The organism is Micromonospora sp. SL4-19, from assembly GCF_047921475.1.
In the GTDB taxonomy this organism is placed as follows: Bacteria; Actinomycetota; Actinomycetes; order Mycobacteriales; family Micromonosporaceae; genus Micromonospora.
Genome location: NZ_JBLROB010000040.1, coordinates 1 through 48,224, shown reverse-complemented (window position 1 = coordinate 48,224; position 48,224 = coordinate 1). Strand labels below are relative to the sequence as shown.

The 48,224-nt window shown below is 70.9% G+C and carries 42 protein-coding genes; 28 read left to right on the top strand and 14 right to left on the bottom strand.

The window, feature by feature from the left end; genetic code table 11:
• Positions 1-185: 185 nt before the first annotated feature.
• On the bottom strand, positions 186-1,811 hold the full coding sequence (locus tag ACNAVT_RS29120) for a glycoside hydrolase family 43 protein (RefSeq protein ID WP_416300867.1): 1,626 nt from the start codon (positions 1,809-1,811) through the stop codon (positions 186-188).
• A gap of 220 nt (positions 1,812-2,031) precedes the next feature.
• Between ACNAVT_RS29120 and ACNAVT_RS29115 the strand changes: the two genes are divergently transcribed.
• Positions 2,032-3,069, top strand: a complete 1,038-nt coding sequence (locus tag ACNAVT_RS29115) for a LacI family DNA-binding transcriptional regulator (protein ID WP_416300865.1) — start codon at positions 2,032-2,034, stop codon at positions 3,067-3,069.
• Positions 3,070-3,106: 37 nt separating this feature from the next.
• Here ACNAVT_RS29115 and ACNAVT_RS29110 read toward each other — a convergent pair whose 3' ends face one another.
• Positions 3,107-4,111 (bottom strand): LacI family DNA-binding transcriptional regulator, encoded by a 1,005-nt coding sequence (locus ACNAVT_RS29110; protein WP_416300863.1) that lies wholly within the window; start codon positions 4,109-4,111, stop codon positions 3,107-3,109.
• Between the two features lie 139 nt (positions 4,112-4,250).
• On the opposite strand from ACNAVT_RS29110, the gene ACNAVT_RS29105 reads away from it, so the two are divergent.
• From ACNAVT_RS29105 to ACNAVT_RS29085, 5 genes are all read left to right on the top strand, one after another.
• On the top strand, positions 4,251-5,558 hold the full coding sequence (locus ACNAVT_RS29105) for an ABC transporter substrate-binding protein (RefSeq protein ID WP_416300861.1): 1,308 nt from the start codon (positions 4,251-4,253) through the stop codon (positions 5,556-5,558).
• Positions 5,555-6,553: a carbohydrate ABC transporter permease gene (locus tag ACNAVT_RS29100; RefSeq protein WP_416300859.1), complete on the top strand. Its 999-nt coding sequence runs from the start codon at positions 5,555-5,557 to the stop codon at positions 6,551-6,553. Before ACNAVT_RS29105 ends, ACNAVT_RS29100 begins: the two co-directional genes overlap by 4 nt.
• Entirely contained in the window at positions 6,550-7,416 is an 867-nt protein-coding gene (locus tag ACNAVT_RS29095; RefSeq protein ID WP_416300875.1) for a carbohydrate ABC transporter permease, read from the top strand. Before ACNAVT_RS29100 ends, ACNAVT_RS29095 begins: the two co-directional genes overlap by 4 nt.
• Positions 7,417-7,455: 39 nt before the next feature.
• Positions 7,456-9,780, top strand: a complete 2,325-nt coding sequence (locus ACNAVT_RS29090; RefSeq protein ID WP_416300857.1) for a glycoside hydrolase family 3 N-terminal domain-containing protein — start codon at positions 7,456-7,458, stop codon at positions 9,778-9,780.
• Positions 9,781-9,943: 163 nt separating this feature from the next.
• Positions 9,944-10,729 carry an SGNH/GDSL hydrolase family protein gene (locus ACNAVT_RS29085; RefSeq protein ID WP_416300855.1) on the top strand — a complete coding sequence of 262 codons (786 nt, stop codon included), beginning with the start codon at positions 9,944-9,946 and terminating at the stop codon, positions 10,727-10,729.
• Positions 10,730-10,800: 71 nt separating this feature from the next.
• On the opposite strand, the gene ACNAVT_RS29080 is transcribed toward ACNAVT_RS29085, so the two are convergent.
• Both ACNAVT_RS29080 and ACNAVT_RS29075 read right to left on the bottom strand, forming a co-directional pair.
• Entirely contained in the window at positions 10,801-11,262 is a 462-nt protein-coding gene (locus ACNAVT_RS29080) for a hypothetical protein (protein WP_416300853.1), read from the bottom strand.
• A gap of 109 nt (positions 11,263-11,371) precedes the next feature.
• Positions 11,372-12,013, bottom strand: a complete 642-nt coding sequence (locus ACNAVT_RS29075; RefSeq protein WP_416300851.1) for a TetR/AcrR family transcriptional regulator — start codon at positions 12,011-12,013, stop codon at positions 11,372-11,374.
• 76 nt (positions 12,014-12,089) lie between these two features.
• Between ACNAVT_RS29075 and ACNAVT_RS29070 the strand changes: the two genes are divergently transcribed.
• From ACNAVT_RS29070 to ACNAVT_RS28995, 16 genes are all read left to right on the top strand, one after another.
• Positions 12,090-12,809 (top strand): hypothetical protein, encoded by a 720-nt coding sequence (locus ACNAVT_RS29070; protein WP_416300849.1) that lies wholly within the window; start codon positions 12,090-12,092, stop codon positions 12,807-12,809.
• 110 nt (positions 12,810-12,919) lie between these two features.
• A complete protein-coding gene (locus ACNAVT_RS29065; RefSeq protein WP_416300847.1) occupies positions 12,920-14,296 on the top strand; it encodes a transaminase in 1,377 nt (458 codons plus the stop codon).
• Between the two features lie 250 nt (positions 14,297-14,546).
• Positions 14,547-15,806: an alpha/beta fold hydrolase gene (locus ACNAVT_RS29060; RefSeq protein ID WP_416300846.1), complete on the top strand. Its 1,260-nt coding sequence runs from the start codon at positions 14,547-14,549 to the stop codon at positions 15,804-15,806.
• On the top strand, positions 15,799-17,124 hold the full coding sequence (locus ACNAVT_RS29055; protein ID WP_416300844.1) for an aminopeptidase P family protein: 1,326 nt from the start codon (positions 15,799-15,801) through the stop codon (positions 17,122-17,124). Before ACNAVT_RS29060 ends, ACNAVT_RS29055 begins: the two co-directional genes overlap by 8 nt.
• 49 nt (positions 17,125-17,173) lie before the next feature.
• Positions 17,174-18,082, top strand: coding sequence for a dihydrodipicolinate synthase family protein (locus ACNAVT_RS29050; RefSeq protein ID WP_416300842.1), 909 nt, complete (start codon positions 17,174-17,176; stop codon positions 18,080-18,082).
• Positions 18,079-19,080, top strand: coding sequence for a proline racemase family protein (locus ACNAVT_RS29045; protein ID WP_416300840.1), 1,002 nt, complete (start codon positions 18,079-18,081; stop codon positions 19,078-19,080). The genes ACNAVT_RS29050 and ACNAVT_RS29045 overlap by 4 nt, the downstream gene beginning before the upstream one ends.
• A complete protein-coding gene (locus ACNAVT_RS29040; RefSeq protein ID WP_416300839.1) occupies positions 19,077-19,760 on the top strand; it encodes a GntR family transcriptional regulator in 684 nt (227 codons plus the stop codon). Before ACNAVT_RS29045 ends, ACNAVT_RS29040 begins: the two co-directional genes overlap by 4 nt.
• 46 nt (positions 19,761-19,806) lie before the next feature.
• Positions 19,807-21,003, top strand: a complete 1,197-nt coding sequence (locus ACNAVT_RS29035; RefSeq protein WP_416300837.1) for an NAD(P)/FAD-dependent oxidoreductase — start codon at positions 19,807-19,809, stop codon at positions 21,001-21,003.
• Positions 20,960-21,265 carry a (2Fe-2S)-binding protein gene (locus ACNAVT_RS29030; protein ID WP_416300835.1) on the top strand — a complete coding sequence of 102 codons (306 nt, stop codon included), beginning with the start codon at positions 20,960-20,962 and terminating at the stop codon, positions 21,263-21,265. Before ACNAVT_RS29035 ends, ACNAVT_RS29030 begins: the two co-directional genes overlap by 44 nt.
• Positions 21,249-22,748 carry an NAD(P)/FAD-dependent oxidoreductase gene (locus ACNAVT_RS29025; protein ID WP_416300833.1) on the top strand — a complete coding sequence of 500 codons (1,500 nt, stop codon included), beginning with the start codon at positions 21,249-21,251 and terminating at the stop codon, positions 22,746-22,748. The genes ACNAVT_RS29030 and ACNAVT_RS29025 overlap by 17 nt, the downstream gene beginning before the upstream one ends.
• The gene (locus ACNAVT_RS29020; protein ID WP_416300831.1) at positions 22,741-24,270 is read left to right on the top strand and encodes an aldehyde dehydrogenase (NADP(+)); all 1,530 of its coding nucleotides are present in this window, start codon (positions 22,741-22,743) and stop codon (positions 24,268-24,270) included. Before ACNAVT_RS29025 ends, ACNAVT_RS29020 begins: the two co-directional genes overlap by 8 nt.
• Positions 24,271-24,512: 242 nt before the next feature.
• Entirely contained in the window at positions 24,513-24,746 is a 234-nt protein-coding gene (locus ACNAVT_RS29015) for a hypothetical protein (protein ID WP_416300830.1), read from the top strand.
• A gap of 141 nt (positions 24,747-24,887) precedes the next feature.
• Positions 24,888-25,625 (top strand): ABC transporter ATP-binding protein, encoded by a 738-nt coding sequence (locus ACNAVT_RS29010; RefSeq protein ID WP_416300828.1) that lies wholly within the window; start codon positions 24,888-24,890, stop codon positions 25,623-25,625.
• A complete protein-coding gene (locus ACNAVT_RS29005) occupies positions 25,622-28,036 on the top strand; it encodes an FtsX-like permease family protein (protein ID WP_416300826.1) in 2,415 nt (804 codons plus the stop codon). The genes ACNAVT_RS29010 and ACNAVT_RS29005 overlap by 4 nt, the downstream gene beginning before the upstream one ends.
• Positions 28,037-28,101: 65 nt before the next feature.
• Positions 28,102-29,313 carry a sensor histidine kinase gene (locus ACNAVT_RS29000; RefSeq protein WP_416300825.1) on the top strand — a complete coding sequence of 404 codons (1,212 nt, stop codon included), beginning with the start codon at positions 28,102-28,104 and terminating at the stop codon, positions 29,311-29,313.
• Entirely contained in the window at positions 29,301-29,933 is a 633-nt protein-coding gene (locus ACNAVT_RS28995) for a LuxR C-terminal-related transcriptional regulator (protein ID WP_416300823.1), read from the top strand. Before ACNAVT_RS29000 ends, ACNAVT_RS28995 begins: the two co-directional genes overlap by 13 nt.
• 81 nt (positions 29,934-30,014) lie before the next feature.
• Here ACNAVT_RS28995 and ACNAVT_RS28990 read toward each other — a convergent pair whose 3' ends face one another.
• The gene (locus tag ACNAVT_RS28990; RefSeq protein ID WP_416300873.1) at positions 30,015-31,157 is read right to left on the bottom strand and encodes a sugar efflux transporter; all 1,143 of its coding nucleotides are present in this window, start codon (positions 31,155-31,157) and stop codon (positions 30,015-30,017) included.
• A 204-nt stretch (positions 31,158-31,361) separates the two neighbouring features.
• Positions 31,362-32,513 carry a glutamate-cysteine ligase family protein gene (locus ACNAVT_RS28985; protein ID WP_416300822.1) on the bottom strand — a complete coding sequence of 384 codons (1,152 nt, stop codon included), beginning with the start codon at positions 32,511-32,513 and terminating at the stop codon, positions 31,362-31,364.
• Between the two features lie 664 nt (positions 32,514-33,177).
• Here ACNAVT_RS28985 and ACNAVT_RS28980 point away from each other — a divergent pair.
• On the top strand, positions 33,178-33,732 hold the full coding sequence (locus ACNAVT_RS28980; RefSeq protein ID WP_416300820.1) for an NBR1-Ig-like domain-containing protein: 555 nt from the start codon (positions 33,178-33,180) through the stop codon (positions 33,730-33,732).
• A gap of 27 nt (positions 33,733-33,759) precedes the next feature.
• On the opposite strand, the gene ACNAVT_RS28975 is transcribed toward ACNAVT_RS28980, so the two are convergent.
• Positions 33,760-34,089, bottom strand: coding sequence for a hypothetical protein (locus ACNAVT_RS28975; protein WP_416300819.1), 330 nt, complete (start codon positions 34,087-34,089; stop codon positions 33,760-33,762).
• Between the two features lie 642 nt (positions 34,090-34,731).
• Between ACNAVT_RS28975 and ACNAVT_RS28970 the strand changes: the two genes are divergently transcribed.
• The 3 genes from ACNAVT_RS28970 to ACNAVT_RS28960 all read left to right on the top strand — a co-directional run bounded on the left by ACNAVT_RS28970 (position 34,732) and on the right by ACNAVT_RS28960 (position 37,810).
• The gene (locus ACNAVT_RS28970) at positions 34,732-36,462 is read left to right on the top strand and encodes a hypothetical protein (RefSeq protein WP_416300817.1); all 1,731 of its coding nucleotides are present in this window, start codon (positions 34,732-34,734) and stop codon (positions 36,460-36,462) included.
• 61 nt (positions 36,463-36,523) lie between these two features.
• Positions 36,524-36,949: an SRPBCC family protein gene (locus ACNAVT_RS28965; protein WP_416300815.1), complete on the top strand. Its 426-nt coding sequence runs from the start codon at positions 36,524-36,526 to the stop codon at positions 36,947-36,949.
• Between the two features lie 240 nt (positions 36,950-37,189).
• The gene (locus ACNAVT_RS28960) at positions 37,190-37,810 is read left to right on the top strand and encodes a maleylpyruvate isomerase family mycothiol-dependent enzyme (protein ID WP_416300813.1); all 621 of its coding nucleotides are present in this window, start codon (positions 37,190-37,192) and stop codon (positions 37,808-37,810) included.
• A gap of 48 nt (positions 37,811-37,858) precedes the next feature.
• Here the strand turns inward: ACNAVT_RS28960 and ACNAVT_RS28955 are convergent, their stop codons facing one another.
• From ACNAVT_RS28955 to ACNAVT_RS28945, 3 genes are read right to left on the bottom strand one after another with little or no spacing between them, the layout of a single operon-like run.
• Positions 37,859-38,824: an NAD(P)-dependent alcohol dehydrogenase gene (locus ACNAVT_RS28955; RefSeq protein WP_416300811.1), complete on the bottom strand. Its 966-nt coding sequence runs from the start codon at positions 38,822-38,824 to the stop codon at positions 37,859-37,861.
• Positions 38,821-39,027 (bottom strand): helix-turn-helix transcriptional regulator, encoded by a 207-nt coding sequence (locus ACNAVT_RS28950; protein ID WP_416300871.1) that lies wholly within the window; start codon positions 39,025-39,027, stop codon positions 38,821-38,823. The genes ACNAVT_RS28955 and ACNAVT_RS28950 overlap by 4 nt, the downstream gene beginning before the upstream one ends.
• A gap of 11 nt (positions 39,028-39,038) precedes the next feature.
• Positions 39,039-39,467 (bottom strand): hypothetical protein, encoded by a 429-nt coding sequence (locus tag ACNAVT_RS28945; protein ID WP_416300809.1) that lies wholly within the window; start codon positions 39,465-39,467, stop codon positions 39,039-39,041.
• A gap of 287 nt (positions 39,468-39,754) precedes the next feature.
• Here ACNAVT_RS28945 and ACNAVT_RS28940 point away from each other — a divergent pair, with 287 nt between their 5' ends.
• On the top strand, positions 39,755-40,945 hold the full coding sequence (locus tag ACNAVT_RS28940) for a DMT family transporter (RefSeq protein WP_416300807.1): 1,191 nt from the start codon (positions 39,755-39,757) through the stop codon (positions 40,943-40,945).
• Positions 40,946-41,050: 105 nt separating this feature from the next.
• Here ACNAVT_RS28940 and ACNAVT_RS28935 read toward each other — a convergent pair whose 3' ends face one another.
• From ACNAVT_RS28935 to ACNAVT_RS28920, 4 genes are all read right to left on the bottom strand, one after another.
• A complete protein-coding gene (locus tag ACNAVT_RS28935) occupies positions 41,051-42,136 on the bottom strand; it encodes a glycerophosphodiester phosphodiesterase family protein (protein WP_416300805.1) in 1,086 nt (361 codons plus the stop codon).
• A gap of 121 nt (positions 42,137-42,257) precedes the next feature.
• On the bottom strand, positions 42,258-43,169 hold the full coding sequence (locus ACNAVT_RS28930) for a GNAT family N-acetyltransferase (protein ID WP_416300804.1): 912 nt from the start codon (positions 43,167-43,169) through the stop codon (positions 42,258-42,260).
• 41 nt (positions 43,170-43,210) lie between these two features.
• Positions 43,211-43,837, bottom strand: coding sequence for a peptide chain release factor H (prfH, locus tag ACNAVT_RS28925; protein WP_416300869.1), 627 nt, complete (start codon positions 43,835-43,837; stop codon positions 43,211-43,213).
• 29 nt (positions 43,838-43,866) lie between these two features.
• Complete coding sequence (locus ACNAVT_RS28920; RefSeq protein WP_416300802.1) at positions 43,867-45,069, bottom strand: RNA ligase RtcB family protein; 1,203 nt, start codon at positions 45,067-45,069, stop codon at positions 43,867-43,869.
• A 554-nt stretch (positions 45,070-45,623) separates the two neighbouring features.
• Between ACNAVT_RS28920 and ACNAVT_RS28915 the strand changes: the two genes are divergently transcribed.
• Positions 45,624-48,224 (top strand): M36 family metallopeptidase (locus ACNAVT_RS28915; protein ID WP_416300800.1); only part of this gene is annotated, 2,601 nt, incomplete at its 3' end.

Genomic DNA, 48,224 nt, shown 5'->3' with positions numbered 1-48,224 from the left:
GGAAGCGGGCTCGACAGGCTCGACGGCACGGGAACGTGGGTGCTGCGGGTGACGCCGCAGGCGCGGATGACCCGGTGCGTGCACCGCGTCGATCAGCGCGGGCTCCGAAACTTCCGGAGACAATTCCGTAAGTAGCCCGAAAGATTACGGACGTCGATGTCGCCCGTCAACCCGCCCGGAGGCGGTCAGTGCTCGAGGTAGGTGGCGTGGTCGAAGTCGGCGTAGACGCCGTCGTTGCCGAGATCCTGCACCCACAGGCCGAGGAACGCGCCGGTGAACCCCCAGGCCGCCGGCTCGTCGTCGATGACGAGCGCGACGTGCTCGTCGGACAGGATCGTCGCGTCCAGTTCCACCGGCAGCTCCCGCCAGCCGGTGCCGAGGTCGTAGCCGAAGCGCACCACCGGGCCGTCGAACTCTGCGCGCAGGCCGACCCGGGCGGCCCCGGTGACGTCGACGGTGAGGTCGGGATGGACGATCCGCCGGCCCCGGTCGCAGCTGAGCAGCTCCAGCACGGCCCGGCCGTCGTCGGCCCGGGTCAGGTAGAGGTAGTGCCAGTTGAGGGTGTTGTAGTAGGCGGTGAGGCCGGCCAGGTGCCGGTGGTCGACGGGATCGAACTCGACCACGGTTTCCAGCGAGCAGCGTGTTGCGCCGACCCGCCGGCCGATCAGGCTGGGCGTCTGCTTGCCGACCGGCGACTGTCCGCCGTGGATCCGCAGGTGCGACGGGCGTACCCGAAGGTCGAGCCAGTCCGGGCTCGCCGGGCGGCGCAGCGTCGACCAGCAGGCGGCCAGCCGGGAGGCGTCGAAGTGGTCGGTCGCCGGCTCGTCCGGCCAGGGGTGCGCGGGCAGGTCCGGCGCGGGGATGGCGTCGGCCGGTACGCCGCCCGCGATCCGGGGCCACTGCCCGGTGGCCCAGTCAACCTTCTGGATCGCGGTCTCCCGGCCGAGCACGCAGTTGCCCAGGGGCGTGTAGGGGCGGGCCACCAGGTGGGCCAGGTACCAGTCGCCGTGCTGGGTCTCCACCAGGCAGCCGTGGCCGGCCTTCTGCAGCCGCAGCTCCGGGCGGCCTGCGGAGGTGAGCAGCGGACCGTCCGGGTCGGCCAGGTAGGGACCGTGCAGGTGGCGTGACCGGGCGATGGTGACCTGGTGTTCCCAACTGGTGCCGCCCTCGGCCGTGACCAGCCAGTACCAGCCGTCCCGCTGGTAAAGGTGCGGCGCCTCGGTCAGGCCGATGGAGGTGCCGCGGAAGATGATCCGAGCCTCGCCGAGCAGCCGGTGCCGCTCGGGGTCGTAACGCTGGATCTCGATGCCGCCGAAGCGGTCACGCCCGGGCCGCCAGTCGGCGCTCATGCTCAACAGCCAGGTGCTGCCGTCGGAGTCGTGGAACAGCGAGGCGTCGAAGCCGTGTGCGTGCAGCTTCACCGGCTCCGTCCACGGCCCGGTGATGTCCGGGGCGGTGACCAGGTAGTTCTGCGGATCCCAGTAGCCGCTGGCGAAGCTGGCGACGTCGCTGTAGACCAGGTGGAACAGGCCGTCGTGGTACGACAGGTCGGGTGCCCACACGCCGTTGGAGTCTCCGCAGCCGCGCAGGTCGAGCAGGCGGCGGTCGGTGATGATCCCACCCAGCGCGCGCCAGTGGACGAGGTCGCGGGAGTGGTGGACGCGGACGCCCGGATACCACTCGAAGGTCGAGGTGGCCAGGTAGAAGTCGTCGCCCACCCGCAGGATCGAGGGATCCGGGTGGAACCCGGCGAGCACCGGGTTGCGGATCGACCGGGCGGTGGTGGCCACGTCTGCGATCTCGGTCGACATGCACGGCTCCTCTGGTCGGGTCCTCCGACGAACTTTCCGGAAGTGGCGGCCCGGAAGTTTCCGAAATCCCGCTCACCGTATCGGTTCACGTCGAGATACGACAGAGCCTTGACCCGGAACTGTGCCGCGTCATAGCGTGCCCACCACCAACTCGGAACATCGCCACGCGACCGAAAGTTCCGGGCCGCGCTTCCACACCTGCCCGTCGTAGGCTCGAGCGATGACGAAAGGGCGGCCCGTGGCCTCGGACGATTCCCGGAAAGTCACCATCGCGGCGATCGCGCGCCTGGCCGGAGTCTCGGTGCCCACGGTCTCGCGGGTCGTCAACGGGCGCTCCGACGTCGCGCCGCAGACCCGGGAACGGGTCGAGGAGCTGCTGACCCGGCACGGCTACCGCCGCCGCCCGCCGAGCATGCGGGCCAGCTCCGGCCTGGTCGACCTGGTCTTCAACGACCTGGACAGCCCCTGGGCGGTCGAGATCATCCGTGGGGTCGAGGACGTCGCACACTCGGCCGGCATCGGCACCGTGGTGTCCGCGATCCACCGGCGCAGCTCGTCGGCCAAGCAGTGGCTGGACAACATGCGCATCCGCTCCACCGAGGGGGTCATCTTCGTCACCTCCACCCTGGAGTCGCCGCTACAGGCCGAGCTGCGCCGCCTCAACATCCCCGTCGTCATCGTCGACCCCGCCGGGGTGCCTCCACAGGAGGCGCCGACGATCGGCGCGACCAACTGGGCGGGCAGTCTGCGCGCCACCGAGTACCTGCTCGGTCTCGGCCACCGGCGGATCGGCTTCATCGCCGGGCCACCGCAGCTGATGTGCAGCCGTGCGCGCCTCGACGGCTACCGGGCGGCGTTGGAGACCGCCGGCCTCGGCGTCGACGACAAGCTGATCCACCAGGGCAACTTCTACCACGAAGCCGGGTTCGCGGGCGGCAACCAACTGCTGGGCCTGCCCGACCCGCCCACCGCCATCTTCGCCTCCAGCGATCAGATGGCCCTCGGCGTCTACGAAGCCGTGCGGCAACGCGGCCTGCGGGTGCCCGACGACATCAGCGTCGTCGGCTTCGACGACCTGCCGGAGGTCCGGTGGTGCTCCCCGCCGCTGACCACCGTCCGGCAGCCCCTCGCCGAGATGGGCCTGCTCGCCGCCCGCACGGTCCTGCGCCTGGCCCAGGGCGAGCGGATCGAGAGCCCGCGGGTCGAACTGGCCACCGAGCTGATCGTCCGCGACAGCGCCGCCCCGCTGCTCGCCTGACGCGCAGGCGCGGCGAGGACCGTCCTGCCGGTCGTGGTCAGCGGTAGGGGCGGCAGGACGCGCGGATGACCAGCTCGGTGGGCAGCCGGATGTGCGGGTCGCGTTCGACGCCGCCGATCAGGTCGACGAGCAGGCGCAATGCCTCGGCGCCCATGCGCTGCAGCGGTTGCATGATCGTCGTCAGCGGCGGGTTGACCAGCGCCGACTCCGGGACGTTGTCGAAGCCGATCACGGACAGGTCGTCGGGCACCGTGAAGCCCATGCTTCGGGCTACGTCCATTGTGGCGATCGCCGAGAGGTCGTTTCCCGCGAAGATCGCGGTCGGCCGGTCGGGGAGCGCGAGCAGTTCCGCGGCCGTGCCGGCGGCGCTCTCGATCTTGAACCCGCCGACCCGCACGAGCCGCTCGTCCACCGCCGCGCCGGCGTCGGCCATGGCCTTGCGGAAGCCCGCCTCGCGCAGGCGTGCCGACTCGAGGTCGGGGCGCCCGCTGATGTGCCCGATGCGGCGGTGGCCGAGCGACAGCAGGTAGTTGGTCGCGAGCACGGCGCCGGCGAAGTTGTCCGAGTCGACGGTGGGCAGGCCGGACGGGCCCGTGTGGGGGTCGACAGCCACGACGTGGAAGTCGTGCTTGGTCTCGACCACGGTCGGCGTGACGATCACGGCCCCGTCGATGAGCGTTCCGGACAGGCGTGCCAGCGAGCGTCGTTCCCAGCCGATGGCCGCGCCGTCGCCGTCGCCGCCGGAGTAGGCCAGCAGTTGGTATCCGGTGCCGGCCACCTCCCTGGATGCCCCCTTGAGCAGCTCGGTCGAGAACGGCTCGAACTCGGCGACCAGGATGCCCAGCACGTTCGTGCGGTGACTGCGCAGGCTCTGTGCGCCCAGGCTGGCCTCGTACCCGAGCTCGTGGATGACCTGCTGGACGCGCTCCACGGTCGCCTGCGCCACGCCGTACCGCCCATTGACAACCTTGGACACGGTCGCCACGGAGACGCCGGCGGTACGGGCCACGTCCGACATCTTCACGCGCTGCGGGAACACCACGCCGACGATGATAGAGGCCTCTGGGACGTCTGCAGTGCGGCGAGTCGAAAACGTTATCGACAACGATTGACATCGAGTTACATGGCTGTAACACTCCCCGTCAGGCCGAGTACCGCGACTGCTAGTCGAGGAGATATCAATGGCGATGAAGCGCCGCGCCGGCGCCGTCCTAGCGTTGATCACGACCAGCGCACTCCTTGCCGCCGGCTGCAACAGCGGCGACAGCGAAGCGCCCAGCGCGAACGAGCTGTACAAGAATCCGGTGACCCTGACCTGGTGGCACAACGCCTCGCAGGACGGACCCGGCAAGACCTACTGGGAGAAGGTCGCCAAGGACTTCACCGCACTCCACCCGACCGTCAAGATCGAGATCGAGGCGATCGAGACCAACCAGCTCCAACGTACCCGGCTCCCCGCCGCGCTCCTGACCAACGATCCGCCGGACATCTTCCAGGCGTGGGGCGGTGGTGAGATCCGCGAGCAGGTGGAGGCCGACTATCTCAAGGACATCACCGGTCAGGTCAAGACGGAGGTTGCCAACATCGGCAGCGCGGCCGAGATCTGGCAGGTCAACGGCAAGCAGTACGGTCTGCCGTTCCGGATGGGCATCGAGGGCATCTGGTACAACAAGGAGATGTTCGCGAAGGCGGGCATCAGCGCTCCTCCGACCACGTTCGACGAGCTCAACGACGCGGTCACGAAGCTCAAGGCCATCAACGTCATCCCGATCGCGGTGGGCGCCGGTGACAAGTGGCCCGCCGCGCACTGGTGGTACAACTTCGCGCTGCGCGCCTGCTCGGTCGACACACTGAAGAAGGCGTCCGTCGACCGCGTCTTCGACGACCCGTGCTTCGTGAAGGCCGGCGCGGACCTGAAGGCCTTCATCGCCACCAAGCCGTTCCAGCCCAACTTCATCGCCACGCCGGGTCAGAACGACCCGACCAGTGCGAACGGCCTGCTCGCCAACGGCAAGGCCGCGATGGAGCTCATGGGCGACTGGAACAAGGGCACCCTGGAGACCGTCGCTGCGGACAAGGCGGCTTTGGCCAAGTTCCTCGGCTGGTTCCCGGTACCGGCGATCTCCGGTTCCGCGGGTGACCCCAAGGCGGCGCTCGGCGGCGGCGACGGGTTCGCCTGTGCCAAGAACGCGCCGGCCGAGTGCGTCGAGTTCCTCAAGTACATCGTGAGCCCCGAGGTGCAGAAGGCCTACGCCGAGACCGGCGTCGGTCTGCCCGTCACCAAGGGCGCGGACGCCGGCGTCACGGACCCTGCCCTGAAGTCCATCCTGGAGGCCACCTCCAGCGCGACCTACGTGCAGCTCTGGTTGGACACGGCCTACGGCAGCACCGTCGGCAACGCGATGAACGACGGGATCGTCGCCATCTTCGCGGGCACCGGCACGCCTGAGAAGGTCGTCGAGGCCATGAAGGCAGCCGCAAAGAAGTGACCTCCACCAACCGAACCCTGAATCCCGCCGGCGGCGCGTCCGCGTCGCCGGCGGGGCTCCGGCCCGCCGGGCATTCGACCACCCGCGCGGCCGGAACCCGACGCAAGTGGTACGAGATCATCGGGCTCACGACGCCCGCGGTCGTCGTCTACGTGATGTTCGTGCTGGTGCCGATGGGCTTCGCGGTCTACTACAGCCTGTTCCGTTGGCGCGGGGTCGGGCCGCCCACCGAGTACGTCGGCTTCGACAACTATCTCCTCGCCTTCCAGGACCCGATCTTCCTCGACGCGCTGCGCAACAACGCCATCATCGTGGTCGGGTCGCTGCTGATCCAGGGCCCCATCGCCCTGGGGATAGCCCTGCTGCTCAACCGTCGCTTCCGCGGGCGCACCGTGTTCCGCCTGTTGGTGTTCGTGCCCTACGTGCTCGCCGAGGTCACCGTCGGCATCATGTGGAAGCTGATCCTGACCGACGGCGGCACGGTCGACGCGCTGCTGCGGTCACTGGGACTGGGCAGCCTGGTGCAGGCCTGGCTCGCCGACCTCGACGTCGTCATCTGGACGCTGCTGTTCGTCCTCACCTGGAAGTACGTCGGCTTCGCCATCATCCTCCTGCTCGCCGGCCTGTCGAACGTGCCGCACGAGCTGACCGAGGCCGCCGCGATCGACGGCGCGAGCTGGTGGCAGATCCAGCGCCACATCACGCTCCCGCTGCTGGGCCCGACGATCCGGATCTGGATGTTCCTGTCGATGATCGGCTCGCTGCAGGTCTTCGACGTGATCTGGGTGACCTCGGTACCCGCGGTGCGGTCGCTCGGCGCGTCGGCCACGATGGCGACGTACATGGTGGACAACGGCTTCTTCGCCCGGTTGTGGGGCTACGGCAACGCGGTGGCCGTGATCCTGTTCGTCATCTCGTTCGTCGCGGCGCTGCTGTTCCAGCGCTTCCTCCTGCGTCGTGACATCCAGGGCGCCATCACCAGAAGGGTGAACTGACCGTGGCCGCGAACGCCGTCCTTCCCTCGCCCGCCGAGCGTCGCCCGGTGTCGTGGAGCACGCCGCTGACGTACGCGCTGGCGCTCGCGGTCGCGGCCGTGTCGATCGCCCCGGTGGTCTACGTGATCGTCGGCGGCTTCCGCACCACCCCGCAGATCGTCGCGGACCCGGCCGGGCTGCCCGATCCATGGGTCTGGGACAACTACGCCAGGGTGCTGACGCAGAGCAACTTCTGGCAGCAGGCGTTCAACAGCGCGGTGATCGCGCTGGGTACGACGCTCGGCGTCGTGGTGCTCGGTGTCTGCGCCGCGTACGTGCTGGCCCGGTACACCTTCCGCGGGCGTGAGGCGCTCTACACCTTCTTCACCCTCGGCCTGCTCTTCCCGGCCGGGGCGGCGATCCTCCCGCTCTACCTCATGCTGCGCGACCTGAACCTGATCAATTCCTACTACGCCGTGATCCTCCCTCAGGTCGCCTTCTCGTTGCCGCTCACGATCGTGATCCTGCGCCCCTTCCTGTCCGCCATCCCCCGCGAGTTGGAGGACGCGGCCGCTATCGACGGCACCGGCCGGCTCGGCTTCCTCTGGCGTATCGTGCTGCCGCTGTCGCGGCCCGCGCTCGTCACCGTCGGGGTCCTCGCGTTCGTGGCGAGCTGGAACGCGTTCCTCCTGCCGCTGCTCGTTCTCGGCAACGTCAACCTGCACACCCTGCCGCTGGGCGTCCAGAACTTCTCGAGCCAGTACACCACCGACACGGCGGGCGTCCTCGCCTTCACCTCGCTGGCGATGCTGCCGGCACTACTTTTCTTCACGTTCGCCGAGAAGCAGATCGTCGGTGGCCTGCAGGGTGCGGTCAAGGGCTGAGCGACAGCGGTACGAGCACAACCAAGGGAGAGGCACAGCATGACTGAGGTCCGCGGGGCGGTGGACGGGCCGGCGCCGGCTCAGGCAGGTCCGGACCACGACCGGCCGGACGGGCAGGACGGCGAGGCACGCGTACGCGAGCTGCTCGGCCGGATGACGATCGAGGAGAAGGTCGCGCAGCTCGTCGGCTTCTGGGAGAAGGAGGACGGCGAGGCCGTCGCGCCGCTGCAGGGCGAGTTCGGCGACAGCGCCAGGCTCGAGGACTTTTCCCGGCACGGGCTCGGCCATCTCACCCGGGCCTACGGCACGCGGCCCCTCGACGCGGCCGCGCGCGCGTCGTGGCTGTGGAAGTTCCAGGCGGACCTGGTGACGGGCACCAGGCTGGGCATACCGGCGATCGTCCACGAGGAGTGCCTCACCGGGCTCTCGGCGTGGAAGGCGGCCACCTTCCCCACGCCGCTGGCGTGGGGCGCCGCGTTCGATCCCGAGCTTGTCACCGAGATGGCCGCGGCGATCGGGGCGTCGATGCGCGCCCTGGGGATCCACCAGGGCCTCGCCCCGGTGCTCGACGTGATCCGTGACCCGCGCTGGGGTCGGGTCGACGAGTGCATCTCCGAGGACCCCTACCTGGTCGGAACCGTTGGGACGTCGTACGTGCGTGGCCTGCAGTCGCAGGGGGTGCTTGCCACTCTGAAGCACTTCGCCGGCTACTCCGCCTCGCGTGCTGGGCGCAACTTCGCCCCGGTGCACGCCGGCCCGCGGGAGCTCGCCGACGTGCTGCTCCTCCCGTTCGAGATGGCGATCCTCGACGGCAACGCGCGCTCCGTCATGCACTCCTACGCCGAGATCGACGGCGTGCCCGTCGCGGCCGATCCGGCGATGCTGACCGGTGTGCTACGGGACCGATGGGGCTTCGACGGCACGGTGGTGGCCGACTACTACGGAGTGGCTTTTCTGAACCTGCTGCACCACGTCGCGGGCGACCACGCGGAGGCGGCCGTGCAGGCACTGACCGCCGGTGTCGACATCGAACTTCCGACGGGCGACGCCTATCTGACCCTGCGGGATTCGGTGCAGGCCGGCAAGGTCGACGAGGCGCTCATCGACCGGGCGGTGCTGCGGGTCCTGCGTCAGAAGCGGGAACTCGGGCTGCTCGACGCGACCTTCACGGACGAACCGACCCAGGCGGTCGACCTCGACTCGCCCGAGCACCGGGCGATCGCCCGCCGCCTCGCGGAGAAGTCGGTCGTCCTGGTCTCCAACCGGGACGCACTTCCGTTGCCCGCCGGTCGACGCGTGGCGGTCATCGGCCCGAACGCCGACCGGCAGGGTGCCCTCTTCGGGTGCTACTCCTTCCTCAATCACGTGCTCGTCCAGCATCCCGACGTGGAGACCGGTCTCGAGGTGCCGACGGTTCTCGACGCGATGCGCGTCGAGTTCGGCGCCGACCTCGTCACCTGGGCGCGCGGCTGCGACGTGGACAACGACGACCGGTCCGGTTTCGACGAGGCCGCCGCCACGGCGTCCGCCGCGGAGGTCGCCGTACTGGTCGTCGGTGACCACGCCGGCCTCTTCGGGCGCGGCACGGTCGGCGAAGGCTGCGACCGGGACGACCTGGAGCTGCCCGGGGTCCAGCGCGAGCTCGTCGAAGCGGTACTGGCGACGGGCACGCCGGTCGTCCTCGTGCTGGTCACCGGCCGACCGTACGCCCTCGACTGGGCACTGGCGCGGTGCGCGGCGGTGGTGCAGGCGTTCTTCCCCGGTGAGGAGGGCTCGGGGGCGATCGCGGGCGTGCTCTCCGGGCGGGTCAACCCGTCGGGCAAGCTGCCGGTCAGCCTGCCCCGCTCGGCGGGCGCACAGCCGTACTCGTACCTGCATCCCACGCTCGGCGAGGGCAGCGAGGTGACCAACCTGTCGGCGACGCCCGCGGCGCCGTTCGGCCACGGCCTGTCCTACACGACGTTCGAGCACGCCGGCCTGACCGTGCCCGCCACGGTGTCGACCGACGGGGCGCTGCACGTGGCCGTACGCGTGACGAACACCGGTGCGGTGGCGGGTGACGACGTGGTCCAGCTCTACGGCCGCGATCTGGTGGCCTCGGTGACCCGGCCGGTGGCGCAGCTGCTCGGATACCGGAGGGTCCACCTGGAGCCGGGCCAGTCGGCCATGGTCGAGCTGACGGTGCCCACCACCCGCCTGGCCTTCTCCGACCGCACGCTCACCCGGGTGGTGGAGCCCGGCGACGTCGAACTCTGGATCGGTACGAGTGCACGGCGGGACACCCAGGCGCTGACCACGTTGGTCGGTGACACCGTGCCCGTCACCAACGCCTCCGCACGGTGGACGACATCCGAGATCAGATGAGGTCGATCCGCCGGGCGTCCACGCGGACGCCCGGCGGACCCGACGATGGCACGTTCCCACCGTCGTCGCATCGCCGCCGCCTGATCCATCGATAGACCTTTATATTCCTCGATGTTTCTGCCACGATGTGCGCACCACTCACCCCTCCCGCGTTGGAGCCCACATGCGCACTTCGCTCCGCGCCGCCATACCCCTGCTGGCGGTGCTCTCGTTGGTCCTGGCCGCGTCGCCCGCGCACGCCGCGGCCCCCACCTACACCGCGCTCGGCGACTCGTACTCCTCCGGGACCGGCACCCGCGAGTACTACGACACCAGCAGCTGCCAGCGCTCGCCGCACGCCTACCCGGTGCTCGACGCGGCCCGGCTCGGCGCCACGCTCACCTTCGCCGCCTGCGCGGGGGCGAAGGTTCCCGATGTCCTCAACGGCCAGTTGGGCAGCCTCAACGCCAACACCCGCTATGTCACGGTCAGCGCGGGCGGCAACGACATCGGCTGGTCGTCGGTGATCGTGCAGTGCGCCAAGCCCTGGCCGTTCACCTGCTGGGGTGACATCGACAAGGCCGATGCCTACATCCGCAACACGCTTCCCGGCCAGCTTGATCAGCTCTACACCAGGATCCGCACGCTCGCCCCGAACGCGCGGGTGGTCGTCGTCGGCTATCCGCGGCTGTTCAACGGTGTGGAGTGCAACGTCATCGCCCGCATCTCGCCCGGCGAGCAGGCCGAGCTGAACGCGACCGCTGACCTACTGGCCACCACCATCAAGGCCCGGGCGCAGGCGCGCGGATTCGGTTTCGTGGACGCGCGCGGCCCGTTCACCGGTCACGCCGTCTGCGACGCCGTCGAGTGGATCAACGGCACGTCCCTGCCGACCGGTGAGTCGTACCACCCGAACCGGAGCGGACACGTCGGGTACGCGAACATCGTCGAGCCCGCGCTGCGTGCCTGACCCGCCTGGCGGGACCGCGGCCTGCGTCTGGTCACACCGGCGCAGGCCACGCCGCGGCGCGGCCGGTCACGTCACGGGCGGCGGCTGAACGTGGCCACCCAGTTCGCCTCCCAGGTCTGCCCGCCGTCGGCAGAGAACGCCTGTTCCCAGCGGGGGTGGGTGGTGTCGACCTGAGACCAGCGGTAGCGCACGCGGATCGGGGCGCCCTGCCACGTGTCGTCGCACTCGAAGGTGCCGACCCCGTTGTCGAACCGGCCGACCACCGGCACATCCAACTGACCGTCGCTGGTCTTGGATGCCCACCAGATCCGCCGCACCTGTTCCTGTGAGCTGTACAAGCGCAGGGTGGCGCCCTCCAGGTCGCGCTCAGGCGCGCGGAGCACGTCGAAGACGCCGGTGCCGTCGAGCAACACCTGGCAGTCCAGGGTCGCGCCGAACTCGTACCACTCGTCGCACCCCGCCAGCACCTTGACCAGCCGGCGTTGGCGGCTGTCCCACCGGCCGGCCAGGAAGTCGAAGTCAGTGTTCGTCATGCCGGGCAGGCTAGGGTCGCACCCCTGACACGTACTGTCAGTGAGCCCTGGCAGAAGTGTCGTCATGCCCGCGATCGCCGGCCCCCGTCCTGCCACGACCGAGTAGGCGTCAGCGAGCACCGCGTCGGGCGGTCGAACCGGGTTCGGGTGCGCGCAGCAGTTGCGCCGCCAGCGTGTCGAACAGCCAGGTTTCGCATCTGTCGTACGACCATCCGTGGCCGGTCAGGCCGTCGTACACAGGGGTGTCGGTGAGCGTGGCGAACACCGCGACGGCGTCCGGCTCGGCCAGGCCAGGGGCCAGTGCACCGAGGGTGGCGATACGGCGGATCGTCGATGTGGCGCCGGCACGGTGCTTGGCCAGCCCCTCTGCGTAGGCCTGCCCCATCTCGGGCTCCGAGCCGGCGGCCGACGCGAGCACCTTGATGATCGTGGAGCCGCGTTCGGCGACCTGCCGGGTGATCCGCACGCCGAGCGCGAGGACCTCCTGAGGATCGGTGGCTGCGCCGAGCGCGTGGGCCAGCTCGGGCACCCCCGCCTGGAGATCGACGGCTTCCAGCAGGCGGCCCAGGAGCAACGGTTTCGCGCCGACGCTGGCGTAGACGGTCGGCACCGCGACCCCGGCTTCGGCGGCGATGTCAGCGATCGCCGTCCCGGTGTATCCGCGGGTGGCGAACAGACGCAGCGCCGCGTCGAGGATGTCGCGCCTGGTCTCTTGCGCCTGGCGCGCACGCCGGCTGATCGGCCTTGACATGTCGCTAGCGTAGGCGTCTTCTTAATAGAAGCGACTTCTATTCAACGTAAGAACCTTATGCCGAGGAGGGCTCGCCATGGCAGCCGATGCGAAGCGTCCGGAACGTGGCCTCTCGCCGGCGGTGCTTGGCAGCGCCGCACTGGGTTTTCTCCTTCTGATTGCGCTGCAGAACGTGCTGCACGGCGTGCTGGGTCCCGCGCAGCAGGCGTCTGCGGCGGACCTGTCCGCGCTGACGCACGAGCACGCGTGGATGGTGCACCTGTTCGCGGTCACCTACGTGTTGGGCCTGCCCGCCCTGTTGCTGTTCAGCACGAACCTCGTCGCCTGGTGCCGGCGGCGCAACCCCGCTGCGGCACCGTGGGGCCGGCTGGGTGTCGCGGCGTCGATCGTGGTCGCCGCCCTCTTCGCGATCGTCAACGTCGTTCAGGTGACGATGGTGGCCGCGCGCGACGAACTCGCGGCCGCCCCGGCGTTGGCGAGTCTGCTCTGGACTTTCCACAACGCCGTGTTCACCTTCAACATGGCAGCCGTCGGCGTCACGCTCTTCGGCCTCGGTCGGGCTGCCAGCCTCGCCCGAGTTGTCCCGGCGTGGATGTCGCCCACGACTGCGGCCGGCGCGGCGCTGCTCATCGCGGCCGCCATGCCGGCGGTCGCGGTCACCAACGGCTCGCTCTGGTTCGCTGTCGGAGCTGCCGGTTTCGCCGTCTGGATGCTCTTCCTCGCGGTCGTCGGCGTTTCGTTGCTGCGCATGCCGTGGGTTGCCGCAGAGACCGAGCCGGTCGGTGCGACGGCATGAGCGCGCCGCCCTGACCTGGTGAGGATCGTGGTCGCCCCTCCGGCGACGTGGGGTAGGAATCAGTCGCGCAGGCACTGGTTGGATGAACATTTCGTTGGTACTCTCGCCCGATGTCGACGGATTTCGTAGCTGGCGGGGTTGGTCGCGTCCGCCTCAATGAGCTGCTGGAGCGGGAGCGGGCCGAGTTCGTCGACCGGCACCCGCGGTCGGCCGCCGCGTACGCCCGCGCCGAGCATCTGTTCGGCAAGGTGCCGATGACCTGGATGAACAAGAACGCCGCCGGCTTTCCCGTGTACGTGGACCGGGCTCACGGGGCCCGACTCATCGACATCGACGGAAGCGAATACGTCGACTTCTGTCTCGGTGACACCGGCGCGATGGCCGGGCACTCCCCGGCGCCGGTCGTCGCCGCGGTCACCCGGCGACTGGGCGATCTCGGTGGGGCGAGCACGATGCTGCCCACCGAGGAGGCGGCGACGGTCGGGGCCGAGCTGAGCCGTCGCTTCGGGCTTCCCGCCTGGAGCTTCACACTGACCGCCACCGATGCCAACCGGTGGGCGATCCGGCTGCTGCGCGCTGTCACCGGCCGGTCGCGCATCCTGGTCAACAGCTACTGCTACCACGGCTCCGTGGACGAGTCACTGATCGTGGTCGGGTCGGACGGCCGTCCGCGCAGCCGCGAGGGCAATGTCGGCGCCCCCTGCGACGTGACCATGACCAGCCGCGTCGCCGAGTTCAACGATCTCGACGGGTTGGCTCGCGAACTTGCCCACGGCGACGTCGCCGCGGTGCTGATGGAGCCGGCGCTGACCAACATCGGCATCGTGCTGCCCGAGCCCGGTTACCTCGACGGGGTTCGTGCGCTCACCCGGCAGCACGGCACCTACCTCATCAACGACGAGACGCACACGTTCTCCGCCGGACCGGGCGGCGCGACCGCCGCGTGGGGCCTGACGCCGGACGTGGTGACGATCGGCAAGGCCATCGGTGGCGGGATCCCGGTCGGTGCGTACGGCCTGTCCGCCGAGCTCGCCGCCGCGTTGACCGGCCGGGCGGACCTCGACCTGGTCGACATGGGCGGCGTCGGGGGCACGCTCGCCGGCAACCCGGTGTCGATCGCGGCCACCCGAGCCACCCTTCAGGAGGTGCTCACCGACGACGCGTTCGCCGGCATGATCGACGTGGCGACCGTCTTCGCCGACGGCATCCGCAAGATCATCGACGGCTACTCGCTGCCCTGGTCGGTGAGCCAGCTCGGCGCGCGGGTGGAGTACCGCTTCGCCGCTCCGGCTCCGCGTACGGGCACCGAATCAGCCGCCTGCGCCGACCCGGCGCTGGAGGACTACCTGCACGTCTACCTGATCAACCGGGGCATCCTGATGACCCCGTTCCACAACATGGCGCTGATGTGCCCGCAGACCACCGTCGAGGACGTCGCCCGACATCACGAGGTCTTCGCCGACGCGCTCGGCGAGCTGCTCGCCTGAACGCAGCTCCGCGGTGCGATCTTCGGGTGGCGAGGCCGGTCAGCCCCAGGCGTAATGCCACTGTCGGTGGCGTTCGACGGGCCGGCGTCGGCCGGATCACGGGCGCCCCCTCTTGGCGGTGCCCCGCGTCGTGCCTAAGATCAGTGCAATGGCACACCTTACTGGGGAGGTGTTGATGGTGTCCGGACTGTCCAACCCGTGCGCCCATGATCGGGCGGGAGCCCCGACGACCTCCTACACCGTTCCCGGCATGCGCGTCCGCGATCACGTGACCGACGTGCCGCTGGACTGGTCCGACCCGGCGCGCGGCACCATCCAGGTCTTCGCCCGCGAGATCGTCGATCCCGTACGGGCCGGTGAGGACCTGCCGTGCCTGGTCTATCTGCAGGGCGGACCCGGCGGGAAGGGCCCCCGCCCGCTCAGCCGGTCCGGCTGGCTCGGCCAGGCACTGCGCGACTACCGCGTCGTCCTGGTGGATCAGCGCGGCACCGGCCGCAGCACCCGCATCGACGGTCGCCGGATGAGCGGGTTCGCGACGGCCGAGGAGGCTGCCAGCTTTCTCGCCTGCTTCCGGGCCGACTCGATCGTCGCCGACCACGAGCACCTACGGAAGACCGTCTTCGGCGGCCGGCGCTGGTCCACCCTCGGGCAGTCGTACGGCGGCTTCATCACGCTGACCTACCTGTCGAAGGCTCCGGAAGGCTTGAGTGCCTGCTACGTCACCGGCGGACTGCCCGGTCTCGACCCGTCGGCGGCCGAGGTCTACCGGCGCACCTATCCTCGGGTCGAGGCGAAGAACAGGGAGTTCTACCGGCGCTATCCGCACCAGGCCGCGCAGGTGGGCCGGATCGCCGACCGGCTGGCCGAGGGCGATGTGCTGCTGCCCGACGGCGACGTGCTCACGGTCCGGCGGCTGCAGTCACTCGGCCTGGACTTCGGCATGAAGCCCGGGTACGAGCGCATGCACTGGCTGCTCGACGAGGCCTTCTCGGGCGACGAGCTGTCGGCGACGTTTCTGCACCAGGTGCTGGCCAGGACCTCCTACAGCGACAACCCGCTGTTCGCGGCGCTGCAGGAGAGCATCTACGGACACGGTGCCGCCGCCACCGCCTGGGCGGCGCAGGCCGAACGGGTGCGCCACCCGCAGTTCGCCGAGGAGGCCAGGCCGCTGCTGTTCACCGGTGAGATGATCTATCCCTGGATGTTCGAGGAGATCGCCGAGCTGCGCCCGTTCCGCGGCGCCGTCGAGCTGCTGGCCGTCCGGGACGAGTGGCCGCAGCTCTACGACCTCGACCGGCTGGCTGCCAACGGGATCCCCGTGGCCGCCGCCGTCTACTACGACGACATGTACGTGGACGCCGGCCTGCAACTGGACACCGCGTCCCGGGTCGGCAACGTCCAGACCTGGATCACCAACGAGTTCGAACACGACGGCATCGGCGACGACAAGGTCTTCGCCCGGCTGACCGAGCTGGTTCGGGAAATGGGAGGAGGAGTCGCCGATGCGTGAAGGCAAGCCGCCGAAGCTGTCCGAGATCGAGGCGTTCACCGACTACATGAACACGGGCTGGGGCGTGCCCGACCGCACCGCGCCGGTCGTCCCCGGCGCCGCCGAGGCGGCCGCCGCCCACCGGGCCCGGCTGGCCGAGGCGCTTCCCGGCCGGACGATCGTGCTGGCGGCGGGGGAGGCCCCCGTCCGCAGCAACGACACGACGTACGATTTCCGCCCGGACAGCGACTTCGTCTGGGTGACCGGCTGCGGAATCGAGAATGCCGTCGTGGTGCTGCGCGGGGGCGAAGCGACGCTCTACATGCCGCCGCCCGCCTGTCCCGGCGACTCCCGCTTCTGGTCCGACGCCCGCTACGGCGAGCTGTGGGTCGGGGCCGTGCCGGGGCCGGCCGAGTGGGCGCGGGCGCTCGGCGTCGAGGTCCGGCCGCTCTCGGAGCTCACCGAGGAGGTGATCCGGGACGAGGAGGTCGGCCGGACCCTCGCCGAACTGCGCATGTACAAGGACGAGTGGGAGATCGGGCAGCTTCGCGAGGCGGTGGACCGTACGGTCGAGGGCTTCGCCGCGGTCGTCCGGGAGATCCCCGCCGCGATGGCGGGGCCAGGGGAGCGGTGGCTGCAGGGCACCTTCGACCGGTACGCCCGGGCGTACGGCAACGGCCCCGGCTACGCCACGATCGTCGGCAGTGGCCGGCACGCGCCCACCCTGCACTGGGTGCGCTGCGACGGCCCGGTGCTGCCGGACGAGCTGCTGCTGCTCGACATGGGCGTCGAGGCCAGGAGCTGCTACACCGCCGACGTCACTCGCACGTTCCCGGCCTCCGGGCGGTTCTCTCCCGCGCAGCGGCAGGTGCACGACCTGGTGGAACGAGCCCACCGGGCCGGGCTGGCGGCGGTGGGGCCCGGCCGCCGGTTCACCGATTTCCACCACGCCTCGATGGAGGTGATCGCGCGGGGGCTGGCGGACTGGGGACTGTTGCCGGTCTCCGTGGACGAGGCGCTGTCCGACACCGGGCAGCACCACCGGCGCTACCTGGTGTGCGGCATCGGCCATCATCTGGGGCTGGACGTGCACGACTGCGGCCGAGCCGCAGTGGAGGCCTATCAGGGCGCGATCATGGCACCCGGCATGGTGCTCACGGTCGAGCCCGGTCTGTACTTCCACGCGCACGACCTGACTGTGCCTCCCGAGCTGCGCGGAATCGGAGTACGCATCGAGGACGACCTCCTGGTCACACCGGACGGCCTGGAGGTGCTGTCCAGCGCGCTGCCGCTGGACGCCGACGGTCTGGAGAAATGGATGACCGTGCAAGCAATGTGATATTGCACTGTTCGGCTTTTGTAGCACGACCACTAAGGAGACCCCCAGCATGAACACCACCCCCGCCAAGCCGTGGCGCGGCGTCCACGTCGCGACGGCCCTGCCCTTCCATGACGACCTCTCCGTCGACTACGACGGGTTCGCCGAGCACGTCCGGTTCCTCGCCGCCGGTGGCTGCGACGGAGTGACGCCCAACGGCTCGCTCGGCGAATACCAGACGCTGACCCCGGAGGAACGGGCGAGGGTCGTCGAGGTTGCCGTCGAGGCCGCCCCCACCGGTTTCGGCGTCATGCCCGGCGTCGCCGCCTACGGTGCGCTCGAGGCCCGCCGCTGGGCCGAGCAGGCCGCCGAGGCCGGGGCCAGCTCCGTGCTGCTGCTGCCGCCGAACGCCTACCGCGCCGACCGCGGGGCCGTCGTCGAGCACTACCGCGAGGTCGCCCGGGCCGGGCTGCCGGTCGTCGCCTACAACAACCCGATCGACACCAAGGTCGACCTGACTCCCGCGCTGCTCGCCGAACTGTTCGCCGAGGGCCTGATCGTCGGCGTGAAGGAGTTCACCGGCGACGTCCGCAGGGCGTACGAGATCGCCGAGCTGGCACCCGGCCTGGACGTCCTGATCGGCGCCGACGATGTGCTGCTCGAGGTGGGTCTCGCCGGCGCCGTCGGCTGGATCGCCGGCTATCCGAACGCGATCCCGGAGAGCACGGTGGAGCTCTACCGGCTGGCCACCTCTGGCGACCCCGCCGACATCGCCAAGGCGCTGTCGATCTACCGCGACCTGCACCCGCTGCTGCGCTGGGACTCCAAGACCGAGTTCGTCCAGTCGATCAAGCTGTCGATGGACATCGCCGGCCGCAAGGGCGGCGTCTGTCGTCCGCCGCGACTGCCGCTCTCGCCCGAGCTGGCCGCCAGGATCACCGCCGACACCGAAGCCGTCCTGAGCAAGGGCTACAAGTGAGGTCCCGCCGCACGTTCCACGCCGTCGACTCGCACACCGAGGGCATGCCCACCCGGGTCATCGTCGGCGGCATGGGCACGATCCCCGGGGAGACCATGGCCCAGCGCAGGCTGTGGTTCATGGAGAACAGCGACGACATCCGCACGCTGCTGATGTACGAGCCGCGCGGCCACGCTGCGATGAGCGGCGCGATCCTGCAGCCGCCGACCCGCCCCGACGCCGACTACGGGGTGCTCTTCATCGAGGTCTCGGGGCTGCTGCCGATGTGCGGCCACGGCACGATCGGCGTCGCGACGGTGCTCGTCGAGACCGGGATGGTGCCCGTCGTCGAGCCGGTGACCACGATCAGGCTCGACACCCCCGCCGGGCTGGTCGTGGCGTCGGTGGCGGTGCGGAACGGTGCGGCGGAGTCGGTCACCATCCAGAACGTCCCGTCGTTCTCGTACGCGCTGGACCGGAAGGTCGAGGTGCCGGGCTTCGGCGAGGTCGGGTACGACATGGCCTTCGGCGGGAACTTCTACGCGATCGTCGAGTTGGCGGATCTGGGCCTGCCCTTCGACCGGTCCCGCTCCGGCGACCTGCTGTCCGCCGGCTTGGCGATCATGGAAGCGGTGAACGAGCAGGACCGGCCGATCCACCCCGAGCGCGACGACATCAACGGCTGCCACCACGTCTATCTGAAGGCCCCCGGCTCGACCGCCGCGTTGTCGCGGCACGCCATGGCCATCCACCCCGGCTGGTTCGACCGTTCCCCCTGCGGCACGGGCACCAGCGCCCGGATGGCGCAGCTGCACGCGCGCGGCGAACTGGGCATCGGTGAGGACTTCGTCAACGAGTCGTTCATCGGCACCCGCTTCACCGGGCGGCTGCTCGAAGAAACCACGGTGGGGTCGCTGCCGGCTGTGCTGCCGTCGATCACCGGCCGGGCGTGGGTCACCGCAACCTCGCAGTTCCACCTCGACCCCACCGACCCGTTTCCCGCAGGGTTCCTGCTGTGAGTCCGGTGCCGGTGCCGAGCCTGCCTGGCATCGGCCGGAGGGAAAACCTCCGCGACCGAATCAGGGAGGCCCTGCGTGCCGCGATCATCTCCGGCAAGCTGGAGCCCGGCGTGGTCTACTCGGCGCCCGCACTGGGCGCACAGCTCGGCGTCTCGCCCACCCCGGTGCGGGAGGCCATGCTCGACCTGGTGAAGGGGGGCCTGGTCGTCCCCCATCCGAACAAGGGCTTCCGGATCACGGAGATGTCCGAGGAGGACCTCGACAACCTGGCCGCCGTGCGGCTGCTCATCGAGCCGCCGACCGTGCGGGACGCCGTGGCGGTGATCCCGGCGGAGGACATCCCCGAACTGCGGACGATGGCGCAGGCCATCGTCGACGCGGCGGAGCGCGGCGACCTGGTCGGCTACATCGAGGCCGACCACGTCTTCCACCTGACCCTGCTCGGCTACAGCCGGAATCGGTTCCTGGTGGACGTCGTCTCCGACCTGCGCTCGCAGACCCGGCTGCTCGGCCTGACCCCGCTGCTGGAGAGCGGCATGCTGGGCCGCTCGGCCGCCGAGCACCACGAGCTGCTGGACTTCATCGAAGCCCGCGACGCGTCCGGGGCCGAGCTGCTGATGCACCGGCACATCGGTCACGTACGAGGCCTGTGGGCACGTGGCGCCAAGGAGGCGCCATGAGCGAGGGCATCATCGGCGCAGCGCCGGTGAATCTCGAGGCGGCGGCATGAGCGTCGACCTCGTGGTCGTCGGGGCGGGCGTCGTGGGCGCCGCCAGCGCGTACTTCGCGTCGCTGGCGGGGGCGCGGGTGGTGGTCGTCGAGCGCGGCGCGATCGCCGGAGGCACCTCCAGCGCCGGCGAGGGCAACGTGCTGGTGTCCGACAAGGAGGCCGGTCCCGAGCTCGACCTGGCGTTGTACTCGCAGCGGGTCTGGCGCGAGGACCTCGCGGAACACGCCGATCTGTGGGAGTTCGAGTCCAAGGGCGGCCTGGTCGTCGCGGCGACGGAGCAGAGCGTCGCATCGCTGCGCGAGCTCGCCGTCCGGCAGCGTCAGTGGGGCGTCGAGGTCCGCGACGTCGCCCGGACCGAGTTGCGCGACTACGAGCCGCATCTCTCTCCGGAGCTGGCCGGGGGCGCCTTCTATCCGCAGGACGCCCAGGTCCAGCCGATGCTGGTCGCGGCGCACCTGCTCCGGCTGGCCCGGCAGCGCGGGGCGCAGGTGCGTACGCGTACCGAGGTGACCGGGTTCCTGCGCGACGGTGCCCGGGTGACAGGCGTACGGACCCCCGGAGGCGACATCCCCGCCGGGGCGGTGCTCAACGCCTCCGGCACGTGGGCAGGCGGGGTCGCCGGCCTCGCCGGGGTGCGCGTCCCCGTGCTGCCCCGGCGCGGCTTCATCCTGGTGACCCAGCCGATGCCGCCCCGGACCATCCGCCACAAGGTGTACGCCGCCGAGTACGTCGGCGACGTGGCCAGCTCCGACTCGGCCCTGCAGACCTCACCCGTCGTCGAGGGGACCGCCGGCGGCACCATCCTCATCGGCGCGTCGCGCGAGCGAGTCGGTTTCGACCGGACCGTGTCCGTCACCGCGATCGGCACGCTCGCGGCCAAGGCGATCGCGCTGTTCCCGATGCTTCGGGAGGTCCGCGCGATGCGCACGTACCTCGGCTTCCGCCCCTACTGCCCCGATCACCTGCCCGTCATCGGTCCCGACCTCCGCGCGCCCGGCCTCTGGCACGCCTGCGGCCATGAGGGCGCCGGCATCGGCCTGTCCGCCGGCACCGGAAAGCTGATCGCCCAGGCGTTCGCCGGCGAGCGGCCCGACCTGGACCTCACGCCGTTCGCTCCGGACCGATTCGCGGACGCGAGGAGGTGCTCCGATGACGCATCAGATGACCTTCCGCGGCGTCGCCGTTCCCGCTGAGCCCGGCCAGAGCATCGCCGCCGCACTGGTCGCCGCCGGAATCCCTGACTGGCGCACCACCCGCAAGGGCGGCCGGCCGAGAGGGCTGTTCTGCGGCATCGGCGTCTGCTTCGACTGCCTCATCACGGTCGACGGCGTCCCCGACCAGCGCGCCTGCCTGGTCACCGCCGCCGACGGCATGAGCCTCGGCGACGACGCCGAGACCGACGCCGACCTTGAAGACACCGACGACCGGAGGAACGGCGATGCCGCAGGTGCATGACGTCGCCGTGGTCGGCGCGGGCCCGGCCGGCCTCGCCGCCGCAGTCGAGGCCGCCGAGGCCGGGCTCGGCGTCGCCCTGATCGACACCGCCGGACAGCCCGGCGGGCAGTACTGGCGGCACTACGACGAGACCTACGCCCGCCCCGACGATCGCGTCGGCCATCACGGCTGGCCGGTCTTCACCGGCCTGCGGAACCGCATGCACGCCCTCCGTGCCGCCGGCCGGATCCACTACCTCCCCGGCCACCAGGTCTGGCTCATCACCAGAGGCGAAAGCGGCGACTTCACCCTCCGGACGACGGCCGCCACGTCCACGGCCGCCGCCACCGGGGGATCCCTGGACGGGGCGGGCACGCACGTCGCGCGGGCACTGATCCTGTGCCCCGGGGGATACGACCGGCAACTGCCCCTCCCCGGATGGGACCTGCCCGGCGTCATGACCGCAGGGGGAGTGCAGGCCCTGCTCAAGGGGCATCGCACCCCGGCGGGACGGCGGGCGGTTGTCGCCGGCACCGGCCCGTTCCTGCTTCCCGTGGCCACCGGCCTCGCGCGGGCCGGGGTCAGGATCGCGGCCGTGGTCGAGGCCAACGGCACGCTCGGTTGGCTGCGCGACCCGGTCGGCGCGATCTCCGCGCCGGGCAAGGGCGTCGAGGCACTGCAGTACGCGGCGCTCATGGCCCGGCACCGCATCCCGTACCGGACGAGGACCGTGATCCGCGAGATCCTCGGAACGGACCGGGTCGAGGCGGTCCGGATCGGCAGGGTGGACCGCGACGGCCGCCCGGCCGGGCCGGACGAGGAGATGGCCGTCGACCTCGTGGCGCTCGGCTGGGGCTTCACCCCCTCGCTCGAACTGCCGCTCATGCTCGGCGCGGAGACGGCGAAGGACGTCGACGGATCCCTCGTCGTGGTCGTTGACGACCATCAGCGCAGCAGCGTCGAGGGGCTGTACGTCGCCGGCGAGGCGACCGGCGTGGGCGGCGCGGCCCTGGCCGTCCAAGAGGGACGGCTGGGTGGGCTCGCCCTCGCCGCCGCGCTGGGGCGTCCGGCCGATCCGGCCGTGATGCGGAGGCTGCGAAGCGCGATCCGGCGGGGGCGCCGGTTCGCCGCCGCCATGCACCGGACCTATCCGGTGCCGCGCGCATGGCCGGAGTGGCTGTCGGAGACGACACCGGTCTGCCGCTGCGAGGAGGTCTCGTACGGTGACCTGTGCCGGGCGCACGACGACCTCGGCGCGGAGGACCCGCGCACGCTGAAGATGCTGGCACGGCCGGGGATGGGCTGGTGTCAGGGACGGGTGTGCGGCTTCGCCACCGCCGGGATCGCGGCCTGTCTGAGCGGGCGCGAGACCACGTCGGAGGACCTGCGCCCGCTGGCCACCCGCAGTCCCGCCGTACCGGTGCCCCTGGGCGAGCTCGCCGCCCTGGCCGAAGATCCGACGCCCGTAGAGGCGACCGAAGAGAGAGGACGAGACGGTGAGTGACGTGCTGAGCATCGACCCGCGTACCGGAGAGCCACAGGGACGCGTCGCGGCCGAGTCGACGGCGGAGGACGTGGATGAGGCGGTGCGGGCCGCCGCCGCGGCCGGCGCGGCGCTCAGGGACCGCGCCGCGCGGGCCGACCTGCTGCGTACTGCCGCCGCGTTCCTGGAGAAGAACGGCGAGGAGATCATCGCGACCGCCGATGCGGAGTCGGCACTCGGCCGAGTTCGGCTCACCGGCGAGCTCGCCCGCACGTGCTACCAGCTCCGGGCGTTCGGGGACGTGGTCGAGGCCGGCGCCTACCTGGACGTGATCATCGACCACGCCGACCCGCAGGCGCAGCCTGCGCCCCGCCCCGATCTGCGACGCTACAAGGTGCCGCTGGGCGTGGTCGCGGTCTTCGCGGCGAGCAACTTCCCGCTGGCCTTCAGCGTGCCGGGCGGCGACACCGCGAGCGCGCTGGCCGCGGGATGCCCGGTCGTGGTCAAGGCACACCCGGACCACCCGGCCACCTCCATCCTCTGCGCCCGGATCCTCCGCTCGGCGGCCGCCGAGGTCGGGCTGCCTGAGGACGTCGTCCGCCTGGTCCACGGCTTCGATGCGGGCCCGGAACTCGTCCGCCACCCGCTGACCGCGGCCGTCGGGTTCACCGGCTCGGTGCGCGGCGGCCGCGCGTTGTTCGACATCGCGTCCTCCCGGCCGCGGCCGATCCCCTTCCACGGCGAGCTGGGCAGCCTCAACCCGGTCGTGGTGACCGCGCGGGCGGCCGCGACCAGAGCGGACGAGATCGGAGCGGGGCTCGCTGCCTCGTACACCCTGGGGATGGGCCAGTTCTGCGTCAAGCCGGGTCTGGTCCTCCTCCCCGCGGGACCGGCGGGCGACGCTGTCACCCGGGCGGTCGTCACGGCGTCGGTGCCCTCCGGGCCGCTGCTCGACCCGCGCATGCGCACGGCGTTCCTCGCCGGAGTCCGCTCCCGCGCCGCGCTCCCAGGCGTAACGGAATCGCTCGACGCGGGGGAGGCCGGTGATGACGGGACGCCGCTGGCCATCCGGCCGGGCGTCCTGACCGTCGCGGCGTCCCGGCTCGCCGAGGGCGAGGCGCACCGGGAGCTGCTGGAGGAATGCTTCGGGCCGGTCACCGTGCTGGTCCGCTACGGCTCGCCGGCCGAGCGGGACGCGGTGCTCGACGCCCTGCCGGGCAACCTCACGGCGACCGTGCACCTGGCCGCCGACGAGCGGGACGACGCGGCGGCGGACCTGGTCGCCGGGCTGAGCGAGATCGCGGGACGGGTCGTCGTGGACGGCTGGCCCACCGGGGTGACGGTTGCCCCTGCCATGCAGCACGGCGGACCTTACCCCGCCTCGACCAGCGGCTCGACCTCGGTGGGAAGCACCGCGATCGAGCGCTGGCTGCGCCCGGTCTGCTACCAGAACACCCCTGACCCACTGCTCCCGCCGGAGCTGCGGGAGACCAACCCGCTCGGCCTTCCCCGCGTGGTCGACGGCGTCCCTACGACCGCGTAGGGGTTCAGGTGCGGGCGCGGTGGCGGCAGGGCCGTAGACCGCGCCCGCACCGGTCGCCGCCGTGCCGGCTCCGAGCTCAAGATCGAGGCAGCGCCATGGTGTGACGGTGTGCCGGTGACCGACGAGGACGCGGCCGCGCAGCCTCCTGGCCGGTACTTCGAGCACCACGTCAGGCTCCTGCTTCCCACAGGGGCTCCCACACTGGCGGCGGTGACCGAGGTAGCCGAGCGGCACGATGCGCTGTGGTGCTCGCCGAACACACCACCGTGGGCCTGCGACTCGTCCGGGACCTGCTCCGGCCGGAACTGGACGCCGAAGCCGACGACTTCACTGCCGAATCGGTCCTTGCCTGGAACGTCGACCGGGACAACTTCACCGACGAGTATCCCGGCGTCCCCGGCGACGCCAAGACCTGGAAGCGCCGGCTGGCAGTTGCCCTCGACCGAGGGTTCGCAACCACACACCCGCACGCCTGACCGTTCCCCGCTCTTGGCGCCGTACGGCTCCTATTCCTTGACGGCGTCCCGCAGGCCTGGCGACGGTAGGGCCAGCCATACCCCCGAAGATCCCAGCTCACCGTGTGGGTCCGGCGCGCCCTGTCCGACATCCTCATTTGCATGATCGCAACCGCCCCCGTCGTTGAGCTGGCCGACGTGCGCCGAACGTATCGCAGTGGCGATACCGTCACCCGGGCCCTCGACGGTGTATCGCTGTCCTTTGCCACCGGGACCTTCACCGCGGTGATGGGTCCGTCGGGCTCCGGCAAGTCGACGCTCCTACAGTGCGCTGCCGGTCTGGATCGCGCCGACTCCGGCCGGGTCACCCTGGTCGGGCAGGAGCTCGGCGCGTTGCGCGAGCCGAGGCTCACCGTCGTGCGGCGCAAGCACGTCGGGTTCGTCTTCCAGGCGTACAACCTGATTGATGCCCTGACGGTGGAGCAGAACGTACTGCTCCCGCAGCGGCTGGCCGGGGCGCGCCCGGACCGCAGGTGGGCGCGTGAGGTGCTCGCGAAGGTCGGCTTGGGCGGGCGGGAGAGGGCCCGGCCGGCGCAGCTTTCCGGTGGCCAGCGGCAGCGGGTGGCGCTGGCCCGCGCGTTGGCCGGACGCCCGGCGGTGATCTTTGCCGACGAGCCGACCGGCGCGCTGGACCTGCAGGCCGGCCGGGAGGTGCTGGGCCTGCTGCGGCGGGCCGTGGACGAGTTCGCCACCGCTGTGGTGATGGTGACCCACGACCCGGCCGCCGCAGCCTGGGCGGACCGGGCCGTGATCCTCGCCGATGGGCAGATCGTCCGTGACCTGCCCGCGCCGACCGCCGAGCTGATCGCCAAGGAGATGATGGCGGTGACGAAGCGATGATCCGCCTTGCCCTTGCCGGCCTGCGCAGCCGGCTGGTCGCCTTCCTCGGCACCTTCGTCGCCGCCGTTCTCGCGGTCGCCCTGGTCGGCGGCGCGGCGCTGCTGCTCTTTTCGGTCCTGACCGCCCGGCCGGCCACCCACCGCTTCGACGCCGTCGGCGTCGTGGTCGGCGGTGATCGGCAGGTCAGCCTCACCGCGGTCAAGGAGAAGGGAAAGGGCAAGACGAAGTCGAAGACCAAGACGGAGCGGCTTGCCGGAGCCCCGGCGCTGCCCGCCGAATGGGCGATGAAGGCCGCCGCGGTGCCCGGCGTCGCCGGGGTCACGGCTGACTACAGCTTCCCCGTCACATTGACCACACTGGACCGTGCGCCGATCGGCTCCGCCGTCGCTCACGGCTGGGCGTCGGCGGCTCTGCTGCCGTTCACGCTCCGGGCCGGCGTGGCACCCCGGCCCGGCCAGGTTGCTGTCGATCCGTCGCTGGGGCTGCGCCCCGGCGATCATGTTCGAGTGGTGAGCCGGACCGGGATCCGCCAGCTGACCGTCGCCGGGGTCGTGGCGCAGCGGCTGGAAGAGCAGGCCGCCGTGTTCGTCGCCGACGCCGATGTGTCGGCGCTGTCGGGGCTGACCGGCCCGACGGCGCTCGGCGTAGGCACCAGCTCCGACTCCGCCGCCGTGGCGGGCCGCCTCAAGGCACAGTTGGAGGTCGACACCGTCTTCACGGGCGCGGAGAAGGTACGTGCTGACCTCCCGTCGGCGCTGCCGGACTACATCGGCGCCATCTCCATCTTCGGGTTCGTCATCGGCATCACCGCCTTCGCCACCGTCTTCGTCCTTACCGGCACGGTGGCGCTCGCCGTGCGGCAGCGGCTGCGGGAGCTGGCCCTGCTGCGGGCGGCCGGCGCGACGCCGCGGCAGCTGTGGCGGCTGTTGAGCACGGAGACGCTGCTCGTCACGGTCGCTGCGGCAATCGTCGGCGCACCGCTCGGCGTCGGCGTCGCCGAGGTGATCGCCGCCCGGTTCCGGGCGCTCGGCGCGGTACCCGAGCAGTTCAAGGTGAGCCTCAACGTCGGCGTCCTCCTGGCGGCGGTCGCGCTGGCCCTCCTCATGGCGCAGGTCAGTGCTCGCCTCGCGGCTCGCCGCGCGATCCGGATCGCACCCGCACAAGCCCTGCAGGAAACCCTTGTCGAGGGCCGGACCGGCTGGGTCGTCCGTACGCTCATCGCGCTGTCCGCCGCAGCCGGTGCGGTCGTCATCCTGGCGGTGGTGCCGCTGGGCGGCCCGTTCGGGATGGGCATGACCTTTATCTCCAGCGCCCTGCTGCTGTGTGCCACCGGCGCGGCCGGTCCGCTCCTGGTCCGGCTGCTCGGCGGGGCGCTCTCCCGGGTCGCCGGCGCGACCGGGATCACCGGCTGGCTGGCCGGGGCGTTCACCCGGGCGGAGAACCGGCGGGTGACGTCGGTGGCCGTACCGCTGGCGCTGATGGTGGCGATCAACGCGCCGATGCTGCTCAACAGCGCGCTCAGCGCCGACCTCGCGGGCGGCCAGGAGCGGGCCCGTAACGCCGCCGCGACGTCGATCGCCACCGGCGCCCTGCCCCTGCCGCTGGTGCGGGCACTCCCCGGTGACTTCACGGCCACCCTGCCGACCCGCCTGATCGTGGACGAGGGGGGCAAGCCCGAGGACTACCCGGCGTACGGGGTCCAGCTCGGCGCACACCCCGTCCTCGACCTCGGCTTCAGCGCCGGCGACTGGCGGGGCGAGGGCCTGGCCGCGAGCGCGTACCTGGCCCGGGCCAACGGTTGGCACGTCGGCGACCGGGTGAAGATCTGGTTGCCTGACGGGTACGCCACCGAACTGCCGTTGACCGGCGTCTTCGAGCGCTCCCGCGGCTTCGGCGATCTCCTGGCCCCGGCCGGGCTCGTCGCCGCGCACGACCCGCGCGGTCTCGTCACCACCATCGCGTTCCGTGGCGACCAGCGGGTTCCGGGCATGCAGGTCACCGCCGCCCGGGCCGTGACGGCGAGCGACGCCGACGAGCAGCGGGGGGCGTGGGAGATCATGATCGCCGTCTCGCTCGGCTTCACCGCGATCGCGGTGGTCAACACGTTCGCGGTCGCGGCGGCGGCCCGCCGGGCGCAGCTGGCCCAGCTGCGGCTGCTGGGTGCGACGCCCCGACAGATCCGCCGCATGACCGCCCGGGAGGCGGGGCTCGCCGTCGCCGCCGGGATCGCGCTCGGCGTCGCGGTCACGTCGATCGTCGTCGCCGCGTTCAGCACCGCCCAGGACGGTGTGCTGCGGTTGATCGTCGACGCCCGCGCGTACGGGGAGCTGCTCGCGGCGATCGGTGTGCTCGGGCTCGTCGCCGGGATGCTGCCCACCTGGTGGGTGCTCCGCTCGGTCCGGCCGGCCTGATGGTCCGTACCAAGATCGCCGGTGGCCGGGTCGTCCGGTCGCCGGCGATCGATAGACTCCGCCGGGTGCGCACCGCGAGATCCCTGGCCTACCTGGTGACCAGTCTGGTCGCCGGGGCGGCCGGATTCCTCTGGGCGCTCGTCACCACGCTGGTCATGGCGATCGGTGCGGTCACGGCCCTGGGTGTGCCGGTCTTTCTCGGCGTCACCTGGCTCGACCGGCGTCTGGCCACCGCGGAGCGTCACCGAGCGGCGTGGGTCCTGGGCACCCCGATTCCCGACCCCTACCTGCCACCCGCCGGCACCGGGCGGGCCCGCGCCCGCGAGGTCGCCGCGCAGCCCGCCACCTGGCGCGACATGGCCTGGTTCGTTGCCCTGTTCCCGCTCGGCCTCGGCTTCGGCATCATCGCGGTGGTCACGGCCGTGGTCACGCTCGCCGCAGTGGTCGCCCCGGCCTGGGCCTGGTCGGTTCCCGAGCGGCGCGCACATCCGCTCGTGCAACAAGCCATGGGTACGCTCGGTGGCCGGCTTCTGCTGGCCCTGGTCGGCATCGCCGTTGCCCCGATCGTGCTGTGGCTGCTGCGCACGCTGGCCGCAGCGCAGGTGCGGGTGGCGGTCGCGCTGCTCGCCCCGGGCGAGCACGGCCGTCTCGTCCGCCGCGCGCAGCACCTCGCCGAAACCCGGGCGCGAGTCGTCGACGTGCAGGCCGCTGAGCTGCGCCGGATCGAACGCGACCTGCACGACGGCGCCCAGGCCCGCATCGTCGCGGCCGGGATGACCCTGGCCCTCGCCGAACGCCGCGCCCGCAACGGATCGCCGGTACTGGACGACGTCGCGACCGCCCGCCGCCAGCTGGACGAGGCACTGGCCGAGCTGCGCCGCCTCGTGCGGGGCATCCACCCGCCGATCCTCACCGACCGCGGGCTCACGGGTGCCTTGAACGCGCTCGCCGCAGACTGTTCCGTCCCCGTCGCCGTCACCGTCGAAGTGCCGGAACGGCTCGCGCCGGCGGTGGAGTCGGCGGCGTACTTCGTCGTCGCGGAGGGCCTCGCCAACGCCGTCAAACACGCCTCCGCCACCGCCTGCGAGGTGACCGTGGTCCGGGGTGACACGCTGGCCGTCGAGGTCGCCGACGACGGGGTCGGCGGCGCCGACCGGTTCGGTTCCGGCCTGGACGGCCTGCGCCGCCGGGCCGAGGCGCTCGACGGCACCCTCACCATCTCCAGCCCACCCGGCGGCCCCACCCGCCTGACCGCGGAGTTCCCATGCGCATCGTGATCGCCGAGGACCTGATGCTGTTGCGGGACGGCCTGGTCCGCATCCTCACCAGCACCGGCCACGAGGTCGTCGCCGCCGTCGACAACGCCGAGGACCTGCTGCGGGCGGCCGCCGACCTGAGCCCGGATCTGTGCATCGTGGACGTCCGGCTCCCACCGTCCTACCGGGACGAGGGCATCCGCGCCGCTCTGAAGCTGCGGCCCGCACCGATCCTGATCCTCTCCCAGTACGTCGAGCGCATCTACGCCGCCGAGCTGCTCGCCGACGGGCGGGGCGCGGTCGGCTATCTGCTCAAGGATCGCGTCACCGCCCTCGACGACTTCCTCGACGCCGTCGAGCGGGTCGCTGCCGGCGGCACCGCGATGGATCCCGAGGTCATCCAGCAGCTCTTCGCCCGCAACGCCCGCAACCAGGGCGTTGCCGCACTCACCGCGCGCGAGCGGGAAGTCCTCGGCCTCGTCGCCCAGGGCAGGTCCAACTCGGCGATCTGCTCGGCGCTCGTACTGGCCCCGGTCTCGGTCGAGAAGCACATAGGCAACATCTTCGCCAAGCTCGGCCTGCCGCCGTCGGACGACTCCCACCGGCGGGTGCTGGCGGTGCTGGCCTACCTCAACGCGTGACGCGTGGTTCGCCAGACCTCGGCGATCGGTGGACGCGGCCAACCTGGGTAGGCGGTCGGAACGGGCGGACAGGCCGGTGCGTCACATGGCGACGCGTGCGGTGGCTGGCGGCCGGACCACGAGCAGGAGCAGCAGGCCGGCAGCGCACAAGGTGGTCGACGCGCCGTACGCGAGGCGGAAGCCGTAGTGCTGCGCCAGGCCGAACAGCGGACCGGCCAGCATCGCGCCGATCGGAAAGCAGTTGGTGAACAGGGTGGTGGCCTGTCCGGGGCGCTGGGGCAGCAGGTCCTGCATGTAAGAGATGCCCAGGCCGGACACTGCCGCGATGAAGGCCGCGTTGGCGACCTGACCGGCGGCCAGCGCCCAGATGGACGAGGCGGTGGTGGCCAGCGCGTAGTAGATGAAGCCGCACCCGGCGCCGGCAAGCAGCAGCACGCGTACGCGGAACCGGGCGGCCACGGCGCCCAGGCCCAGCATCAGTGGGATCTCCAGCGCGGCGCAGAGGCCGAGGATGAGGCCGGCTTGGGCTGCGTCGCCGCCGAGGTCGGTGCTGATGAACAACGGGAGCGCCTGCACGGCCAGGGTCATCGGGCAATTCAGCATGGTGAACGCCAGAACGGTCAGCAGCAACGTCGACCGCGATGCCGCGGGCGCGTCGGTCAGATGCCGGTCGGCGGCGGCCGCCGGTGTGCCAATCTCGGCCAGGCCGACGACCGACACCAGTGCGGCGAGCGCGAACATGATCGCTGCCGTCCCGTAGAGGTAACGGAACCCTCCGGTGCTCAACAGAAGTGCGGCCAGGGGCGGTCCAAGGACCCATGAGAACGAAAAGACCGTCCGGAGGCTGCTGATGCCCATCGCGGCCCGCCCGGGATCGGCCCCGGCGAGGGCCTGACGGGCGTAGGCGAAGGCCTGCGGAAACAGCGCGGCGGACAGCGGCGCCAGGGTCACGGCCAGCGCCGCCAGGACCCAGTAGTCGCGGATGAACGCGGTCAGCGCCGCGTTGACCAGACCTGCCAGAGCGGCTCCGACAAGCAGGACTCGCCGGATCGCCCATCGATCCGACAGCCATCCGACCACAGTGGCGATGACCACGCCCGACAGCGGTGCGGCGAGGAGGAATGCCGTGGTCCGGACCGGATCGGCGTGCACCGCTGTGCTCAGGAAGAGCGAGAGGAACGGCATGACCACGGCGTTCGCGATGCCGACGGCGAAGAAGACCACGCCGAGGGGAAGCAGGGTGCGGACAGCGCTGGATCGCTCGGAGCGCGCCCCATCCACCACCACGGGTCGGCACTTTAACGACCTCGTGTGCAGGCACTTTCTGCGCCGTGTGGCCTGGGCCACACGCCGGGCGCACAGCCCCGGACGGCCGGGACTGTGCGCCGGGCTCCTCCGGCTCGTCGGCTTCCCCGCGTCCCAGCCTGATCAGGACTGCAGAAGCGCGGGCGCCGGGGCTCGGCGGTCGTCAGCGGGGCAGCGCCCCTGGGCGACATAGCTGTCGATGAAGTTGGCGACGGCGCGCCTGACGTCAGCTGAGGCGCCCTGTCGTTCCAGCGCGTCGGCCGCGGCGGTGAAGCAGGCGAGCGCGGCGTCCGCGAGCGCTCGATCGCCCAGGCCGTGCCGGGCTGAGGCCAGCCAGTCGCGGTGCCGGCGCAGGGGGGAGCGCAGGTGCTCGGTCGCCGCCGCCGCCGTTTCGGCGGCGACCGGGTCGTCCAGCAGCGCGCTCACCACGGCCACCGGCACGACCCAGCCGTCACCCGACTGTTGGTCGATCATGCGGAACTCAAGGTGCCCGCGGGGACGGGTCGGCGGTACGAGAGTGCCGAGGTGCCGCTCCAGGTCGTCGAGGGTGGCGGGGCGCGGGCCGTGACCGCGCAGCCAGTCGCGCATCGTCAGGCCCGTGGGTACGAGCCAGGGAAGAGGCTCGGGCTCGGCGATCATGGCAACGCGTGCGGCGAGAGCGTAGCGGCTCCACGCCGTCCGCGGGTCGGCGCTGCGACGGGGAGCCCGGGTGCGGCTCGCGTCGGTGCCGAAGCGTAGGACCTGTCGGTGGGACACCCACGGAGCGCCGGAACGGGCCACTCGCGGTGAGTTGGCGAACGATGCCAGCAGCACCGGGCCGATCGCGTCGGCGAGCCACCAGCGGCGACGGTATCCCGTCCAGCCGTCTGAATCGTCGCCCGCGTCGAGGCACACCTGGACGGAGGCGGAGTTGCACATGACTGTGCGGCCCTTCGGGCCGACGCGGTCGTGGTAGGCCGCCAGAGCGACGTAGCGCGGATGCTCGGTGATCAGCTGCGGTCGACGGCCGACGTCGAGGCCAACGCCTTCGAGCAGGAGTCCGTCCTCGGCGAGCGCGGCCCGGACGAGCGCGAGGTCGCTGGCGGTGACGTCGATGCAGGCCTGCATGCTGGCACCGACTGCGGAGGACAGCTCGAGCTGGCCGCCGGGCTCGATGGTGATCCGACCGCCGCCGGGCAGCGGGTCGCCGAGGCGGGCGACGGCGGCGCTGAGGCGCTCGATCGAGGGCCGGTCGAGGGGGTGCGCCGGGTCCCGTACGACGTATTCGAGTTCCACGCCGACGCCTCCCGGCGTGCCGATCCGAAAAGCGGCGGCACCGACGTAGGCTGCGGCGGTGGCCTCAGTGAGCACGGCAGCGGCATTCACGGTCTTCTCCGACAGGTAGGCGCGGCCCAGCTGCCTACCGTGCAGGAAGGGCAGCAGGGCTGGAGGTGGAAGGGGGCACCTCCCACCAGTGGAAGACCGTGCAGAGGTGCTCTCAATTAGCGGTCCCTGCGGATACATTGTCAAGGGAGCGTTCAGGTAGCTGTGAGTGAACTCCCGATTCCGCTAGGTGAACGGTGCGGGTGGCCACGTCGACTGCTTGGCGCGGGCGACGGATCCGCATCCGCCGCCCGCCGCACGGATCAGAAGTTCGGCCAGCTCCAGCCGAGATAGTTGGCGTAGTAGGGCAACCGGGCCGACCCGATCCGCCCGTTCACGCTGGTCGCCACGAAGGTCCCGTCACCGCGGGAGATGCCGACATGCCCGTACGGGGCGCTGATGTTCCAGAAGACCAGGGCGCCGCGGGGCCGCGTTCAGGTCGCCCCGGTGGGCGGTCCCGCGAGCGACGGCGTCGTTCCAGTCGGCCATCGCCGAGGCGTAGACGCCGGTCCGGCCGTACGCGTTCTCGGCTGCCATCTCGCAGTAGCCCTCGTACGCGGTCGATCCGAGGTACGACGTGACGTTCGGGGCGGGACAGGCTCTGCTCGGCCAGTTCCTGGACCTGGACGCGGCGGTCCGGGTGGGCCGGGAGACGTCGCTGCGGGACGCCAGGCTTTGCCGGACGACCCGGGGGCGCCTGGTTCCCGACGGTGGCCGGGGCACGGTGCCGGTCGACCACGATCCGGCCGACTGCTGCCTGCTGATGGCCGAGGATCCACCGGACGGCACGGTGGTGCCGATCGGTGCGGCGTTCGACAAGACCTGGACCGTGCGCAATGCCGGCCCGGTGCCCTGGCGCGGCCGGTGGCTGACCCGCCAGGGCGCGCCAGGGGTGGCCGGCTGGCTTCAGTCGCCCATCCGCGTGCAACTCGGCGAGGTGGCCCCGGGCGCCGAGGCGGTGGTCCGGGTCCGGCTGCGCGCACCACGTGTCGACGCCGCCTGCACGGCGTACTTCAAGATCACCGATGCGGCGGGACGGCTCTACTTCCCCGGCTCCCAGTCGCGGCCACTGCACTGCACGATCAATGCCGTTGAACGGGACGCCCGACGTGGTGGCCATTGGGGAGCCTGATCCTCAGGCACGGTGTACCGCCGGCCCTCAGCGGCAGTCCGGCTGCGTGGCGGAACCGCCCCCGGCCAGGCTGACGGGACGGACATCAGGCACCTCCACCTCCTGGCGGACCGATCCCATCGAGACCGTGAGCATGATCCGCAGTGATGCCTTGGCCGGCCGCGGCGCGCGCAGGCAGTCGACGCGGTAACGCAGGAACAACTCGGTGACGCGCCCAGCCCCGACGGTGAACGGCGGCTTGGTGACCGGGACCTCCCCGAAGATGTCGAACTCCTTCCAGGAGTTCGCCGGAACCATTCCCGCCTCGATCTCCGTCAGGCCATGGGGCGGCACGGTGCGGATCTGCTCGATGGTCACCGCCTGGTCCTCCCGGTTGGTGACTCGCTGAGTGACTGACAGCTTCCCGGATCCCCCCACGGACCCACCGATGCTTGAGCCGGCAATCGGTTGCCAGCCCGGCTCGCCGGCGTGCGGCCTGAGAACGCCGGACAGGTGGGCCACCCCGAAGGCTGCCGCCGACATCAGGGCCACCACGATCACCGTGACGAGTACCCGCCGCCCGCGACGGCGCGGCCGGGGCCGCACGATCACCGGCGGATCCGGTTGTTCGAAGTGGGCCCGGTCCATGGTCAGGTCACCATATCGGACCAGATCGGCCGACGTCGCAGCTCCAGCACCGGGATGACCAGGCGTGGGGCGGCTGGCGACGGGGTGTCGTGCGGCAGGAGCGCCGTGGCCACGGGCATGGTCTCGCCCGCAGCTTCGAGCTTGCGCTCGTCGTCCCTTGTTGTCGCGCTGTCCTGCTCGCCGATGTTCCTCCGCTGTTCAGGTGCGGATCATTCGGAATCTGCCCTAGATCATCTGGGCCTCCTAGCGTGCCAGGGACCTCCCTTGGCGAGAAGGAGTCGATTCATGACATCCGCAATTTCGCGACGCGGCGCGTTGAAACTGGGAGCCGCGATCGGGATCGGCACGGCAGTCGGTCCAGTTCCCACGACCATGGCGCAGAGCGCAGCCGGCGCAGCCCGTCCGGGCAAGCGCGCGGTGAGCATGGCGATGCACATCCATTCCGCCTTCAGCGAGGGAACGGCGAGCATGGATGCCCACCTCCAGCAGGCGACCGACCTCGGAGTGGACGTCATCTGGTGGACCGATCACGACTTCCGCATGCAGGCGCACGGCTACCGACAGGCCGTCCGCTTCGAGGGGCTCAGCGAGCCGGAGAGCGGACGGTCGTGGACGTGGAACAAGATTCTCGAAGGTAAGCCCGACCTTGCCGTGGGCACCTTCATCAACGAACCGCATTCGCCGGACGAGCCCGGCAAGGCCCTGCGGCTGCAGGCGCAGACCTCGGCGACCGCGTGGGGGGCGATGCTCTACGAGGGCATCGCCTGGAACAGCACCTACACCACCAGCCTGGCGGCAACCGTCCTCGAACTCGACGTACTCGCCGAGAACCTCGGCCCGGACGCCGAGCTGCTGGTTCGAGTGCTCTCCTCCTACCGTCCAGCCACCGCGGGGCGACGGGCCGGCCGATACACCCTGGAGTACCGCATCGGCCAGGGCACCGGGCGGTGGACCGAGAACAACGGCCTGCTCGGCGTCGTCGGCCTGGCGGTCGCGCCCGGTACGTGGCAGCGGCTCCGTCTCGACCTGGAGTCCGACGTCGCGGCGATCTGGCCGGACATCGTCGCCGCCGACAGCGGCATCCACCGGCTGCGCGTCGGCGTTCGATCGCGGAACGGGGCCCTCGCCTCGGGCGTGGTGGACCGGCTGCGGTTCCTGCGTACCCGCCGTGACGGTGACGAGTCGGTGGTGCTGCAGGACGAGATGATGCGCGAGTACGCGGACCGCTACCCGGCCGTCCGACAGTTCCACGGGACCGAGATTTCCCTGGTACGCCACCTGAACGCCTTCGGCGGGAACTTCACCCTTCCCGACTACGGCGACGCGCCGCCCAACAAGGTCACCACCGTCGCAGCCGCCATGGCCATGGTCGACTTCGTCCACGCGAACAACGGCCTGGTGGCGTTCAACCACCCCCTCGAGGACGCGCCCTCGGGACCGGAGCTCGCCCGCCTGCTCATCGAGACCAATGCACTCGGCGCCGACATGATCGAAGTGGGCTGCAAGGAGGACTTCGGGGAGTCCGTCTTCGGTTACGACGCGGCGGCGCGCAACGCGGTCTTCGTGACCGCCACCGGCGTCAGCGACGACCACGGCGGCTCGGACTGGGTCCAGCAGAAACAGCGCTGGATCACCTCGGTCTGGGCCGACTCCACGGACGAGGGCGACCTGTTCGCGGCCCTGCGGGGCGGGCGCGCCTGGTTCTGGGATCCCCAGTACTGGCGCGGGCAGCTGGACATCCTGGTCCGCGGCACCGTTCCGATGGGGGGTGTCCTGGTGACACCGGCCGCCCAGGCGCCGGTGACGATCTCGGTCACGGACCTTCCCGACGGCGCGGCGGTACACCTGGTCACCGGCGAGGTGGACCACGCGGGCCTGGCCGACCCGGCTCCCGCCACCGCTTCGCGCCGGATCGAGTTCGACCGGCAGGAGGAGCGAGCGCACCTGGTGATTCCCACCCGGACCAGCTGCTACCTCCGGGTGGAGATCAGGAACGCTGATGGCGAGGTGATCGGCTTCTCGAATCCCGTGTGGATCCTGAAGGACGAACCGCGTAACGGCATTCCCACCGAGCGGCGAGGCAGTTACGGCTGGGCCCGGTAGGCGTACCGTGCTCCTGAGGTGGCGCCGCCCGCCGAGGCGGCGCCACCTCACAGGAGGAGCGATGGCACCACTGGTTTCCACGATCGAAATCGCGCGCCCGCCGGCGGCGGTTTTCGCCTACGCCACCGACCCGTCGAGTTTCCCGGAGTGGCAGAACGACGTGGTGACGGTGCGCATGCTCGACGGCTCGCTGTTCAGCACCACCAGGCGGATCAGGGGTGCCGAACGCACGATGAGCCAGCAGATCACCCAGAACGATCCGCCGCACAGCTGGGCGGCCCGCGGCATCGACGGCCCCATCCGTCCGCACGCCACGATCACCGTCGCGTCGATCGCCGACGGCACCCGGTCTCGGGTCACGTTCACGCTCGACTTCGAGGGCCACGGGCTCGGCGTCGCCCTGGTGCCGCTGGTGCGCCGGCAGGCGGGGCGCGAGGCACCGACCAGTTACCAGAACCTCAAGCGCCTCCTCGAGGACGGCAAGTAGGCCCGCGTCCCCCGCCTCTCCGGCTGCGGCCGCTGCGCCGACGCCTCGCGGGCGGGAACGCGAGCCAAACGCTCCGCGGCGTCGCAGAGCGTCAGACCCTGCTGCTCCATTGACGCGCGACCTGGTTCGGCTGATCGCCGCCACCCACCGCCCACGACGACGGACATTGGCGTTTCGCCTGGTGGCGGCGGTGGTCGTGGTCTGCTACACCAGCGGCGAAGGTCAGAGGATGGGAGAAACATGGACACCTGGCAGATGATCAAGGCGGAACGCGCGTCGCTGGTCGACGCGCTGGACAAGCTTCCCGACACCGACTGGGACAAGCCGTCGTTGTGCACCAACTGGACGGTGCGGGAGACCGTCGGCCACCTCGTCGCCACCGCGAACATGACGCCGCCGAAGTTCTTCGCCAAGCTGATCGGTAACGGCTTCAACTTCCCGAACATGGTCCGCAAGGACATCGCACAGGTCACCACGGGCAGGACCAACGCCGAACTGGTGGACCTGCTGCGCGCGCGTGTCGACGCGCGTACGGCGCCGCCTGGCCCGACCCTGTCATGGCTCGGTGAGACGATCGTGCACGGCGAGGACATCTTCCGCGCCCTCGGCGGGTACCACCACCACCCGGTCGAGCACGTGGTGGCGGTGGCCGACTTCTACAAGAACAGCAACCTGCTCATCGGCGCGAAGCACCGGATCAGCGGTGTCACCCTGCGAGCCACCGACACCGACTGGCAACACGGTACCGGCCCCGACGCCAGCGGGCCGGTCATCGTGCTGCTGATGGCCATGACTGGCCGCAAGACCGCACTTGATGACCTCACGGGCGAGGGAGTGGCCGTTCTCCGCGAGCGCGACTGACCAGCGGGCCGGCGGCGGTCGGGTCCGACGGCGGGGCCGGACCGGAGGTCAGACGACGATCACAGCCTTCCCGGTGGCGTGGCCGCCCTTGAGGTGGCGGATGGCATCGGGGGCGCCGGCGAGTGGCCAGGTCCGGTCGACCGCCGGGGTGACCTGGCCGGCGTCGATGAGCCCGGCCAGCGCCGCCAGGTTCTCGGTGCTCTCCTTCGCGATCAGCGGCACCAGCCGCTGCCCGACCAACGGCGACAGGGCCAGCGCCCGCAACTGCCGGTCGAAGCCCTGCAACCACTTCCCGCCGCGCGCCTCGCCGCCGACGAGAACCAGCGTTCCCTTCGGGGCGAGCACCCGGCGCAGCCGGGACAGCGGCCGATTGCCGGCGGTGTCGACGACGGCGTCGTAGCGGTCGTCGGGAAGGTCGACGCGGGTGTAGTCGACCACCTCGTCGGCGCCGAGTCCGCGTACCAGGTCCAGCTTGGTGGGGCCGCAGACGCCGGTGACGTGTGCGCCTGCGGCCTTGGCGAGCTGTACGGCGTACGAGCCGACCCCGCCGGCGGCGCCGATCACCAGGACGCGCTGCCCGGGGCGTACCCGGGCGGAGTCGCGGACGGCGGCGAGCGCGGTCTGCCCGGAGATCGGGACGGCGGCGGCCTGCGCGAAGCTGAGGGTGGCGGGCTTCGGGGCGAGCCGGCCGGCGGACGCGACGGTGTACTCGGCGAAGGAGCCGGCGCCGGTGCCGAACACCTCGTCGCCGGGGGTGAACCCGGCGACTCCGGGCCCGACGGCGGTGACCACACCGGCCAGGTCCATGCCGCGGACGCGGTTGCGGGGTCGGCGCAGCCCGTAGCCGAGGCGTACCACGTAGGGCAGGCCGGTCATCAGGTGCCACACGCCCGGGTCGACGCCGGCCGCGCGGACCCGGACCAGCACCTGGCCGGCACCGGGCGACGGTACGTCGATGTCGACGAGGCGGAGCACGTCCGCCGGGCCGTACCGGTCCTGCACGATCGCCTTCACGATTCCTCCTGCGGGTACTGGAACACGTCGGTGAGGGACACGCCGAACACGGCGGCGATCTGGAAGGCCATCTCCAGCGACGGCGAGTAGCGGCCCTGCTCGATGGCGATGACGGTCTGCCGGGTGACCCCGATCCGCCGGGCCAGCTCGGCCTGGGTCATCTCGTCGTGCGCGAACCGCAGCGCTCGGATGGAGTTGGTGATCCGGGTCGGCTTCACCACGACTGGAACCCCCGCCGGTAGGCGACGATCTTCGCGGCCGAGCCGACCACCGCGGAGAGCACGAAACCCAGGTAGATGACGTTGGCGATCCAGAACTGGTCCCAGTCGGCCAGAGCCATGGCCAGCGCCGCGACGCCGCCGACCACCAGGAACGACTGGCCGATGTGGTCGCCGAGCCGGTGGATCTCCCGGTCCCGCTGGTCCTTCTCGTTGGCGCCCTCGGGCGAGACGATCGAGACGACGATGTTCAGTGCGATCGACGCCACGATCGACCCGCCCACCGTCGCCAGCAGCGGGCCCGCGTAGGAGACGTCCGCGAGCGGGCCACCGTCCGCGCGCCCGAGCACGATCACCACGTACGCGGCATAGCCGGCGACCGCCACCAGCCCCATGATCCAGGCGCGCTTCTCCTCGAACGCCATCGGACCCCTCCTCGAGGTAAAGAATTCTTGACACCATCGAGTGTCAAGCACAGCCGACACGATGTCAAGAATTCTTTACTCTCACCGAGAACGTACCCGGCTGCACACCGCCGTGCGGCATACCCGGCGACCCGCTGCCCGAGGCGTCGCGCGACGGCAGGTACCGTCGGCGCGTGAGCTCCTACTGGCACGTCGTCCTGCCGCCGCTGTGCGCCTGACCGGGCGCACGCGCTGACGGCTTGATCCGCGACCCCGGCTGACCTGCAGGGCGGCCAGGGGCCCGCATCGTGCGTCCGTTTCGAATCCAGGTCCCAGGACGAAATCGACGACGGAAGTTCACGACTGTGCCGAACCAGACCTCTTTCCCGGCTCCCGCCCGCTCAGCTCCTGACGAGCCGCGGGCCCACCACGCCAGCCCTCTCCACGGGCCGGTTCCCATCCTGATCGCCGCAGTGCTGTGGGGTACCACCGGCACCGCCAGCTCCCTCGCTCCGGCTGGGGCACCGGCGGCAGCCATCGGCTCCGCCGGCCTGGCCCTCGGCGGCCTGCTGCTGTTCCTCTCCACCCGAAGTGCCCACTCGCTCCCCACGAGGTGCACGCGCAACGAGCGGTGGCTGCTGGTCCTGGGCGCGGTGACGGTGGCCGGCTATCCGGTCAGCTTCTACCCGGCCGTGGCACGCTCAGGAGTGGCCGTGGCCACCGTTATCGCACTGGGCAGCGCACCGGTGTTCGCCGGACTGCTGGCCTGGATCACCCGGCAGGCCGGGCCGACCTCCCGCTGGGCCTACGCCACCTCCGCAGCGGTCATCGGCTGCGCCGTCCTGGTCCTGGGCCCTGGACTCGCCGAGGGCAGCGCAGCCGCGGACCTCACCGGCGTGGCACTGGCTGCCCTCGCCGGACTCTCCTACGCCGCCTACTCACTCATCGGCGGGAAGCTCATGGCACAGGGACATCCCTCCCGCGCGGTGATGGGGGCGATGTTCGGCGGAGCGGCGCTGCTGGTCCTGCCCGTGCTGCTGGGCAACGACGAGCAGTGGCTGATCACCCCTCGGGGTGCGGCGGTGGTCGTGCACCTCGCCGTGGTCACCACCTTCCTCGCCTACCGGCTCTTCGGACACGGCCTGCGACACACCGCCCCGCCGGTGGCCACGACGCTGACTCTGGCGGAGCCGGCCGTCGCGGCGGTGCTGGGCGTCGCGGTCCTGGGCGAGCGACTGCCGGCCATTTCCTGGTGCGGGCTGGCCGTACTCGGCGTTGGCCTGGCCTTCCTCGCAGGTCCCGCTCGCGGCCGCCGCCGGGACCCCTCAGATGATCAGACCCTTGCATGCGCCTCAGGCGACCGCCAGGATGAGCGCACCTTGCAAAGGCGCGCCGATGTCAGTCCTGCCCGTGCACCCCGTCGAACAACCGGCCCTTCGGTCGATGATGTTGGCGTCACTCTTCCTCGGCGCGGTCCTCTTTCTCGCCGCAGGCACTGAGTCGGCCGGGTTCTCCCGCTCCGGCGACTGGATGACCCCTGACCACACGGACGAGGCCTCCGGGGACGGTGGCAACCCACCGCACCCGGAGGCCGTCGTGAGTGGTCAGCGCGCCTCGTACGTCTTCGGCAGCCGCATGTCGCGGTCGGCCATGATCTGCCGGACGTGGTTCGGGTAGTTCGTGATGATGCCGTCGATGCCCATGTCCATCAGGGCCTCGACGGTCGCCGGGTCGTCGCAGGTCCACGGGATGACTTTCAGGCCGCGGGCGTGCGCCGCCGCCACCATCGTCTCGTCCACATAGAAGCGGAAGCCCGGCTCGCCGATCTTTCCGTTCTGCGGGAACCCGTAGACGGGGGACAAAGCCGTGACGCCGGGGATGGTGGCGGCGGCCTTCACGAAGTCGCCGTCGAAGTCGTCGGCGTCGATCCCGCCGAGCCAGGGGGAGGCGCCGGGCTTACCGACCTGGAGGAAGTCGTAGTTGGTCAGCGCCACCAGCGGCCAGGTCGGCGCGAGCCGGTGCATCTCATTCAGCGCGCCCCAGTCGAAGGACTGGATGGTGACCTGCTTCTCGATCCCGGAAGCGCGGATCTCCTCGTAGACGCGGCGGACGAACAGCTCGCGTGGCGCGGTCTGCTCCGGCGCGCCCGCCTCGACCTTGGTCTCGATGTTCAGCTTGACCTGGTTCGCGTGGTAGCTCTTGACGAGGTCCAACACGTCCTTGAGCTCGACCATCCGGAAGCCCTTGATCTGCTCCTGCTCGGGGAAACCGGGCAGTTGCTGATATCCGCAGTCCATGGTTTTGAGCTGGGCCAGCGTCAGATCCTTGATGTACTTGCCGACGTACGGGTACATCGGGTCACCGGGCGTGACCGGGGCGGTGTCGCGGCACTTCTGGGCGCTGATCTGTCGGTCGTGGTTGACCACGACCTTCTCATCCTTGGTGACGTGGGTGTCCAGCTCCAGGGTGCTGACCCCGAGGCGCATCGCCTTGGCGAACCCCTCCAGCGATTCCTCCGTCGTCATGCCGATGCCGCCCCGGTGGGCCTGCAGGTCGAAGTGGGTCTTCTGTGGCAGCACGACGTAGGGATTGTTGGGTGACGCGGAAGCGGCAGCGGGTGCGGAGAGCGCGGACAGCGCGGCGAGCGCGGGCACCACGGCCAGGCTTGCCAGGACGCGACGTACGGACATCAATGACCTCAGCTCCGTTCGGTTCACATCGACGGCGCGACGCTAGTGCGCCGTCCGCCCCCGCCGTGTGGCCTCGGCATGATGGGCTTCTGAACGTTCGCGGAACGCGGGTGCCGACTCGTCAGCGGACGATGACGAGGTTGGCCATATCGACCACCGGCTGGTAGCCGAGGGCGGCATAGATCCTGTTCGCGGTCGGGTTGGCTTGATCGGTGAACAGGCACGCCCGCGCACCCTCGGCCTGGATCCGCCGGGAAACCTCAGCGACCGCGTTGCTGGCCCAGCCGCGCCCGCGCTGGGCCGGCGGCGTGTACACCGGACCCACGCGCGCCACTCCGAACGACGGTGGGTTGGCGCCGGTGAGGTGCACCCGCTCCCCGGTCTCGTCGACCCAGAACCACAGCCGTCCGGCCCGGAGCCGGCGCAGCATCTCCGCCCGGTCGGGCACTTCGTGCGCACTGGCACCGCGCGGGCGACCCACCTGTTCGTCGGCGTCGCCCACGAACGCGCCGAACCACTCCGTGACCAGGTCCACGTCGTGCTCGGTCGCGACCTCCAAGCGGCCGGGCACCGGCCTCGGCCACGCCAACTCGCCGAGCTCGTGCAGCCGCGTGTGCTGGCTGACCTGGACTCGGCCCCCGCCGAGCCGGGCCAGCTCGGCGGCGCACAGGTCAACGGCGGGGAGGGCTCCGTTGAGTGCGAGCACCTCCTCCCCGCGCTCGTGCAACGCGTACGCCAGGGCCACGGCCGCCTCGTCAGGCATCGGCAGCAGGAACGGCGGGTACGGTGCGTACGGCGCCGCCCGCATCCCGGCGCCGACCACGGCACCGGACTCGTCCCTGACCACCAACCACCAGGTGCGGTCGGGCTGCGCGATGCCGTCGGCCTGCTGCGACAGCAGCCGGTGCGCGATGGTGGTCACGACCGTGCTGACTACCGGGTCGGCGGCCAGGTGGTCACCGGCTGCGGCGAGGAACTCGCCCGGATCGGTGCAGAAGTGCAGGCGCTGTCCGGCCATCGGGATAACGCTCATTTGCGTAAGCTACCCGCGGCGATGCCACGGCAGCGCAGGAATTATCGCCCTTGAGGGCAGTTGCAGCCGGGCCCGGTTCCCGGCCGTTCGATGCGGGTGGGGTTGCCGCGCACGAGTTCGTCGTGGATGTGCCACCGGGCGGTGGTGACCGCCCGGTCGGCGGTCCGGTCGTTGTGCTCGATGCGCTGCCGCAACAGCTCGAGGGCGAGGCGACGGTTCTGGCTGAACTGCCGCTCGGTGTCGACCACGACGACGATGCCCGAGGGACGATGGGTCGCCCTTACCGCCGTGCTGGTCTTGTTCCGGTGCTGCCCGCCGGGGCCGCCGGTACGGCACGCGACGATGTCGATGTCCGCCTCCGCGAAAGACGTGCGCGGGGTGTCAACCTGGCAAGGCCGGGCGATGACGTACCAGTTCTTGCGACCGGTGCTGGCACGGTAGGGGCTGGGTGCCTGCCAACACAGGGTTCCCGTCCACGAGTCGACGAACTCATCGGCACCGTCTCCGGATATCTGCAACAGGACCGACCGGTAGGTGCCTCGTGCGACGCCGGGGACGGTCTGGACCCGACGGATCGCCAGGCCCTGCCGGGCGGCGTCCGCTTCCAGACGGCGCAGCAGCTGGGCGACCGCCCAGGCGCACTCCTGCGGGCCACGCCCGGCGGACATCAGCAGGTGGCCGTGGTCGCCCGCCGCGCTCACGACCGATCTCGGGTACGGCGGTGTTCCTGGTGATCGCGTCGGGCCGCGGGCCCGGCGTTGCCCCTGGGTCGGTCGAGCGTCTTGTAGGTGACCAGCGGGACCGTCGTGGCGACGGGTGTGGCCAGGCCATGGTCGGTGAGGTCGGCGATCACCTGCTCGATCCGCTTGTACGCCGTCGGTGCCTCCTCGAAGAGCAGCTGACGGTCGCCGCACACCACGAGCGACCCCAGCGGCGTGCGGCGCAGTTCCTCGACCGTGTGCTTGGCCCGGCCCCGGCGCAGGGCGTCGGCGCGGGACATCTTGCGGCCCGCGCCATGGGCCACCGAGCGGTTGGCGTCCGGCCCGGCGTGGGCGGCCACGAGGTAGGAGCAGGTGCCTCTGGTGCCGGCGATCAGAACGTCGCGGCCGTCACCCGGCGCTGCGCCCTTGCGGTGCAGGTACACCCCGTCGCGGCTTTCGACCAGGTTGTGGCTCTGATCGATGATCGGCTCGGTGGGCGCGGCCCCCAGGGCGTGCGCGACCCGGGCGGCGATGAGCCGGCGGTTGAGGGATCCCCAGCGCACCGCAGCATCGTGCCTGGCCAGGTAGGTCGCGGGATCGGCGGCCGGTCTCGCGCCGTGCCGCTCGGTGTGTTCCCGCAGGATGCGCTCGCCCAGGCCCCGGGAACCGCTGTGGACGATGAGGACGAGGTCACGGGCGGCGAGCCCGAGCCGGGCCGCGTGGCCGGCGTCGAGGACGGTCTGGATCCGCGCCAGCTCCACGAAGTGGTTGCCTCGGCCTACCGTCGCCAGACCCTCGACGTGACCGCCGGGAACATCGCTGTCCACGACCGCCCAGGCCGGATCGTCAGCATCCCGATCGGGATCCAGAGCGCGGTCGAGGTCGGGGAACCGGCTGGCAAGCCGCTCGGGTACGACGCGCTTCAGGTCGACGGGGAAAACGGCGATGCCGCAGCCGATGTCGGACCCCACCAGGTGCGGGTACAACACGGTCGAGGCCATGGCGGCGCCGATGGGGGCGCCCTTGCCGGGGTGCAGGTCCGGCATGGCGGCGACGTGGATCATGCCGTCGAGGGCTGCCACCTGATGGCATTGCTCGACGGCATCGGACTCGATCCAGCTCTGGGCGGAGGCGAACACGCTGACGGTGGCGGAACCCGTGGTCGGGGTGGGCTCCTGCCGGGAGTTGTGCTGCGGCAAAACGACGCTCTCTTCTTCGGGGGGTACGGACGGACGGCCGGCCCAGCCGGGGCGCGGGTCGGTGCCGCCGGGGGCTTCGGCTCAACAGGGTGCTGCCCGTCAGAACGTCATGGGCCCAACTCTCCTGGAGGTCACCACGTGCGGCAAGCGGTTTACGACCCCGGGACCCAAGGTCGTGCCCGCGCCCCCGCAACGCCTGCACGCACGGTCCGTCAGTCGGCGTGCGCTTCTGTCGCCATCGTCCGCCGCCGCTTGCTCTCCGGCCCGTAGCAGGGTCCGGGTCAGGGAGTTTGCGACGTTCGTCGGCCGGCCGATCCATATCGGTTGGTGATCGACGGTCGCGACAGGAGTCGAAGCTGGTGGATGAATCTTTCGCCAGTCGTCGGATGATCGGTTTGTAAGGCACCCATTAGCGTCGATGCATCAATCTGTGCCGACCTGATTGCTGAACGTGGTTCCAACCCCCGAAGGGAGCAGCGGTGCCCCCCAGTTTCCGTGTGTCTCGTGGTCGCCGTAACGCCGCGCTGTTGCTGTCCACGACTTTGGTCGCGGCGATGACGACGGTGGCCGCGACGCCTGCCTGGGCTGATCCTGATCAGGCCCTGGCGAATCCGATCTTCTTGACCGGCCCGAACAAGGGCGCTCCGAACGACATCGCGATGGACTATCTGCGGGAGCACCCGGCGGTCTACGGTGTGGCCGCCGCGGATCTTGCCGATCTTGCGGTGTCTTCCAGTTACACCAGCCGCCACAGCGGGGTGACGCATGTCAACCTGGCGCAGCGGTACAGGGACCTGGAGGTCTTCGGCGCGACGGCGACGGTGAACATCGCCCGTGACGGTAGCGTCGTGTTCGTTGGTGACACCCTGGTGTCGGGTCTGTCGGGCAAGGCTTCCGGGTCTGCCGCGCTGGACGCGGTTGACGCGGTGCAGGCCGCTGCGGATGCGCTGGATCTGGCGGATCCGGCCAATCCGAAGGTGATGAGTCGTGCGGGTGGGCCGGCCCAGCGTACGGTCGTGTCCGGTAGTGGGATCTCAGAGCAGCCGATCCCGGCCAAGCTCGGTTGGCAGCCCACCGACGACGGGCTGCGACTGGCCTGGCAACTGGTCATCGACGACTCCTCCGACCCCCACCTGTGGAACGCCAGCATCGACGCCGAGACCGGCGACCTGCTCAACGCGGACGACTGGACCGATCACGACAGTCCGACGGACCTGGCCAATACCCTGGGCCGCCGGGACACCCAGGCCGCGGCTGTCACCACCGCGAGCATCCCCATCCCCAAGGTCAGCCCGCCGAACCCGGCCGTCGACGGGTCGAGCTACAACGTGTTCGAGTTCCCGAAGGGCGACCCGAACGACGGCCCGCGGACCCTGGTGACCAACCCGGCGGACGGGACCGCGTCGCCGTACGGCTGGCACGACACCGACGGCAAGCCGGGCGCGGAATACACCATCACCCGGGGCAACAACGCGCACGCGTACACCGACAAGGACGCCAACAACCAGGTCGACCCGGACAGCGCGCCGGACGGTGGCGCCGGCCTCACGTTCAACTTCCCGGCCGACATGAACGAGCATCCGCAGACCTACACCCAGGCCGCGGTGACGAACCAGTTCTACTGGTGCAACATGGTCCACGACATCTCCTACCGGTACGGCTTCGACGAGGCATCCGGCAACTTCCAGGTCAACAACTACGGCCGGGGCGGCGTCGGCGGCGACGACGTGATGTGCGAGGCGCACGACGGATCCGGCGAGAACAACGCCAACTTCTCCACGCCGGCGGTGGACGGTGGCCGGCCCCGGATGCAGATGTTCCTCTGGCCGGGCAACCAGTTCGGCATGCCGAACGCCGTGACGATCGACGGCGGCTCCGCCGCCAGCACATACCAGGCGGAGTACGCGCGGTTCACCCCCGCGCCCACCAGCGCCGGCTTCGCCGGCGACGTGGTCGTGGTCGACGACGGCGTCGGGGCGACCGGCGACGGCTGCACCGCCTACAGCCTGCCCCGCGGCGCGATCGCCGTGGTCGACCGGACCAGCAGCTGCAACTTCTACACCCAGGTGGTCAACGCTGAGAAGGCCGGTGCCGCGGCGGTGGTGGTCGTCAACAACGTCGCGGGCAACCCGGCGGTGATGAGCGGCTCCATGAGCCCGCCAGTCGGGATTCCCGCCGTGATGGTGAGCCAGGCCGACGGAAGGACCATCAAGGCCGGCCTGCCGGCCTCGGGCAAGGTCCACCGTAACCTGGCCCGCCCGGCGATGCGGGACGCCTCGTTCCGCTCGGAGACGATCTTCCACGAGTACGGCCACGGGATCTCCAACCGGCTCACCGGTGGCGCGAGGGTCAACTGCCTGACCGGCGACGAGCAGATGGGCGAGGGCTGGAGCGACTTCCTTGCGATCACCGCGCTGCTCAACCCCGCGATCGACGATCCGGAGAATGCCCGCGGTTACGGTCAGTACCCGCTGTTCCAGGACAGCCGGGTGGGCGGCGGGATCCGGCCGCGGCCGTACTCGCGGAACATGGAGATCCAGCCCTTCACCTACGACAGCATCAAGACCGGCGGCTGGCTGGACGGCACGTCCCTGGCCGCGCCGCACGGCATCGGCCACGGCTGGGCGGCCGTGCTGTATGACATGGTCTGGAATCTCGTCGACCGGCACGGGTTCAACCCGAACATCTACGAGGCGTGGAATACCGGCGGTAACAACCTGGCTCTGCAGTTGGTCATCGACGGGCTGAAGATGCAGGGCTGCGGCCCGGGCTTCGTGACCGGCCGTAACGCGATCATCGCTGCGGACGCGGCGCTGACCGGTGGTGAGAACGCCTGCATCATCTGGGGTTCCTTCGCCCGCCGCGGGCTGGGTTACAGCGCGGTGCAGGGCACCACCAACCGCAATGACAACAGCGAGGCGTTCGACACCCACCCGTCCTGCCGGGGTGACTTCGTCGGCCGGTCCGCGCAGCCGGCGCTGAACACGGTCATCGCCGGTGACGCCGCGCCGATGAAGTTCCAGCTGGCTGCCAACCGTGGCCTGGACATCCTGGCCAGCGGCTCGCCGTACTCGCGGCTGGTCGACTGCGACTCGCTCAAGACCGTCAACCCGAGCGGCCCGGTCACGCCGCGGCCCACCCCGGTCGCCGCCCGC

Excerpts from the sequence above, each read along its gene's own strand:
- ACNAVT_RS28995 (WP_416300823.1), top strand. The coding sequence starts at position 29,301 with ATGCGCATCGTGATCGCCGAGGACCTGATGCTGTTGCGGGACGGCCTG.
- ACNAVT_RS28935 (WP_416300805.1), bottom strand. The coding sequence starts at position 42,136 with ATGTCCGTACGTCGCGTCCTGGCAAGCCTGGCCGTGGTGCCCGCGCTC.
- ACNAVT_RS28965 (WP_416300815.1), top strand. The coding sequence starts at position 36,524 with ATGGCACCACTGGTTTCCACGATCGAAATCGCGCGCCCGCCGGCGGCG.
- ACNAVT_RS29085 (WP_416300855.1), top strand. The coding sequence starts at position 9,944 with ATGCGCACTTCGCTCCGCGCCGCCATACCCCTGCTGGCGGTGCTCTCG.
- ACNAVT_RS29105 (WP_416300861.1), top strand. The coding sequence starts at position 4,251 with ATGGCGATGAAGCGCCGCGCCGGCGCCGTCCTAGCGTTGATCACGACC.
- ACNAVT_RS29060 (WP_416300846.1), top strand. The coding sequence starts at position 14,547 with ATGCGCGTCCGCGATCACGTGACCGACGTGCCGCTGGACTGGTCCGAC.
- ACNAVT_RS28930 (WP_416300804.1), bottom strand. The coding sequence starts at position 43,169 with ATGAGCGTTATCCCGATGGCCGGACAGCGCCTGCACTTCTGCACCGAT.
- ACNAVT_RS29120 (WP_416300867.1), bottom strand. The coding sequence starts at position 1,811 with ATGTCGACCGAGATCGCAGACGTGGCCACCACCGCCCGGTCGATCCGC.
- ACNAVT_RS29005 (WP_416300826.1), top strand. The coding sequence starts at position 25,622 with ATGATCCGCCTTGCCCTTGCCGGCCTGCGCAGCCGGCTGGTCGCCTTC.
- ACNAVT_RS29065 (WP_416300847.1), top strand. The coding sequence starts at position 12,920 with ATGTCGACGGATTTCGTAGCTGGCGGGGTTGGTCGCGTCCGCCTCAAT.
- ACNAVT_RS29070 (WP_416300849.1), top strand. The coding sequence starts at position 12,090 with ATGGCAGCCGATGCGAAGCGTCCGGAACGTGGCCTCTCGCCGGCGGTG.
- ACNAVT_RS29050 (WP_416300842.1), top strand. The coding sequence starts at position 17,174 with ATGAACACCACCCCCGCCAAGCCGTGGCGCGGCGTCCACGTCGCGACG.
- ACNAVT_RS29055 (WP_416300844.1), top strand. The coding sequence starts at position 15,799 with ATGCGTGAAGGCAAGCCGCCGAAGCTGTCCGAGATCGAGGCGTTCACC.
- ACNAVT_RS29030 (WP_416300835.1), top strand. The coding sequence starts at position 20,960 with ATGACGCATCAGATGACCTTCCGCGGCGTCGCCGTTCCCGCTGAGCCC.
- ACNAVT_RS29010 (WP_416300828.1), top strand. The coding sequence starts at position 24,888 with ATGATCGCAACCGCCCCCGTCGTTGAGCTGGCCGACGTGCGCCGAACG.
- ACNAVT_RS29080 (WP_416300853.1), bottom strand. The coding sequence starts at position 11,262 with ATGACGAACACTGACTTCGACTTCCTGGCCGGCCGGTGGGACAGCCGC.
- ACNAVT_RS29075 (WP_416300851.1), bottom strand. The coding sequence starts at position 12,013 with ATGTCAAGGCCGATCAGCCGGCGTGCGCGCCAGGCGCAAGAGACCAGG.
- ACNAVT_RS28970 (WP_416300817.1), top strand. The coding sequence starts at position 34,732 with ATGGCGCAGAGCGCAGCCGGCGCAGCCCGTCCGGGCAAGCGCGCGGTG.
- ACNAVT_RS28960 (WP_416300813.1), top strand. The coding sequence starts at position 37,190 with ATGGACACCTGGCAGATGATCAAGGCGGAACGCGCGTCGCTGGTCGAC.
- ACNAVT_RS29090 (WP_416300857.1), top strand. The coding sequence starts at position 7,456 with ATGACTGAGGTCCGCGGGGCGGTGGACGGGCCGGCGCCGGCTCAGGCA.
- prfH (WP_416300869.1), bottom strand. The coding sequence starts at position 43,837 with ATGTCCGCCGGGCGTGGCCCGCAGGAGTGCGCCTGGGCGGTCGCCCAG.
- ACNAVT_RS29025 (WP_416300833.1), top strand. The coding sequence starts at position 21,249 with ATGCCGCAGGTGCATGACGTCGCCGTGGTCGGCGCGGGCCCGGCCGGC.
- ACNAVT_RS28945 (WP_416300809.1), bottom strand. The coding sequence starts at position 39,467 with ATGGCGTTCGAGGAGAAGCGCGCCTGGATCATGGGGCTGGTGGCGGTC.
- ACNAVT_RS29115 (WP_416300865.1), top strand. The coding sequence starts at position 2,032 with ATGACGAAAGGGCGGCCCGTGGCCTCGGACGATTCCCGGAAAGTCACC.
- ACNAVT_RS29035 (WP_416300837.1), top strand. The coding sequence starts at position 19,807 with ATGAGCGTCGACCTCGTGGTCGTCGGGGCGGGCGTCGTGGGCGCCGCC.